Consider the following 57,671-nt stretch of genomic DNA (forward strand, 5'->3'; position numbering starts at 1 on the left):
ACTTTATTATACTTTACGCTACACTTTGTAAAACTATGCTTAGTAATACTGTAATTTTCATTAACACAACCACATTTTGGACAGCATTTTGGCTTGTAAGTTAAAACAGCATCAACTGTAGTATAAGTAATACCATTTGTTACTGTTTTGGATACTGAATTATTATCAAAAATGATATTTTTATCTGGAATATTTAATAAAGTTCGTATACAATTACTATTAGGCATCTGAAGCCCTCCTTTTTAAAATTTTGGTCGATTTTATTATAGGGCATCAGATGCTTTTTGTGTATAAAAAAATAAATGATGCCATTGAAGAATTTCTTCAACAACATCATTTATTGTAGAACCTAAAAAAATTAGTGGAAATTCGATAAAATGACTGTTTTATGATGCACTTTATGATAAGATGGAAGATGTTAAAAGAAGAGAGGTAGAAAGATGATTTATTTAGATAATGCAGCAACAACTAAAATCTTCCCAGAAGCACTACAAGCATATTGCCAAACTAGTGAAAATTATTGGGGAAATCCATCAAGTTTACATAATTTAGGGACAAAAGCGCATACCGTATTAGATAAAGCCCGTGAAATGATTGCCAAACAATTAGGTGTGGCAACTGATAGTATTTATTTCACATCAGGCGGTACAGAAAGTAATAACTGGGCAATCAAAGGAACAGCGATTGAAAAACGTCAATTCGGTAAACATATTATTACCACTAAAATCGAACACCCATCAGTCTTACAATCAATGCGTCAATTAGAAATGCTTGGCTATCAAGTAACGTATATTGCGCCAAATAAAGAAGGAGTTGTATCAGCTGAAGCTATTCAAAAAGCCATTCAAAAAGATACTATTTTGGTGTCAGTTATGGCTGTTAATAATGAGATTGGTGCTATTCAACCAATTCACGAAATCGGTGCAATCTTAGAAGAGTATCCTGCAATTCATTTTCATGTCGATGCAGTACAAGCTGTGGAATCAGTTCGTGAAGTCTTAACTTGCAAGCGCATTGATTTGTTATCATTATCAGCTCATAAATTCCATGGACCCCGTGGCGTAGGGATTTTATACAAAAAAATCGGTAAAATGATTAATCCATTATTAACTGGTGGTGGACAAGAAAAAAACTTACGCAGTACAACCGAGAATTTACCAGGTATTGTAGCAACTGCTAAAGCATTACGTTTAACATTAGAACAAACAAATAATATGATTAGTTTACGTGATGAATTATGGCAATATTTAGAGGAAGAAGATAATATCAAAATCTTCTCGCCAAAAGACGGTGCTGAACATGTATTATGTTTTGCCATGCATGGTGTCCGTGGCGAAGTATTAGTTCATGCTTTAGAAGAAGAGGGCTTTTATATCTCAACGACAAGTGCTTGCTCAAGTAAAAAAGGTGTGCATTCAGGAACTTTAATGGCGATGAATGTTCCAGACGACTTCGCTAAATGTGCTGTTCGCGTGAGTTTCTCAAAAGACAATACAAAAGAAGAAGTCCAAGCATTAATTAAAGCCTTAAAAGACTTAAAACATAAATTCGCATTTTTAAGAAAATAAATAATTAGGAGATTTTTAATGAAAGTTAGATTATTAGTACGTTACGGTGAATTATCAACTAAAGGCCGTAATAAAAAAGCATTTACGCAACAATTAGCAAAAAATATAAAAAAAGCAATCCGCCAATATCCAGAAGTAAAAGTTCACCCAGAATACGACTTCATGTACTTAGATTTAAATGGTGCACCTGAAGAAGAAATTATGAAGTTATTAAAACCAATTTTCGGGATTCAAAGCTTCTCACCAGTCTATATTGTTGAGAAAGATATGGAGCAAGTCAAAGCAGTTGTCTTAGACCTATTAAAAGACTTAAACCCAACAGAGAAAAACTTCAAAATCACGACAAAACGTTCGGACCATAGCTTCGAATACGACACAACAGATATTAACTTATTCTTAGGTGATGCGGTCTTAGATGCTTTCCCAGGAATTACGGTTAAATTAAAACAACCAGATATCAATGTTCGTGTAGATGTGCGTCGTGAGCACATTATGGTAAGTTTACAAACCATTCAAGGTGCTGGTGGCTTACCAGTTGGGACTTCAGGACGTGTCAATATGATGCTTTCGGGTGGGATTGATTCACCAGTAGCAACTTATTTAGCCTTAAAACGTGGAATGGAAGTGCAATTAGTTCACTTTGCTAGTCCGCCATATACAAGTCCAGATGCCTTAACAAAAACAAAACGCCTAGCAGCCAAATTAGCAGTCTATGGTGGTTCAATGCAATTCTTTACCGTTCCATTTACTGAAATTCAAGAACAAATCAAAAAAAGTGTGCCTGAAAACTACTTAATGACGGTAATGCGTCGTATGATGATGCGTTTAACTGACGAATTACGTAAACAACAAGGTGGCTTAGCCATTGCAACAGGTGAATCAGTTGGACAAGTAGCTTCACAAACCTTAGAAAGTATGATCGCCATTAATGACGTAACAAATACACCAGTTATCCGTCCAGTAGCAACAATGGACAAATTAGATATCATTGCCGTAGCCAAAGAAATTGATACATTTGATATCTCAATCGAACCATTTGAAGATTGCTGTACAGTATTTGCACCACCAAGTCCAAAAACAAGACCAAAATTAGAAAAAGCGCGTGAATATGAAGCTCGTTTAGATGTAGAGGGCTTAATCGAACATTGTCTAGCAGGTATTACTGTTGAAGAAATCACTGCAAGTAGTAATTTTGATCAAGTTAAAGATGACGATATGGAAGATTTATTCTAATTAATAAATAAGGGGATTTTTGTATGGAGAAAATTTGGGAAGCATTAAAATACTTTTTTAAAGAATATAAAGCCTTTTTAATAATGTTATTGGTCATTTTTGGGATTAAATTCTGGATTGCCGATATTTACCAAATTTCAGGCGAATCTATGATGCCTACTTTAGAAAATAAAGAACGTGTTCTAGCAACAAAATTCACATCAATTGACCAATTTGATATTGTGATATTGAACTCACATAATAAAGGTTCAAACAATAAAGAACGTCTATATATTAAGCGTGTAATTGGGATGCCTGGTGATATTATTAGCGCCGAAAATCATCACGTCTTGATTAATGGCGAACCTTTAGAAGAGCAGTACTTAGGTGAGGGGTCTTATACAAAAGATTTCGGCCCGATTACTGTTCCAGAGGGTGAATATTTTGTCATGGGTGATAATCGTTTGAATTCTACTGATAGCCGTATTATTGGTTGCATTAAAGCAGAAGATATCTTAGCAGAAACACAATATGTCCTATATCCATTTAGTAAATGGCGTAGTTTATAAAATCGAAATCATAGTCGTATTAAGAAAGATGCGATTATGATTTTTTGTATTTTTTGCTAAAATATCTCAGTTTTAGTGTATAATAAAGTAAAGCTAATCTATAAGGAGATGAGATAAATGAACGTTAATAAGGATAATTATATTGATACTTTACGAACTATTTCCCAAACTATTAAAGTTGTAGATGCCATTATTTTATCATTAGAAAAAGCAAGTAGTTTAGCAAATCTAGATTTATTTTCAGGCGATAGTATTCTTTTTGGGTGGTTAAAATACAAGCGCATTGCCGAGGCGGAGGCAAGAATTTCTGTTTTGCGGAAATATCTGAGAATTTTGCAAGAAGAATTGAATGAGATGCCAACAACTAATTTACAATATACAGAAATCAATCGACGTGATCGGTTGTGGGATACTTATGGAAATCAATCGACGTGATCGGTTGTGGGATACTTATGGAGATGTCTTATTTTTTGATTTCAAAACTAGAAAAACCATTAAAACGAATTTGGAACATATGCGTAATTTGAAGATGGAATTAGTCAGTTTGCGCAATACCATTAACATGACGATTCATCATATTGAGGGGGAAGAATAATGGAAAAAGCATTCTATGAGATTAAAAAGGAATACCAAGAACGTGGGCCATATAATATTTTTGTAGCAAGTATTATCTTATTTTTGATATTTTTTCTTGGAAATATTCCAACAGCATTTATTACCATTCAAAATGAAGGTGAATTAACTTTACCAATGACATTATATTCATTTGGTTTTGTAGCTATAGCAATGATGCTGTGGACACAATTTGTTGATGAGAGTCCCTTACAAGGCTTGGGCTTAATCTTTAAAGGTACCAATCCTATACTTGAATTCTTAAAAGGTGTCTTATCGGGGGTAATCATCTTATTTACAACTTGTCTTATGATGTATTTAGTAGGAGATTTAAGCTTTACAGGCGTTACCTTTAGTTCGGCTTTACTGCAATCATTCATTATTATAATGTTTGGCTGGATTATTCAAAGTAGTACTGAAGAATTAGTCTTTCGTGGATGGTTTTTTGGTAATTTATTAGGTCGTTATTCAAAAATGGTGGCAATCATTGCAAATTCATTATTATTTATGGTAATGCATCTAGCTAATGATGGTATTTCAGTGATTCCTGTTAGTAATTTATTCCTTTTCGGTGTGGTGATGAGTATCTATATGCTAAAAACAAATCATTTATGGAGCGTTTGTGGGATGCATGCTTGTTGGAATTGCCTACAAGGGAGTGTCTTTTCTTTCCAAGTTAGTGGTCTTACAACAAGCGAATCCTTTATCCAAGTCCAAACACAGGGCGCAACTTGGGCAACAGGTGGAGCGTTTGGATTAGAAGGCAGCATCTTTTGTACGATTAGCTTAATTCTATTTTTAGCTTACTTAATGATTGGTCACTTAACTAAACAACTATATCTAAAAAATCATTTATAATATAAAAGCCCTTATACTGTGAAACACGTGGTATAAGGGCTTTTTTGTGTGATATGGACTTAATTTGTATAGTATTTGATAATAGTTTAGGTTATACTAATTTTATCATATTAAAGGAGTGAAACGATGGATTATATTAATTTAAGTAAGAATGCTCGTAAAAGTTTAGCAATTAAAGAAGCAATTTGGGCAATTATTGCAGGAATTATTGTTTCGGTTATTAGTTTAGTTATTAATGCCTTTACAATTCCTGAAACTGTCCGCAATGTTGTAGCCATTATCAAATATTTAGTCTTTGCTTATATTATTTTTGAATGGGTTTTAGACTTTACAGTTGGCTTTAAACATAAAAAATATCGTATCACTAGTGAAAGTGTCGAGTATTTAACAGGAGTTATTTTTGTATCACGCACGATTATTCCAATTCGTCGCATTCAGCAAGTTGAGTTATCAGAAGGTTTCGTTAATCGCCACTTTAAACTAGCTAATGTCAATCTTATTACAGCTGGCGGTGAATTAGAGATTGAATATTTAGATCAAGAAGTAGCGGAACAATTAGTAGTGGATCTAAAAGAAGTTATTAATCAATTTGCAAAAGAAGATGCTATAGCTGCCAAACAACAAGCATTTTGTAGACTTGATGGAGAAGAAGTTGCATATACTTGTAATCCAGCAAGTAGTCTAAAAGAAGTTGGTGATGAAAATGACACAACAAACCACTAAACAAGTCTTTCATAACAGTAAATTAATCATTATCAACGGGCTAGTACAGCCTCTAATCCTTTTATTAGTCTTCTTTGGACAAAATATTGATAATGCGCTTAATTTATTAGCTGAAATTCACACAATTGATTCTGGTCAGTTAATTTATGTCTTTTCAACAATTGGTTTTATGCTTTTAGTGATGATTCTAAGTGCCATTCGTAGCTGGTTTGTTTGGAAGAATACCTTTATTAGTTTAGATAAAAACGAGATTTATTACCAAAAACGTACCATTCTCATTAAAAAATCAAAACAAGCCAATCTAGAAAATATCACCAATGTAACACTAGATAGCACGTTATTCAATCGTCTATTAGGCTTAAAAAAGGTCAGTATCGATATTAATACCACTTCAACAGCTGAAGAAGATGACTTTAGTATTGTTTTAGGCAAGCAGGAAGCGATAAACTTCCAAGCAATGATTAATAGTTTACGTAAGCAAGAACATCACGAACTCGTACGAAAAACGTTATCAGCAGACGATTTCAATACCGTAACAACCGAACCAACACCACTCATACGTGAACCAGAAGAGTATCTAGCCAAAAAGCAATTTTCATTAAAAGATGCTACTAAACACATCTTTTTAGATTCCTTAGTGTCAATGATGAATTTTATCATTTTTGCAATTATTGTTTTGCTGGTGTTTATCCAATATAAAGGTGATAGCTTTGAAGTAAAGGATTTAGCGGTGGTTATTTTTCCAGTTTTATATATTATTTATGATATTTTGAAAGTGTATAATAAGGCTTTTAACTTTACGATTCGTCGCTCTAAGAAGAATATCTATCTTTCATACGGCTTAACGCATAAGACTGAATATATGATTCCTGTTAAGAATATTGTCTCACTTAGCGTTCGCCAAACAATTTTATCAGCATGTTTAGGTTATCAATATCTAAAAGTAGAAACTATAGGAATAACCGATAATACAAGTAATATTTCTTTATTCATGAAGAAGGATCAAATTCCGGCATTCGCAGAGGGGTTCATACCAGAATTCCCAGTTTATCAAAGTGCAACTCGCCGTCCAATTAGCGTGATTAAGTACTTCTTCATGAAAATCTTATGCTTCTGGCTACCAATTGGCTTAATTGTTGACTATACCGTGCCGATGGTAAATTATGCAACTTATATTGCGCTAGCCTTAACGGTAGCTACAACTATCGTTAATTATCTAGCTCACGGTTATCAAATCGTGGAAGAAGGGGTAGTAATTCGCAGTAGATTAGCAGCAAATTATGAATTAATCCCATTTAAAAATATTGAACAAATTAAAATCAAGACCAATCTATATTACCAAAAAGTTAATGCCGAAGAAATCAAACTCTTAATCCGTGATTCAAACGGTAAACGTGAAACAGATGCAATTATTTATCAAAAAGGGGCATTCGATGAGGTAATAGATTATGTTAACAATGGATTAAAATAGTTAAATTAGAAGCTTATTAGTAAAAATAGGCTTCTTTTTTAGTGATTTTACAGCGAAAACCTCCTTATTTAAAGAAATCTGTCAAAAAAAGCGTGCTGAGAGAGCCGTTATAAGCCTTGTAGAACGTATTTTGACTATAGTAATATATGTAAATGAATTTTAGCTAAAAATAGCTTAAAATCACGATAAAATGTGTTAAACAATGAATTAAACAACAAATACAGCTAGTAATAATCATAAAATAATCCCAATAAGCAGCAAAAACTGAATCAAATCAATAATCGATAAATTCTAACTAAACAATTAAAACTGAATTAAATGCTTCAGCAATCAATACAACTAACAACAAGTTGCAGCAAGCAATCCAATTAACTTAATAAACAATCTATAAAAGAATTACAAGTAATCATAACTAATAACAAACATAACAACAGCAATCGACATGAAAAACTAAAATAATGAACTATCAATAAGCTATATTAGGAGACTGGTAAATTTCTCGATATATTACTTCTTATAATGTATATTATGTAAACTAAATTATAAAACAAAAAAGACTGCTATTAATAATACACCTAAATCAGCTATTTTAACGCAAATAAAAAACGCAGACATTCATCTACGTTTTAAGCTTCAATACTTATTACATAATTTTTCTAACAATACTTTTTACATCTTGTTGAATAAAATCACGTGTATATTTATAACAGATTTGACCACGACCAGCATTTTGTTCGTATGTTAGTAATTGACCATTTGATTTACCACGAATGATTCCGGTGTGACCATAATATCCTGGTGCCAAACGTGTATTAGCTTTCCATTGAATAATATCACCAGCTTTAATCTGATCGTATGTAGGATTATTAATTACTTCAAATCCATAGCTTGCCCAATCATAATCGCTGCCAATGGTTTCGGCACGCATATGTCCAGATCCCATTAATTTAGGTCCATGCAATGAATCCACGTAAAAAGCTGTTAAACCATAACATTGGCCATTATAGACTGTTTGGTTGACTTTATTTTCTAATACGCTTAAATCAGGCATAATTGTGCCATCATCAGCTAACTGATAACCATCGATTGTGGTATTTCTAGCAATTAAACCATCAGAACCTATATAATACCATTCATTTGTATTCGGATCTTGAATCCATTGATTAAGTGCTAAAGCGCCAGTTGATGTTAGATAATAATCACCCATCCATTGATTGGCTTCATATGTGCCTTTTTCATTAATGTAATACCAATGACCATCTTGCTTAACCCATTGATTGCTAGCTAAACGACCATCTTCTTTAATATAGTACCAAGTGTTATCCATTTCTATCCATTGATTACTAGCCAAACGTCCATCCGTATTTAAATAATAATCAGCAATCCATTCGTCATGTGCAAATTTGCCATCTGATTTTAGATAATACCAATTGCCATGATCTTCAATCCATTGATTAAGCGCTAGTTTTCCATCTTGTTTTAAATAATAGTCACCAACCCATTTTGCTGTAGCATATTGACCATTATCAGCTATATTAGGTTGTTCAATTGTATCGATGGTTTCGATTTTTTCTAATAAGTGATAAGTAGCAAATTCTCCATTTGTTGGTGCACTCTCAGCGAATGTCTCTGTGGTATGTATAATGCCTGCACCTGAAATAACAGTGCACAACCCTATTGTAATAAATCTTTTTAAATTCGTCCTCTTATATTTTATATCTTTGTTAACTTTTTTCATTCTTTTCCTCCTGTTACATTCTGAAAACATAAAATTTTGTTTTCATGCCTTAACAATGGAGTAAGTATACAGAGTCTATGTTAAACTGACAAGTAAAAAGATATTTTCTACTGTAAAATTAGTACGAATTTAATCGTATTACATTATTATGTTATGATATGTCTATTTTATTTTTATATTTATGCGTTTTTAGATGTGATTTATCGTATAAATTCTATATATTACGTTTTTGTTGCGTATTAGTTAAAAAAGTGTCGATTTGAATTTTTTTGTAACAATTTGTATTTCAAGGACAAAAACTACCCGACTTGGTGCGCATTATAAAGAGGCGTATCGGGTAGTTGTTATAATTACCTGTTTTGATATGTTGCTTCGAAGGCATTGAGAATTTCTAGTTGACTGTCATCTAAAAACTCTTTGGCACGCTCACCTAAATCTTTCGGCACACCATAATACGCTTGGGCAAACCCACCAGCAATCGCAGCTAAAGTATCGCTATCGCCACCTAAAGATACGGCATTGCGAATCGCATCACAAAAGTCTACTGACTCAAAGACACACATCAAAGCTTGTGGAACGGTTTCTTGGCAAATCTCTGAAAAATGATAATCCTCCCGTATGGCATCAATTGTGAAATCCATCCGATAATAGTTCTCGTGAATATAAGCTTGAATCTCATTAAGTGACTTGCCAGACTTGGCTAAGTAAATCGCTGCAACTGTCGCCTTAGCTCCAATAAGTCCTTCAGGGTGATTATGTGTTATAATCGTGACTTTTTCAGCTAAATCAAGTGCCTCTTCTAAACTATCAGCCGCCAATGCACATGGTGAAACTCTCATAGCTGATCCATTACCAAAACTATTATAAGGAATTGGGTTTGTGTCTTTAAGCCATTGTTTGAAATAATCACCATAGCCACAATCAGGATATTTTCTACCCAAATATTGCATCCATTCGATAGCTTTTTGCGACAAATCATCTTGTGTATCATTCATTGTCAAAATTGCCTGTGCCACCGCTAAAGTCATAATCGTATCATCCGTCACAAAACACTTATCCGCCATTAATTCAAAATTCTTCGTCTTAATCGGATCAAACTCATAGATTGAACCCGCAATATCACCAATAATTGCCCCTAACATTGCCTCACATCCTTTCATATTTTCACTTTAATCATACAACGACAACATCCAAAAATCAAAAATCCTCCTGGAAACTAGCAATATTACGCCAGCCTTCAAGAGGATTGATATCTTTAAATCATCAAATATAAACTATGTAAGATAATACCAACAACTACACCATCCAAGCCAATACCGATCTTCTTACCATTACTTAATTCTTCCTGTTTCATCATTAGCCCTCCTTTTTAATAGTTTTTTAATGGTTATTACCCCCATTATTATTGTTTACGATAGCTCGCCAAATACGTAAGAAGATAGCCACCTAAGCCCACAAGATAGATAGTCGATGAATCCAACAAGCCAAAATAACTACTAATTGAATCAACCGCAAATAACATCATCAACACAATACATAAAGCAACCATAAATTCTTGTTTATCCATCTTAATTCCCCTTACAGATCACTAGCAAGCACTTCATTCCGTCTTAATTCTTTTGCTACGACCAATTTTGTTACTTATATTCTACCATATTTTTACATACTTCTGACCTAGTGTACCTGAAATGGGTAAAAATGTACCAGAAAAAATTGGCATTTATAGGAGGCAAAAATATAGGTAACCTAGATAGCCCTACTTTATTTATTATCATCAACTCATTATATGAAGCCAGTAATTTAATGACGGAATACTATTGCCATCCTCTAGCACATACGAGTTGCTGATTAGTAGAATAGCGCAGAGTTTTGTGTTGTGAATGTGAATCTTTGGCTATACAATATAGAAAAAGGAGGTAAATATTATGGCCAAAACAGCAAACATTAATTTACGCATTGAACCTGAAAGAAAAGAAGCTGCAGAAAAGTTATTTAATAGCTTCGGACTTTCTGTTACAGATGCAATCGACATTTTCATTAACACTTCTTTGATGGAAGGTGGATTTCCTTTTCAAATACAACAACTACACTATAACCGCGATACTGAATTAGCTTTAAAAGAAGCACGTGACATTATAGCAGGTAAACGAGAAAGTAAGTCCTATTCTTCCTTTGCAGAAGCATTAGAAGATTCGGAGGTCTAGGCAATTGCTTAAGTTAATCCTTACCAATCAATTTAAAAAAGATATAAAAAGAATCAAAAAACGAGGATATAAATTATCAAAGGCGAACCCTTAGAACCTGCCAAAAGAGACCATGCTCTAATTGGAAATTATTATGGATTTAGGGAATGCCACATCGAACCAGATTGGCTTTTAATTTATGCCGTTGATGGTGATAAACTTATACTTACTGCAGCAAGAACTGGTAGTCACTCTGATTTATTTTGAACCAAAAAATAATTATATTATGTTCCCCCTAAAGTTAGACTGACAACTCTAGCTTTGAGGGGGCTTTTTTGTTTTCAAGCACAATTAGATCTGCTAGTTGGTATGATTTTAGGCAGCTTCTTTAGAAAAAACTCGATTCTTCAAAATGCCATCAACATTACTTTTTTGCAGAAACCTTATACTTGATTTTTCTTAATAATCCTTTTCATAAAATAAATTAATAAAATCACAGCAAAAACAAAATAAACATAATGCACATTTTTAAAATCTATTATGATACCATTAATCGGATCAGCAATAATAAATGATATCGAAATTAATAGATTTTTATACGAAATGATGCTTGCTCTATCTTCACTGTCTATCAATTTATTAAATTCAACATTAATCGATGGCCATATACCAGATGTGAAAAATCTAGCAACGATTAAGATTGCGATCGCCCCAACACTGTAAATTTGCGATAACGAAAACATAATGATTGAAAACAGTAATATTATCTTCGTTACACCAAGTTTTTTAGTATAAATATAATACCTAGACCCAATCGCCGATACTATATTGAAAATAAAAAATAGTAAGCCTAAATACTTAATATTGAAATTGATTTCGACTAAATATTGTTGTGATAATTGATTGAGAGTTGAAACAGTCAAGGTCAAAATCAAAAATAAAATGACGATATTAAATAATTCTGTTTGCTTTAATATCGTAAAATGTTTTAAAAATTTACTTTTAATAGATATGCTTTCTAACTCATTCTTTACTAAATGTTCTTCAAATAAGAAAATGGCAATCATCGCTATTACTTGAAAAACTAAACTTATTACTACCACTAAAGCTGGATTATAGCCAAATAAACTTCCCCCAATCAAAGTTGAGGCTGAAAATACTATAAATTTCTTACTACTGATGGATGCAAAATATTCTTCAAATAAGTCTTCTTTTTTATTTTGCTGAAAGTGATCATAAATCATCGCCATATCTGAACCTGAGATAAATGCTTCAGCTACTCCACCCAATAAAGCTGCCACAATAAACCAAAAATACTGTTTACAAACCAAAATTAACAACAAATCTATGATGGAACATAGCATACCAATTAATATCATATTTTTCCGACTATACATATCAGCTAACACACCAGAAGGAACTTCTAATAAAATTACAACCAGCGAGGATATAGCTTGTAATGACATAATTTGCTTAAAGTTAAACCCTTTAGTCGCATAAAATAATATATTAACTACAAAAATCGGTAGTGAAGAGCTTAGTAAAAAAAGATTTGATACAAATTTTCATTAGATTTTATCTTATGTACTTTTTGCATATTACATCCCCTCCCCAATAAAATACCAATTCATTTTATATTTTCCTGTATGTATTTCGCTGAAAATATTCTTTAATTACTAACTATTCCAAAATTTTATCTTTTTATTTATAGTATATTTTGTGAACGCTTACTTGTCAATTCAAGGGAAGAATCAAGACAGCTTGATAAAGAGTGTTAGTGTCAATTTAATTTCACCATTTCTGTCAATGTAAATTATCGAGCTATTTCAAACCATCATCCCCTCCCGCCAACAAAACCTCTCCAAAGTTGACGTTAGGTAGTTTATCTCCTTACACGATATTAGGCTTTTCATCTATATAATTTGCATACATATACTACAAAAATATGATATAATACAGAAAAATAACACTTTCAAGTTTCTTTTGAAAGTGTTAAAGGAGCTGCTCTATGAATATTTTCAAAAAATACCTACAAATATATAAAGAAAATAGTTACTCTATATTAAGCATCAAGAACATTGCAATAGTAATAGTAGTTTCTTTGTTATTTTATCTTAATGGGAAATCCAATGATACAAATATATTAAACATTATCGTTGTAACACTATTTTCAATTCTTGCAATTATGTTTTCAGGCGATTGTATACAAAATGAGCTTTTTGAAAAAGTTAATAATGATCTATTTAAACAAGAGCCCCTAGCAAAAAAATTACTAGCTAGTAATATGACTTTTCTTACTAATATTATTTTGTATATTATCAGCTTAACAACCGTAAATGTCTATTTTTCTGGTTTTCCCCTAGCATTAGCACAACTAATTAAGTTATTATTTGTAATTCTTTTAAGCATAGCGATCGGAAACCTATTATTAATCACCAATAAGAAAATTATTATGTTTAATATTGCTAACAATACGGGCTTGCTGAAATATAAAGCCATAAACCAACTCGCTAAACAAGCAATTATATCCATTGTATTAGGCTTAATACTAATTTATTGTGTTTATGATGTGAATATCATTTACTTAATCGGCATTTCTACTTTTGCATATATTGGTTCACTATTATTAAATAAACAATATTGAATCCCCAAAACAATAGGCACTTTTACTAGGTAGAATTCTTGATAAGTCTCTCGATGTTTGCTATAATAAATATGCATAAAAGTGATGATGTCTTTTTCAAGACTATGCAAAATGAAAAGAACCAACGACGGCAATCGTTGGTTCTTTTTTAACTAAACTATTTTCATGTTTTTTGAAAAAGAACCTGATTGTTCAAAATGCCATCAACTTTACCGATGAATCGCATAGAAATCTTACCAATTGAATGCAGATCCAATTGCACTAATATAAAGGCTTTGTTTATCCACGATTGATGCAAATCCTGACGCTTTTCTTTCAAGACAGTGTTAAAATTATATACTATTTTTATTTTTAAGTGTATCAACTACCAGACCTAAAACAGAAAAATATATAGCATTAATAGCAACAACAAGTTGAACAATATTATTTTGAATAATGCCATCTTTATAGTAAAATTCTAATCCATTATCATTGATAGACAAATAAATAATATAACAAAATACAAGTCCAGCTATTAATGATATTAGATTTAAACGTAAATTTGACTTTTCCTTATTATAGCCTGCATAAGCACCTTTAAGTTTTAACATAGTAGAAAAATATAATAGCGGGATAAATAAAATTATGATGCCTTCAGCTATTGGTTCTGCAAAAGTATACGCAGACGATTTCAAACTAGTCAAAATAACAAGTGTAGTCATTATCATTAGACTATTAAAAGCATATTTATTTCTAATAGCAACTTGATATTCATCAAATTTTGGATATTCTCCCATGTTTTTATCTGTTGAAATGCTAGTAAGCAAAATATATACAATAAAACCTATAATAAACAAGGTAATTATTGGGATTATACTGTATATAAAAACTTGGTGGTAAGTCAAATTCACCAAAGGAGCTATCTCAGACTTTAATCTCATTACAGAACTTAATTTTATTACAACTATAGCAATAAATAACATACATACCATAAATATTTTTTTAGTTTTTTTCATCATCTTCTTCCTCCCAAAATAAATCGTTTAAGGTGACGTTTAATGCTTTACAAATTTTTATGCACAACTTTATCGTTGGATTATAGTCACCTTTTTCAATCGCATTTATTGTTTGCCGAGAAACATCTATTTTTTCTGCTAATTCTTTTTGTGTCATATCAATTCTAGCTCTAGCAGCTTTTAAACGTAAATTCTTCCCCATTTAAACGTCTCCTTTCTTTGACTTGATTGTAACATGTTTTTTTCTTAATGTAAAATATATCTGACTTATAGGGTGTTAACTTTTACTTCATTGATATTTTCATGATAAATAAACGTTCTTATCAAGCTCTGAAATCCAGATATTTTTATTCTGAAATACAAAAAAACACTTTTCTTCTTAATTTTAATACTGAATTATAAAGATCCTGAAAGATTTTGTTGAATAATTCAATAAAAAACAGCAAGGAGATTTTTGAGGTCTCTTTGCTGTTTGAATTTCTAATATTATAATTTATTCATGTAATAAGCTCTTAAAGTTAAACTTTGGATACTTAATAGCATTGCGATGATTAGACAAGTTATATAAATATAGATGCTGATATTTTGCATATAATAGCCTATGTATAAAATGACAAATGAATTAATTAGATTTGGCATCATGCCACTTTTCGTCATAATGTATGCATATCTTTCATCTGCATAAGTAATATAATATTCTTTCAGTTTTTTTTCGTCATTTTTATATAAAAGATATTTCAATGATCCTATAGCTACAATCAAGACGCTGATAAGACCGGCATTGTATCCTAAAAATCCTGCATCTAGCATTACTTTTAGGCTTTCGTTAATAGTACTTGCTGGCACTTGTTGATTTGTAATTACTAATTTTGATATAACTAGCATTACTATTGCTACTATGATGATTATTTCATATTTTTTAATTTTGTTTTTGATTTCTGTTTTGATTTTTTCCATATGAATCACTCCTCCTCTGATGTAAAATCAAATACTTCTTCTATGCTTAAATTAAATACACGAGCTATTTTATAAGCTAGAGGTAATGAGGCAATATATTTCCCATTTTCGATAGATATAATAGTTTGCCTAGTTGTATCCACTAATCCCGCTAAATCAGCTTGTGTTAATTTATTCGCTTTCCTCAAATCTTTAATTTTATTTTTCATTTTGCTCACCTTTTTATCCCTATTCCTACTACAACTACAACTACATAAAAATACGAAATCGAAATATTATAAAATTTTGTTCAAAAAGTATAGTTAACTTTACTTTATTATAGTATAACATTGAAATCGTTTTTTGTAAAGTCTACTTAACATTTTATTATTAATAAACATATCAATTCGTTTTTTATAACTATCATCCTCTACTACTAACAAAACCTCTCCAAAGTTTACGTTAGACAAACTATCTGCACATCAGAGATTCAACTTTCCCATCTATATAATTAGTATGCTATATTACAAAAACATGATATAATACAAAAAATACTTTTAACGTAATTTTAAAATCATGCAAAGGAGCTGCTCTATGAACATTCTAAAAAAGTATCCTAAAAACTTTAAATATTTAATTTTAGGGAAATCGACCTTGAATATTGCCGATAGTTTTTATGCGATTGCCATTACGATTGGTTTGGTTTCGGTTTACAATGTTGATGCTAGTAATTTAACCTTATTTGCATTAACCACTATGATTCCACGTGTATTCGCCTTTTTGTATACACCTTTATTACTGAAATTATCTGATACAAAAAAATGGTTATTGGTCTGTCAGATAATTCATCTCTGTATGGTTGGTTCGATTTTAGTTGCTTTTTCGCAAGCCATTCCTTTGATGTATATTTACGTGATGAATTTGATTTTTAATTTAGTAAACTGTATTCTAATGTCGATTCAGATTAGATTAGTTCCAGAATCGTTAAATGATGATCCAGACTTAATTAATAAATCCGTGGATATTCAATATATGACCAGCAATACCTTGGATATCATTAGTAATTTTGTCGCTTCTATCTTACTTGGTGTTGTATCATTCTTCGTTGTAATGGAAATGAGTATTCCCTTCTTCATTGCTGGTGCGTACTTTATTTATCAGTTGAAATTAAAACGTACACTTGGCGAGCAACAAGACGAAGCAGCAACCATTGAAGCTGAAGAAGAAACTAATCATAAAAAATTATCCGTCTATCTAACGCATTTGAATTTATTTTTCAAACAAAAAACGACTGCCAAAATTATTATTATTGAAGCTTTTCTAAGCGGTGCGACTGATTTATTATTAACATTAATGCCCTTATATTTATTAGATATCTCAATTGATGTAAAATGGTTAGGATTAGCGGTAGCTGTTAGAAGAACGGCTGATATTTTAGGGTCATTTATCGCACCGATTATCAAAATTCAACCTAAATTATTTTTCTGTTTTGATTATGTGATTTCTGGAAGTTGTTTCCTGGCTGTATTTTTAGTCGAAAATATCTATTTGAAATTAATTTTCTTCTTTATTACTTTTATTGTAGTGGGAATTTCAGGAAATTTCTTTGAAAAAATGATGTATGCTGATTATGATTCAGAAGAGTTATCCATTGTTTATACGATCATCACTAGTCTATTTTCAATCTTTGGTGTAGTCTTTATGTTTATCCCATTTATCTACAGTAATATCACTGTTCTAGGGATTAGCTTGAACATTATGACGATTGTATTCGGTGTTTATCTATTTATAAAAATGAAAGCTAGTAACTATCAACTAAAACAATAAGCACTTTTACTTAGATTTACCTATCCCATGAAAAACGAAAGGATGATAAATATGAAATTTTTAATTTTAAGTATACTTCTGATTGGAGCAGTTGTTATGATATCTGTTATAAAAAATAAAGATACTATAACTAAATCATCTTTTTGGCTGATTACAACTGTCTTAACGATTATTGAAATATTACTATTTGTAGCGCTACTATTCACCCTACATTTAGGATATAATTCGTAAATTGTTTTAAAGGAGGCTTCATTATAAAACCAAATCAATATCAATTAGCACATTTTTTGACTTCTTTAGTATTTAGTCCACTTATTTATAAAGGTGTCAACGCATCAATAGCTTATACACTCTTAATGATCGTATTAATAAATATTCCAAGCGTCTATTTATTAAAGGTTAAGAATAAGACTCATGCTGCTTTTCAAGTACTTTGGGATATCAGTGTTGTTATCGTCTTTGCTTGGCTATTCAGATAAGTTTTCCATATGTAGAATAGTAGATAAATCATTTAGAATTTGATACAATAGATATGCAAATAAAGTGATAAGATTTTGCAAAAGCATTCAAAACGAAAAGAATAAGCAATTGCCGTTGCCAGTTCTTTTTTCACTTACCGCAGATATAAGCATTCATGGTAAACGATTTGTCGGCTTTCTTGCTTAACCAATAAGAAAATAGTGCTAAAACTATCCCGATAATCATCCAGGCAACAAGCAAAGTGATAATGTCTGTTAGTTGCAATACTATGCATACCCAATCTGCCGTAGTAGTTTTGATGCAACAGAAACCAGCGATTGCAGTCGCTGGTTATTTTTTATGCTTAAAATGTATATTGAGTAATACTCTAGTTATTAGTTTTGTCTGATTGACTAGCGTAATTTGTTTTAAACAATAGCAAATTTTGTTGATTTATAATCCTTCTTCTGCGCTAAATAATTTTAATGTTTCAAAAAGATAGTTCTCAATCCATAAAAAATCCCCCACCACACCGGCAAGGGATCTTCGTTTAGTCGTTTAAAAATTTTTCAATTGTTGGTTTGAATTTTGTTTGATAGTAAATATGTTCAAAAAGTGCTAAGCCTACTACCGAAATGGCTAAAATAATATAGGCAAATTCTGGAGCACCCTTCGCTAAGCCAATACTGAAAGCAATTGCGATTCCTGTACCAATAATATAACCAAACATGATAAAGGCTTTCACTAAATTGCTCGTACCACGCTGCATTAAGTCCATAACATTGCCCCAACCAAAGTGGATATAACGAATATCATGTACAAAACCTCTCATACCATCGAATAGCGCAATCATAAACCAACCTAAGAATAGCGGCAGAATTAAAGCGCGTGGGTAATTAATAAATAGCGTCGTACCAATCAATAATAGTAAAATCGGCACTTGTTGGATAATCAAAGCAAAGTAGAATTTTACTTTTAGATAATACTTCATATCAAATGGTAAAGACTTAATAAAGTAAAAGTTTTCACGATCTAAAGAGATAATCAGTGAGGTTAAATTACCAAATAACCCTGATAATTTTGTCAGTAATGCTCCTAGTATAAAGAATGTTAAACTATATTCACTATAACTAAATATTTCTGGGAACCAAAATACATCGCTTAGCTTTAACGCTGCTGTCACAATAATAATTAATGGATAAATTATTGGGAATAGCAGTACACTTGCTAATAAGCTACCATTTTGAATTAAGCCAAAATTATAATGAATTAATTGTTTTCTCAAGCTCATCGGTTTTTTTGATTTTTTAACACGTTTTCTAACCGCAACTTCACTTGTTTTCAAGACATCTTGATAGAAGTTTGGTAGGACTAAGAATTTAATAATCACGCCAAAGATTGATAGTAAGGCAAACATTAATAATAAAGTCGTAACGGTAGTCATATTTAATGGTTCAACAATCATCCAATAGAGACTTTCAAACATTGGAATGCCACTGACATCGGTGGTAGTTACCTCAGTCGTTGGTGTTGATGAACGGTTAATAAAGATAAGCGCTGCGGCTACGCCAAGTCCACAAATCGCAATGAAAATACCAGAAATAACTTGTTTGTATTTACGGAAGATACTTGATTTAGTTAAGAAATAAACAATCACGGTAACCATACAAGCTATAATCATAAATAATAAGACAAAGCAAATTAAGGAAATAACTAAACTAACCAATGAATTAGCCACTGGAGCCCGGAATGGTAAAATAACAAAGAAGGTTAATAATGGCAATAAGAACATCGCCACGGGAAAGATAACCGCAACCCCTTTCGCCAGGAAGATTTCACTTTCTTTTACCGGATATGGTTGGTATGAGGTAATGTCATTGCTATCGTAAAAGACATTATACATTGCGGTAATGCCCTGTAAGATGGCTAATAATGAAAACATTCCCGCCATACGACTAAAATAACCAGGTTGGCTAACCATTTGATTCATCCCAAGAATTACACCATATGTTAAAGTAAATAGTAAGGCCGACCAAATATGTTGTTTCATAATGGCTTTTGGAATATCAATCACTAAACCTGGAACTTTCGCCATTTTTTTGCGTTGTTTTTCGATAACTCCTGGTGGTGCTGAATAAATTAAGTTCATGCGAATGATTTGGCGAATAATATTATTTCTCATCATGCTCACCTACCGTTTCAGAATTTGTTGGATGGTGACTTGCCTCGCTTTCTCGATTCGTGTCAGTTAGCGATGGTTTTTCGTTGGCTTCTTCAGATTTTGTCTCATCTTCAGCCTGTTCGTGACTACAACATCCGCAGCAGTGCGATTCTTCTACTTGGTGATCTATTTCGGTAATCACTTCAACTTCTTCGACTACTGTTTCGCCGTCTGCTTGTGTCTCTACTTTAACAGCTTCGACTTTTGCTTTGGCAACTTTTTCACGGCCGGCCATTTGTAGATAGATGTCTTCTAGTGATTCTTCTGGTGTTTGTTCTTTTAGTTCTTCTAATGTGCCATGATAAATCAATTCGCCCTTCTTCAAGATGGCAATCTTATCACATAATTGTTCGGCTACTTGTAAGACATGGGTTGAGAAGATAACGATATTCCCTTCTTTGGCATGTTGTTTCATCATTTCTTTTAGGTCGTAAGATGATTGCGGATCAAGTCCCGTCATTGGTTCGTCTAAGACCCAGATATTTGGATTGGATAATAAAGCCCCGATAATAAAGACTTTTTGACGCATTCCATGTGAAAATGAGTCGATAATATCATAGCGGTAATCTGTTAAATCAAATAACTCGATTAATGGTGTTAGTTGTGCATTTTTATCTTTTTCACTTAATTCATAAGCACAAGCTACGAAATCCCAATATTCTTGTGCTGTTAAACGTAAGAATAAATCTGGTGAATCGGCTACATATCCAATTTGCTTTTTAGACCATACTAAATCATCATGAATATTTTTACCATCAATCAATACTTCACCTGATGTTTGATTAATGATATTAACAAGGATCTTGATAGTGGTTGATTTACCTGCTCCATTATGTCCAATTAATCCTAGTATTTCACCTTTTTCAATCGTCAAATCAAGATTATTTAATGCTATTTTTTCATCATATTTTTTGGTAACTTGTTTAAATTCAATCATCTTAAAACCTTCTTTCTATTAGTGGATTTATGCATTAATTATACCATATGCTAGTTATTTTGAGTGTAAATGTTTTCATTTCTAATCTAACTCTTATTTTTTATGAATCAAAAAAGCACGATGGAACAATGCCACCATGCTTATTGCTTTTTTATTTAGTTAATTCATAACAGTCTTCATCAACAATTCCTTGGTTATTACGTCCTGCTTGTAGTTTTCTACCTAAATAGTTGAATTCTAGTTTTTGGGCAACTTTTCCTGATGCTGGATTTTGGCTATCGTGATGAATGATCAGTTTCTCAAACCCACACTCTGTTAATAGATAGTCACATACTAGTTTACCTGCTTCTGTGGTATAACCTTTATGCCACCATTTTGAGCCAATGCAATAACCTAATTCAACCGTACGCTCTGAAAGATTCGTATCCACACTGGAAATTGTACCAATCACTTCCCCAGTAGCTTTTACAATGATTGCCCATTGAAAAAAATTTTCATCACTATATTGGTTAATCCAACTGCGTAAAATGTTTTCAGTTTCATTCATACTAACATGCGCTGGCCAACGTAGATATTTGGTCATTAATGCGTCACTTGTCCAGTTTTCATAGGAAGCTTTAGTATCTTCAATGATAAATGGCCGTAATAGTATCCGCTGACTAGATAAACTTTTTGTGCCAAGACTTTTCATCACCGTTCCCCCTATTCGATATTTTCTAAATTTTACCAAATATATTTGATTTTGTATATAAAAATAGTGCCTGCAACGAAAGCACAGACACCATTCCTAAATTTTATTGACCGTATTCTGATACTACTTTTATAGCTATAGCCTCATAAATAGGCTTTCATTATTTACTACTATGTCAAATGTCTCCAGTTTTTATGCGTTCTTATGACAACTAGTTCACTGGCACCATTTATTTAGATGATGTTCGATTTCACTATCAAATAACTGATATGCTGCTTTGTTTGTTTCTAAGGTTCCTCCTGTGTAAAAGATACAACCATTTGTCTCAATTAATAAATGATCGATATGAAACATATGTCCGGCACCTTCCAATATTATTAATTCAGTATTAACCGGTCGATGGTCTTTAATAATGTTCGCCATTGTGACAGACGGCCACATTTGGTCATCTGTTGCTGCAAACATTAACATATCAACTTCTTCATTAATATCTTCCACATTGATTCTGCCAATATCGCTGTCCTTTTGATTTGCGATAATATTATCATAAACTTTGATACACCCAGTTGGCTTCTTTACTAATAAATCATAGAAAAATCCCAATGCAGGTAAATACGCTTCTTTTGGAATATTTGCTGTTTGGATTGGTTCGCCATGTTCCGTCCATGCAGATTTGCCTAAGTCCATGCCCGGATAAATATGTGAGGATGGTTCATTTAAGATTAAATGCTTAATACAATCATAGCGAGTTGCTAAAAGTAAGGCTAATTCCGCACCTTTTGAGACTCCATATACCGTTAAGTCATCAGGATTATTTAAGTATGCGAGTGCTTCATCAAAGAATTCAATTGGAACCTCTGAAAGTTTTGCAGGTTGATTGTCACTTCCAAAATAATACAAACATAATACTTCATAGCCTAGCGGAGAGTAGCGTTCACCAAACCATTGCTCGCACTCACCTTCTGAACCGCCAAATACAATAATCACACCATTATGGGTTTTGTGATCTGGGATAAAGTGATAGCCATTCACCATCCCACTTTGCACAGTTTTTATTTGAACGTCTGCTATTTCAGTTTGATTGATATCATATGTATGTTTAATCTTGTAGGTTTTATTCAGATAATAAATGGAATGATAACCACGAATGACCAAAAGACAGCTTATTACTATTAAAAGACCAATCATTATTTTTTTCACTATATGTTTATTGCTGTTCTTCATCGCTTTCGACTCCTTATCTTGCTGTTTGCTACGCTTTATTGTTGTAAATACCTATGTAATAATAATGGCCAGTCTGTTTGGATGATGTCGGCACCAATCTCAATTAATTTGCCCCAACTGCCTGCGAAATCTCCTGAAATGGCACGGTTATCATCGTATCCGGCTGCTAAATGGTAGCGGTCGTTTAATCTTAAAGCATTAATCCATATTTTTTGGTCTGCTTGGTGGATTTGTTCGATGAATGCTGGTGAGATAATGTCAGCGTCTGTTGTGGTAAATATTAATTCGACTGCTCCGATTGTGATATTTGGATATTGTTGTGCAGCGTAGTAATCTTCGCAAGTTCTGATGATTGGCATATAATTGATGGTTAATTCTGCTGCATTTAATAATTCTAAACGGTCACTAATAACGGGTGATTTTAAGATTAGGCTTGATAAGTCACCTTTTTCTTTTAAATAGGGTAAAAATGTCTCCCAGTATGCCCAGCTACGATCGATGTTCATGATGCATTTATCTTTCATATTGGTAAATACGGTGTCGAAACGTTCGATTTTTTGGTTAATGGGATTATTGACAGCATTAATCATGACTAATTGGTCAATCTCACTGGAGTTCATGGTACGAATATCAATATCTTCTCCAAACACATGTGATTCTTGTCCGTCGTGAAATGCGTAGAAGACACCATCTTTTGACATTGTAATATCCACTTCGACAATTTGCGCTTGATGTAATAAGGCATTTTGATAGGCTAAGGTCGTGTTTTGTAAGACATTACCTCCTGACGTTCCTCGATGGGCTGCAATTAAAATCGTTTTTTCGTTCATATCATTCTCCTCTATCATACGTATTCACTTACCGTACAATCATAATATATTAGAAAATAGATTGCAATATCGAGAAAAATATATTAATTTCACGCCATAATAATCTAGATAATCCACTGTTATCTTGCACGGACGGCTTGTATTTATTGAGCTATTGGTCAGTGCATCATAACACCCCTACTTTGATTACTAATCCGCAGTCGCATCATAATACCGCTACTCATTTTTCATGTTGCAAATAATTCATGCCCATTGCATTATAAGTTTTCTTGGCAGATTGAAAGCTTCATCAGTCTTATCTTTTAAATTCTAAAATGGTACCACGGCACTCATCAATTAATTCATAATCATGTGTAATGACTAACACCAATTTACCAGACGCTTGCAAGGTTTGCAGATATTGTGCGATGCGTGTCATTTGAATGCGGTCTAAGCCGCTTGTTGGTTCATCTAAAATGATTAGTGGTTTATGGCTAACTAATGCCATGGCGAATAATAGGCGTTGTTTTTCACCACCGGATAGAATTTGTGGATGGAAATCTTTTTTATCCCAGAGTTCCAATTTTTTTAATATTTGTTCTTTTTCTGCTTGGTCATCACTAGCTAGCGAGAGTTCTTGCCAGACAGATTCAGTGAATAATTGATAGTTCACATCTTGCATTACTAGGCTGAGATAGTCATAAGATTGCTTGATCAATTCCCCACCGAAGTAGGTTTTACCTGGGAATTTAGCTAATTGACATAATTTGCGAATGAAACTAGTCTTACCCACGCCATTTTCTCCTGTAATAAAGTAGGTTCCTTTTGAGAATTGTAAGCTACAATCCATAACTTTTTGCTTTCCGTATTGAATGTAGTAATGTTGGCACGTTAATTGAGGCGAGTTATGGGTAATTTGTTTGTTAGCTAAAGTGTTTGTTGTTACGATAGTTGGTATCGGCTTTAGTTGGTCAGATGCCTTTTTAGACGATACCGTACATGTGTTCGCATCCGCTATTTTATCTAATGGAGTTGTCGCATTTTCTAGTACAGCTTTTTCATTCTCTCTACTAACTAATCTGTCTTGTTCATCTACCACTTTTCTCGCATCTGCTAGTCTGTCTTGTTCATCTACCACTTTTCTCGCATCTGCTAGTCTGTCTTGTTCATTTACCGCATTTCCCGTTACTGCTACTACATCTCTTACATCTGCTAGCTCACTGTGTATTACAATCGTTTCCTTGTTTAATAGATGGATGACTTGATGCTTGTGGCTTGCTAGTGCTTGTTCTTGGCAACTGGTAAAGCTTCTTAATTGATATTGATTCGCTAATTCTTCTAATAAAGTTTCAACTAAATCTTCTTTTTGATAGCTTTTCACTTGGCCATGATCAATAATCCATAGTTGGTCGATTAATTCCTTTAAATAATATAAGCGGTGTTCAGCAATAATTACAATCTTCCCCATATCTTTTAAGAGTTTAATGGTGTTTCTTAGCCAATTTATCGCTTGGGGATCTAATGAAGAAGATGGTTCATCAAATAAATAGACCTCATTTTCCATACAAACTACAGAAGTAATGGCAATTAATTGTTTTTCTCCTCCTGATAGACAAAAGATATCACGATTTAATAGTTTATCCGTATTCAATAGCTTTGCATAATGATGCACCCGCTCCCAAATCTCTTCTACTGGTAAAGCTTGATTCTCCAAAGCAAAAGCTAATTCATCCGTCGTATTAATACAGTAGAATTGCGTCTTAGGATTTTGAAAGACTGTTGAGACAAATTGTGAGCGTTCCTCGATATCTTTTTCTAAGACATTCTCCCCTTTATAAGTCAACTCCCCAGTAATAGTGGCTTGCTGGACTTCTGGTATTAAGCCATTGATTAATTTTAATAGTGAACTCTTCCCCGAACCGGACTTACCTGTTAAGACAATTACTTCTCCTGGTTTAGCAGATAGCGTTACATCCTTTACTAATAGGCGTTCTTGGTAGCGTATTGAAATATTTTTACATTCAAGCATATTTACCTCCTAGATAGAAACCAATTAAGACCACCATGCAAAAAAACATCACCCCGTCACGCCAAGTAAAATGTGTTTCTACTAGGCTAGTTCTTTTTTTCCCAATGACTAAGCCACGCGTTAAAGCGGAGACGGCTACATCATCTGCCGTCCGCATCAAGACCATTAATAAAGGAATCGTGCGGTATTCAATGAGTTTAACGGGTTGAGTTAATAAGCGTTTGCTAGTGAGACCTTGTAAGTACATCGCTTCTTTAATTTGTTGGTAGTCTGTCTTAGCCGTATAAAAGAAACGACTCATCACCGTCATTGGGATAATCATTTGGTCGGGGAGCCTTAATTTTTTTAATGAATAGATTAATTCACTTATATCCGTCGTCATAAATGAATATTTCCCCATCACAAATCCCGGCAATAAGCGCAAGATAAGCATTGTAATAAATAAACAAATACTCGTCACCACTCCCGTTACATGTCCCATTAAATATTTTTGAACTAATACTGCACCAATAATCAATCCTATCCCCCTAATAGCTGCTTGATAGCGCCTGGCTAGTAAGAGTAATAGATAGGGTAATGATGAAGCACCTATCGCCACCACTAAAAAGCGCTCTTGCAGATTGCCTAGTAATAAGGTATAGGATAAAACCACTGTCACAAAAAGCTTCGTACGGAAATCCAAATGAAATCCTGTTTCAAAGTTTGGTTTTTCCATTAAGCCTTAAACCTCCTCAACCATCCCCGCCTTAACAAAATGTTTGCGTAAGAGTTTAATACCAATTGTACAACCAATATACATACCAAGCATGCCTAATAAGACGATTGGCACTAATGACCACATTGGTAGCACACTCATTAACTTATCCGCATACTCTTGGCCATACCCCATTTCCACTAATTGATTAATATAGGCCTCTCTAGCAAAATATAATGGCAACCATAAGCCGACATTCGCTAAACTTGCGACACTAAATGCAAGACGTGCCGCTTTAACACTTGTATACTGGCCACGTTTTAAGATAACTTCTGCTAAATACGCAGCAATTAAAGCGGTAGGAATGCCCCATATTCCATGACCGGAAATAATAAAGAACACCATAATAATCATCTGCTCAATAAATAACATGCCTGGTTTTTTAATCTTAGTCGCAAACAACATACATAATGGCCCACTAACAAGCCCACCTAAAAATGGCACAATTGGCATCGTCACCGGAATAAAACCAATCATCCCTGCAATAAATGTCGCTAACATGATTAATACAGAAAATAAGCCTACATTAATTAAGTCTTTAACTGTTAATTTTTGATTTTTCATACTGTATATTCCCTTCCTTTTTATTATTTTTGATATACCCAACTGTTTATAGTGTGAATCATATCTTATTAGCTAGCTTACCCATTCTCCCAACAAATGGCTTACTAATCTCATAAAATCCCTTTAAAACACTGTAGCGACTAGCCACCCCGATCCTAAAAAGCTATTAATAATGAAATCCTTCCGCCAATTTCGCACTTGTGATTAATTGTTGGTAGACCGGGGATTTTTCAAGTAATTCCTCATGAGTCCCGCTAGCTTCGACAAGACCTTCATCAATTACAACAATTTGGTCGACGTTTTGAATAGACTTCAAGCGATGTGAGATAATAATCACCGTTTTCCCCTTAGTTAAGGTATTCAAACTCTCTTGTATGGCTTTTTCATTTTCAACATCTAATGAAGCGGCGATTTCATCTAGTAAAATAATCGGTGCATCTTTTAAGAAAGCACGGGCAATTGATAGACGTTGCCGCTCTCCACCTGATAGACTGGCACCATTCTCACCAATTATCGTATCATAGCCATCTGGTAATTTTTCAATAAATTCTGCACAATGCGCTAATTGGGCAACACGCATAACCTCTTCATCGGTTGCACTTAGTTTACCGATACGAATATTCTCCATAATAGAAGCATTAAATAATGTGACATCTTGAAAGACAATCGATATCTTATCAAATAAAGATTCAGTCGCAATCTCTTTAATGTCTTTGTCAGATATCTTAATACTACCGCTATCATAATCATACAAACGAGAAACAAGACGCAAGATACTGGTCTTACCGCATCCTGATTTGCCGACTAGTGCCGTCACTTGATTTTTGTGAGCCGTAAAGCTAATATCCTTCAAAACAGGACTATCTGCATCATAACCAAAGCTGACATGCTTAAGATCCACATCGAATTCCGTTAAATCCGTCACTTCGCCAGTCTGAACCTTAGTTTCTTTAATCTCTTTAATCCGCTGAATCATCGCATCAATATAAAATAACTCGGCTATAAACATCGTAATGCCATCCACGCCATCTTTAATCTTAAATGCAGCCAGTAAATACCCTAAAAAATATAATAAACTCACTTCACCAGCCAGATATAACTTCATCCCAACAACTAAGACTAAAGCTAGACTCAAATAGACAATCAAGCCCGCTAATGTTACTAAACCTGCCACTTTGAATTCTGCATCAATATGAATCTTTTCACTCTTATTCATCTCTTCATATAAATGGTCTGTTACCGCTTTCGTTAAGCCAAAACTTTTAATCTCCTGTTGCAACTCAATCGTTTGTTGGAATAATTCGGAATTCTCTCTTAGTTTGTGATAATATTTTGTTTGATTGTTAATTTGCATTTTCTTAGAAAGTACCATAACAATGATTGCTGCTATCACTGGTACTAATACCGCCAAACCTAACTTGATATTCCCTGCCAATAACATCACCGCCATCACGACAAAGAATCCGGCAAAGCCAATGATTTTTGCAATCGCATGAGATAAAGCATGTTCAATTGCTGTCACATCCGCCATAATGGTTTGGGCTAAATCTGATAAATCATGCTTTGAGAAATAAGATAAAGGTAGTTCACTCAAATTACGAGCAATCTCAATCCGTAAATTCTCACTTTCCTTATAGGTCGCATTATATAGCGCATCATACTCAACACTTAACACTACATACATCAACACTAAGATTGCGACTGACATAGCAATATAAAAGCCACTACTCTTCGGACTAGCTTCGTGTAATAATTGTTCTAATAAGACCATCACTAACATCACCGGCGCCATCGTCGTTAGATAACTTAAAAAGCATAACAAACTAGCTTTCGTTAAATCCTTAGCCCCTTGATCGGTTAATGCTAGCTTTTCTCTAATTAGTCGTTCCATCTGTAACCCTCCAATCATTAGCTTCTTGGTAAAGTTCTTGTAGTTGATAGTATGTGCCGCGTTTAGCCATTAAAGTTTCATCTGTACCACGCTCAATAATCTGTCCTTGTTGTAAAACAATAATCTCATCGACTTTTTTAATCGTTGATAAGCGATGCGCAATCATAATAACCGTCTTATTCTGCATCAAATTATGAAAAGCTTGTTGTAATTGATGTTCATTATCTGAATCAATCGCAGCACTTGCTTCATCAAAAATCACAATTGGCGCATCTTTTAAAATCGCACGAGCAATCGCAATTCTTTGCTTCTCACCACCAGATAAATAAACACCCTTCGAACCAATCATCGTCTCTTCACGCTCAGGGAACTTATTAAGAATACTATCACACCCTGCTAGATGCATGGCATGGAAGACTTCACAACGATTGGCATCCTTTTTAGCGAGCGCTACATTTTCATAGAGAGTCTTTTTGAACAATTGAACATTTTGGAAGACAAATGAAATATTTTTTATGATGCACTCCTCACTATAACTCTCGATTGGATAACCACCAATTGTAATTGAACCATCTTGCACTTTATAAAAACCTGAAATTAACTTAGCAATAGTTGATTTTCCTGAACCAGACTCACCCACTAATGCATAAGTCTTGCCTGCTGGTAGCGAAAAAGTCAATTCTTCTAACACCGGCTTATCATTATAAGAAAAGCTAACATCATCAAAACGAATGGTAAAGTCATCCATTTCCTCATGCTCACCAAATGTTAGTGAATCTTTCTGCATATCAGCATAAATACTCTCCAACTTGGCAATCGCATCATTTGCCTGGAAGACATACATGCCAATATACATTACCTTCATCATATAAGTAAATAAGACCCCACTTAAAAATAAAAGCATTAACAATGGTACAATCACTTCAGTTGGATTAGCCTGTAAATCACTAAATAATAGCCAGATTGGAATAATAATCGCCATCAAACCTAAATATATTTCCTGAAAAACCACATAAGGACGCTTACAGCTCATCGAATAGTCTAAAGCGTTTTGACCATAATCTTTAATGGCCGCATTCAAGGCTTTAAAACTACGCACATCCACGCCAAAAACTTTCACAATCTGCATGCCACGAATATATTCAACCGTCTCCGTACTTAATCTTTCTAAAGCCGCTTGATAAATCTTCATAAATTCCTTCTCGCCCATCATCAAGTACATTAATACGCCACTAGCTACTAATAAAACCATTAATACCACGCCAACCCGCCAGTCAATCATCAAGCCTAAAATAATTAATAAAATAGGCATCAAACTAGCACCCGTATTATCTGGAATCAAATGAGCTACCGCCGCATGAGTTAACGCAGCATTATCATCTAAAATCTTTCTCACCTTACCTGATTCATTAGTATCCATAAAACGGAAACTAGCCTTCGATAAGCCCTCAATACCATATTTCCTTAAATTCGTCTCCAAACGAAAAGCAAACATATGCGATACTAAACCTGACGCCATATAACAAAGCGAGCCAAGTACTAGTAATAAGACAATCTTCATTAAGTTGGTAGTAATTATTTCTGGGTCAGTAGTCTTTAGTAATTCATTAAAAAAAACATATAAATAATAAAATGCACTAAGCTGTAAAAAAGTAGATGCTATTGATAAAATAATCGTCAAATAGACTAAATACTGCTTCTCTGGTACATAACTAATTAACTTCTTATATACGTTTAACACATGACCTCCTCCTTTTATCCCTTTTAGACTTTTAACTCCAAAAATACCAACTCGTCTGAATAATTGCTATAGCATAAAAATTGCTTAAACAAGCTAGAAACTATTGTGAAATAAGGACTTCATCTATCTATATTGTATCAAAGGCCAAAATCAGCTACAATATAAGCAGAAACAATCGGTCTAATAAGAATAATGTCTAAATGGTCTAATAGGTAAACTATATTATCATAAACTAATGATAAAGGAGGAAGCAAGATGTACAAAGACTTTTTAGAAAAATTGGGTTGGCAAAAACAAGTTAATTGCCAAAAATATTGTCAAGTTGGTACGACTTATCAACTCATAACAAAAGAATTTGATGGATTATATTGGTTTTATGAAACAGAGGATTTTATTATTGATATTCATGATTTTTTTGTGCGCCAAGAGGTATTAATTGAAGACTTTCCTGATGTTAGCTCCTATATGACGATTTGTTCTTCGTATATTATTTCCGCTAATGGCGAAAGCTTTACACCCTATCAGCCACTATCAGCGAATAGTTTGTATGTTTGTAATGTCTGTCATAAAGATTTTCGTTTTTTACTACATGGCAACTTTCCCTATCTAAGTGTTGGGATTAATTTCAAAGACAAAATGCTAAAAGAACAGTTATGTACCCTATCTATACAACAAGACTTTAACGTAGATGATATGTTTTTTGAGACAAGAAGCTCAATTGTTGCCCCCATCGAACAAATTGCTTCAGTGATTCTCAACTGTAAAATGACTTCCCCTGCAGCTGAAATCTTTTTTGAAGCTAAGGCAAAAGAATGGTTAAGTATTACCTTGGATCATTATTTAAACCAGCTTTCTAAAAAAGAACTACCAAAAGACGATAAAGATGCCTTACGGAATGTCTCTAACTATATTAATGACCATTATCCTTTAGATATACCACGTGAATTATTAGAAAAAATTGCTATGATGAGCGGCACAAAATTAAAACGACTCTTTAAAGAAGAATATCAAATGAGTATCACGGAATATACACAAAGACGGCGCATGAATATTGCCGAAACCTTATTATTAACGACTAATCTCGATATCAAATCCATCGCCAATTCAGTCGGTTACGCCTCGCATAGTAAGTTCTCCAGTTATTACAAGAAATATAAAGGTATCTACCCAAAAGATGTGCGAAAATTACAAAATACGAAAAGCTATCTAACTTGCAATCATTATCAAGAATGTTTAGAACAATGCAAAGAATCCTTAAAAGAAAATCATCCATAGCTAATAAAGCCTTGCACTCGATAGACTCTCAAAAACCAGTCACTATCTACCGCAACATAGCTCTTCTTTAGCTATATCTATCGTTTTAAAAACTTTTATAGACTATCTTTATGATGTTCCTAGCAGATGAGGCTTTAGAAAAAATTTGGCATGTTCGTTCTAGTCTAGCCAACATGCTAAATTATCTAGAACTAAGTGAACTAGATGCTTTATGACTGCTTGCTAGTGCCTTCCTTCTATGTTAGAATATTCTTTAACACAAAAAGGAGAAATTTTATGGAACTTTCAAAATTTATGATTATGCTAGCAATTATTGTCTATTTAGGGATGATGATTGCAGTGGGGGTTCGAATGTCCCACAAAAACAACAATGCCGGGGACTTTTATCTTGGCGGAAGGAAATTAGGCCCCTTTGTTACGGCAATGAGTGCGGAAGCTTCTGATATGAGTAGCTGGCTTTTAATGGGTTTACCAGGGTTAGCTTATTTATCAGGTGTGGCAGAAGCTAGTTGGACGGCTATTGGTTTAGCGATTGGAACCTATATTAACTGGTTAGTGATTGCTAAAAGGGTCAGACGATATACTGAAGTAGCAGGAAACTCTATTACCATCCCAGAATTCTTTGAAAATCGTTTTAAAGATCATTCGCATTTACTATTAAGTCTTTCAGCGATTATGATTGTAGTCTTTTTCGTTCCTTATACAGCTTCAGGATTTGCAGCTTGTGGAAAATTATTCGCCACAATCTTCGGAGTACCGTATCTTACGGCAATGCTTGTAAGTGCAGTAGTAATTGTACTCTATACCATGTTAGGTGGATTCTTAGCAGCTAGTACTACTGATTTTATTCAAAGTATCATTATGAGTATTGCATTATTAATCGTTCTTACATTTGGTGTTCAAGTAGCTGGTGGTTTTGGTGCAATTATTGATAATGCTAAAGTCTTACCAGGATATTTTAGTATTTCACAAGGTTATGATGCAATTAACAAGACAGCAACTGACTTTGGAATAGCGCAAATTATTTCTACCCTGGCGTGGGGGTTGGGATATTTTGGAATGCCACATGTTTTATTACGCTTTATGGCGATTGAATCTGAAGAAATGTTAACCCTTTCTCGTCGCATTGCTTCTACTTGGGTAGTTATCTCCCTTGCAATTGGTGTCTTTATTGGCGTAGTTGGTTATAGTATGACAAAAGTTGGTGCTTTAGAGGTCTTAACAGGAGCAAATTCCGAAACAATTATTGTAAAAATTGCCGATTTATTAAGTCAACAAGGTATTATTGCAGCCATTTTAGCCGGGTTAATCTTAGCGGGAATCTTAGCTTCTACTATGTCAACAGCTGATTCGCAATTATTAGCAGCCTCTTCTGGTATCTCACAAAACTTAATTCATAATGGTTTAGGCATTAAATTATCAGTCAAAGGTAATATGTTAGTAGCACGAGGAACCGTTATCTTAATCGCCTTGGTTGCCGTATTTTTTGCAAAAGATCCAAATAGCTCAGTCTTCCGTATCGTATCCTTTGCTTGGGCAGGATTTGGCGCAACTTTTGGTCCAGTGATGTTACTTGCCTTATTTTGGCGCCGTATGAATAAATGGGGTGCGATTAGTGGCTTATTATCAGGTGGGGTGATGGTCTTTGTCTGGAAATATGCGATTCGTCCATTAGGTGGCTTCTGGAATATTTATGAATTATTACCAGCCTTTATTGTTGCGATGCTTATGATTGTAATTGTTAGCTTATTAACTAACCCGCCTGAACAAATCGTCTTAGATGAATTCGATCTTGTAAACCAAAAAAAATCATGATGAACAACTAGAAAAGTTTGAGGGATTTGATGTTATTTCCCTTGAGCTTTTTTATTATGCGCTATTGTGGACTTAACGCAAGAAAAAACCGTAAAATTACAAAAAATATCTTCTAAAATATGTTATACTATATATAAGGTCAATTCTCTAAAATGTTTTTAAGGAGGTAACATCATGAAAAACTTTACTAAATTTTCTCAAGAATTCCGCTACAAAAAATTACACCAACTAAACCTAGCTTGTGCAATTATTCAAATTTTAGGAACACTTATCTTTATGGTAGCTAATTCCGGTGAGTTTCGCGTTTTCGTTGAGGGCATGCCTAAATTCAGCTTTTCTTTAGCTTGTGGCGCTTTATTACCAGGCTTAGCTAAAGTTGCTTTGATTTATTTAGGATTTTATATTTTTATTTCGATTTTAGAATTTGTAAAAATGTACTTATTCCTACACTTCCAAGATACACCATTCCCAATTGTCCCTGCTGATTATAATGAAGATGAATTAGTAGAAGATGAATTTGACGATGAAGATGATGAAGACAATCACTGTGCTTGCGGATGCGGTTGTGACGGACATTAATCCAATTTAAATGCGTATACAAAAAGATTCTCAATAAGATTTTGCTTAGAGAGAATCTTTTTTTGTTAGAATGTCATTGGATTTTCTTTTAAATAATAACAAATTAAAACTTGCAATGCTAAAATCGCCGGCACACCTAGATAGAATTTCGGCTTATTCACTTTATGATGAAATAAATCCATCCCCATTAAAGCCCCAATCGCCCCTCCAGCTATCGCTAATACTAATAAATAAGACTCACGAATACGCCACTTACGAGAAACAGCTTTAAACTTGTCCATACCATAAACTAAAAACGTCATGCTATTTAATAATGCTAAGTAAATTAACCACAAACGGTACTGACTAAAATATGCTTGCAAGAAAAAACGATACGGCCCCACAAAGGTAGATAGCACCACCGTCTGAATTACTACCCATAATAAACTATAGAAGCGATTCACTAAAGGCCACTTATGACAAGCTAAATCAAATACCATTTGCGCCACTAAACTTCCCAAAGCTCCACCAAAAATCGTGACTAACTTTAACAAAATTTGCGGCTCAACCCCCTTACCAACTCGATGATCTCGATTAATATCACCCCAAAAGATGGCAAAAGCTAAACTATTCATAATAACAAAATAAATAAGTACTGGTTTTGCAGACAAAATAATCCCCCTTTTTATAAGATAATTGCATTACCATTATACAAAAAATCCAGTAGAAATAAAATACGGGGATGATGATGCAAGATCTGACATGGATAAAATGCTCATCCGTAGTCCTATCTCTTTAAAAACTAATAGTAGCCGACGAAAAAACATCTGAAAACAAAAAAAGAAGCAGTTACCCACTTCTTTTCTAAGATTCAAACTAATTGTACACAAGACTTTATCATAAACTGGCGATAAAGCGCTGGAATTGTTGTTGTCCGACAGGTGTGCGCTTAAATACACCAGCATCTGCTAATACTTGTTCGAAAGCTTCACCGATTGCATGTTGGATAATCTCTGTGACATTTGATTGGGTAATCTCTGGATTGCTTGCCTTAATTTGTTTGGCCCAGGCTAGATGTGTCACATCGATTTTATTTGATTTTTGTAAGAGATATTTTTCGACTTCTGCTAGCTCTGTTTTTAAGCGTGGTGGCAAAATCGCCAATCCCATTACCTCAATCAAGCCAATATTTTCCTTTTTAATATGATGCAAATCTTGGTGCGGATGGAAAATGCCATCTGGATACTGCTCACTTGTGCGATTATTTCGTAAAACTAGATCCAATTCCCATACCTGATCTTTAATGCGAGCAATCGGCGTAATCGTATTATGGGGAATGGTACTAGTATGGCTTAAAATATCTGCCTCTACATCCGAATAGTTACGCCACTGATTAATGATCTTCATAGCAGCCGCAACGATTGCCTCACGATTATTAGATTGCAAACGAATTACCGACATCGGCCATTTGACAATTCCACTCATGACTCCAGGAATCCCCAAATCAAAATCCCTTTCAATCGGCGCTTGCTCCATCGGGAAAATATGGCGACCGGCTTGATAATGATCATGCGCCAAAATCGAGCCACCCACAATCGGCAAATCGGCGTTAGAACCAACAAAATAATGGGGCAACTGCTGAACAATCGCTAGTAAATTCTCAATACTACGCTGATTAATCTTCATCGGACGCAATTCTTGACTCAAGAAAATCGAATGCTCGGTAAAATAAGCATAGGGCGAATATTGAAAGCCCCACTCCTCCTGATTAATCTCCAAGCGAATAATCCGATGATTACTTCTAGCCGGAAAATTACTGCGACCATAATAGCCTTCATTACTCATCGCCAAAACAGAAGGCGGATACCCTGTAACTTTTGCTTTTTTAGCTGCCGCAATCTCTTTTGGATCCTTTTCAGGTTTTGATAGATTAATCGTAATTTCCAAATCGCCATACTCACCACTGTAGCAAAAGGCAATATTTTTAGCGCACTCACGAGTTTTGATATAATTATTCGCCCGACTTAAGTGGTAAAAATAATCGGTCGCTTGTTGAGGGTTTTCTTGATATAATTTGGCAAAATTACGGTTAATCACGGATGGTAAAGGCGTCACAAGATTCATAATCGCTGCTTCAATTTGGTCTTTTTCAGCAATAGTAGCGCTAATCACACGAGATTCCTGCGCATATTCTAACATTCGATCCAATAAATCCAGTAACGACTGATCGGCTAAAACCTCACAACTTGCATCATAATCCACCAAATCCAGTAGATGCAGCAGCTGATTTGTCGTATAAAAGCGATCTTCTTCATCGATTAGCTCCAATAAAATCGACTGTTGCACAAATGATTTGATTACGGCATCGATCATCCTACTCATCCCCCATTAAAATTGAGGCACCATCACTAATTTCAGCAAGATAAAATGACGGCGCATAGCCAATTTTTTCGAGATATGCGTTATAAATCGCTTGTTTTACCTCTTCAACGCAATCCTTTTTAACTAAAGCAATCGCACAACCGCCAAATCCAGCACCTGTCATGCGAGCACCAATCACGCCATCTAATCCCCAAGCTGTATGGACTAAAGTATCCAATTCCTTACCAGTCACTTGATAATCGATTTCCGTTGATAAATGCGATTCCTTCATTAATTGGCCAAAACCCGTTACATCACCATGTTTTAACAATTCAGCTGCTTTAATAGTCCGCTCATTTTCACTGACAGCATGGCGGGCCCGCTTAACTAATAAGTCACTACTCAAATATTCTTTCGCCGTTTCTAATTCTTCCACCGTCAAATCCGCTAAAGTTGTGATATCTAGATGTGCTTGTAGTTCTTTTAGTGCCTGACGTGTTTCGGCAAAACGTTCATTATATTTAGAGTCAGCCAATTCGCGACGTTTATTGGTATTCATAATCAAAATCACTTCATCTTTTAAGTTAACAGGTACTAATTGATAGTGAAGTGTATTGCAGTCCAATTGAATGGCGTGATTTTCTTTTCCCATACCAACTGCAAATTGATCCATAATACCAGAATTTACACCAATATAGTCATTTTCAACTTTTTTACCTAATTTGACCAAATCAATCATTGATACTTCTAATCCATAAATAGTTTTTGCTACCACACCCATTAATAATTCTAAGGACGCAGACGACGACAAACCGGCACCGTTCGGAATATTACCATAAACCAATATATTCAAGCCATACGGTAACTGATAACCCATCTCTTGTAGATACAAAAAGACACCTTTCACATAATTTGTCCAGCCATCCTCCTTTTTAAAGCTCAAATCATCTAGCAACACTTGGTAGAGTCCATTATCCTTAAAGTTATCCGAATACAAATGCAATTCACGATCACACCGCTTTGAAACCACCGCATAAGTTCCCAATGAAATCGCACACGGAAAAACATAACCACCATTATAATCCGTATGCTCGCCAATCAAATTAATCCGACCAGGCGCAAAGAAGACTTGTGGCTCATCAACACCAAAAACACCTTTAAACTCATCTACTAAAACTTTAACATCTTTTTTCATAGCAACCTCCTCCTAAATAACTAATAACTAATATTTACATTTAAAAATCCATTACTTTCAATAGTAATAGTTGCGATACCTGTCATATAATCATAATTAATTTTTGGATTTTCATATGAATCTGTTGTACCATCAATAATAGTTACAGTTGGTTCTTGTGATAAATCATGAATTGTAAATGTTGTTAATTTCTTATCACCAAAAGTTGTTTCACAAATGTAATGATCATATACCCAATTTTGAGCTTCAACCTTTGATAATTGAGGCAAATTAATGGCTTCGTTAGTAGTAGTAGCAGGTTCCCACAAAGCATCTTTATTGGTAGTGAAATTATTAAGATTAATCGCAATACCATTTTCAGTTTCTGCTAATTTGACATAACTATTAGCGGGTAACATTACTTCTACTTCTCTATTAGTCAATCTAACTTTACCTGTTTGTGCTACATTTTTATTATAGTAATAATTATATAGATACCAAGCGTGATTAAATTGTTGCGCAAAAATATCACCTTCATATTGTTTTGGATATAGATTTTCAAAATAGTTAATTCTCTTATTTTTATGTCTAATATCTCGATCAGTCATATTTTTCACTAAAACGATATCATCCAATTTGCTAGTATCAATAGTTGTTGGTACAGCTGGAATAACCCCGTATCTACCTGTAGTATATAAAGGTGTTGTTGCTTTATTAGTATTTAAACCAACGAAGTAATCTCCATTTCCATGGTGACTATACTCACCTTTTAAAAATACTTTAGTTGAAGTTAGTACATCTTCTTTTGTAGGCGCAGGATTGGCAATCACATCTCTAAAGAATTCCAAAATAACATTATCAAATAACGGGGTATTCTGATTTCTAACGCCATATGTATAAAACGGATGTTCAAAATTATAAACACAACCACCATTTAAATAAATATTTAGTGCCTCTGAACCTAACATTGCTTCTGGTTCTGTTAGCCATTGACGATTACCTTGGTTTTTACCGATAGTTGATTGTTCAAACAATTTCCATTTACCAGTTTCATACCATTTCCAAGTATCCATTAATCCGCCCCATTGATAGGCTTTATTTGCTAACCACAAGCCTTTCATATAACTTGTAGTTGGTGCATCATTACCTTCTGCTGCAGGAGTATTCTTATACATAAAAATAAAGTTTTGCCAATACTGGTCCACGGCATCTTTGAAAACAGTTTTCCCATGTGTTCCTAGCGCTTTTTCAATTGCAGCACCATTATTTTGTTCAGACCAAATAAAATAACCACCATACTTAGCTGATAATTCTAAGTATTTAGCTGCATTAGATTCAACATTATTCGTCCACACCCAATAATTTTCGGTACAGAATAAACCTTGTAAGTTATCATACTTTTTATACATTTGTTCAATCCAATCAAAAGTTAACCAATGAGTTGCTGTATAATAATTGACATTTCCAGCAGTAAAAGTTGTTATTATAATCGGAATTGGCTCTTTTTCTTGTGTTTGTGGATTAATATGATTTTTGGCTAATTTCAAGAAATGCTCATAGAAATCAGCTGCTGAACCGTCTCGTTTTGGTAAATCATCTGGATGTAATTCGATTACCACATAAGGTTTAATATCTTCTGGAATGCTTTCCCATTTACCATATAAAGTATCTTCACCCCAAAATTCGTAATTCCCCTGTTCGTAAGCACTACCATTAGCATATAAAGGGATCATCATTAATGGTGATTCATTCGAAATTTCTCGTCTCTTTTGATTACTAATCACTTCAGAATTTTCTTTTTTGTCCGCTATAATGTACGCATCAGCAAAATCTACTTCATCGCCCCATGTTTCACGACCTGCATAAGCATTTAATTCAAGCGTTTGTGTCCCTTTAGGAATCTCAATAAAAATTGGAATTGCCGGTGTATGATAATCAATACCATTAGGATAACTATCAAGTGTACTATAAACTACTTTACCATCTAGTTTAACCTCAATTTTTTCAATGGTTGCATAATTTTCTAAATGGCCACTTGCTGTTCTATCCAACCCAACAAAAGTATGAAATTCTGAAGCATTTACAGTTGAAATATCATAAATAACGCTTGATGGTTGTGAGGCAATTGTACCTAAGCCTTTTTCAAATACGTTAATTGTGCCATCAGCCATTTTTAAAGACAATTGATTATTTTGTCCATTGTTACCAGTGCTAAAAGGTTTATTCTTTTGGACTTGTTTATTAGTATCTGCATCTCCATGAATTGCAGAGACCCAATTTAAATCTGATAAATAAACCATTTGAGGTGTAATAGTTAACTTAACATCAGCAAACACGACTTCATCAGCCCAAGTTTGGCTACCTGAAAAGCTTTGTAAACTAATACTTTTGGCATCATCAGGAATAGCAACATCAAACGGAATTGCTGCAGTTTTTGTGTTAATCCCATTTGGGTAATTTGTTTCTGTAGTAAAGACAATTTCATCATCTACTAAAATAACAACTTTTTCAATTTCTCCATGATTAGCTAAGTTTGAAGTAGCTGTTTGATCTAATCCAACAAATCCAGATAATGATTTCACTGAATAGTCACTAATATCATATTCGATTTTAGAAGGTTTATCCGCAATAGTTCCTAAGCCTTTTTCAAATTCCTTAACAGTCCCATCAGGCATTAGTAAAGAAATTTTATTATCACGCCCATTATTCCCCGTACTGAATGGCTTATCTTTTTGGACAACTTTCTCTTTATCAACATCACCATGCGTCGCTAATGTCCAATCTAAATCAGAGAGATATAGTTCTTTCGTTGTAGTTCCATCATTTTCTAATGTTGCCGCATCAATAACAGCAGTGTTTATACCAGCTAAAATACCCAAGAGCAATAAAACAACAAGCGCTACTTTATTATATTTATGATGTATCATTGTGATCCTCCTCAATAACTTAACCCTACTAAACTATTTAGACAAATCTATCTTCACAATAAGCATTTTTTCTGCAGGTAATTCAATTTTATCTTTCTTTATGTACGCCTCCTGACCGACGACTATTTCAACAATATCTTCAACATTATACTCAAATGCGATACTTTGTGCTTCCAATGATGGATTACGGTAGGAAATGATTAGTTCGCTCTCGTCATCATTTAAGCACTTAAATCCATAAATACTTGCCATATTACTTGGCTTTTCTCCAAAGAAGACACTATTTTTCAATGTCTGATAATTCTGTTCAATCCATTTAATTGCTTCTGAATTGGCTTGCCAACGTTCTTCATCAAACATGGTATATGAATAATAAAATTCCCAAAAACCATTACCACGCGTTGAAATGAATAATAAATAATCTTTAAATTCCGCAACTGTCGAATGAATTGGTGCATCTAAATACCATGTGTGAGCCGATACCGCATAGATTGGGTCATGATTATATAGACTACTTAATGGTAATTGAATATCACGCTCAAATAAAAACTCATAATATTGCGAATCACGATAAGTAATCATCTTACTAGTATCTGTTGTCTGTTCCATAACATAACCCACATCTTGCGAACTTTGAATCCATAAAGAATTAACCCATTGCAAGAACCATGGACTTGGATTTACATATGAGGTTAAATTTAACCAAAAATCTTTTGCGCCTCGTTCCTTACGTAAATCAATAAACAATTCAACTAAGAACTCGTATACTTTCGTCATAGTATGCATGCCATAAGGACCACTCGCATCATCTTCTGCTGGTTGCAATAATAAGCCATCAATTTTCCAATATGAAATATCATATTTTGTTTGGTATTCAAGCATTTTACGTTTCATTTCACGTAAATAATTAAAATCACCGACATTAACATCATTGCTGCGACTATTTTTACTACCAATTTTCAATTCAGGATGAGCTTCTAGCCAATCACTCATAATAACTTCAGTGCCATTATATCCGCCTCTTGGTCCAATCCATAAACCTAAACTAGCATCAAAGCTCTTCACCAATTCAGCAATATCAGTTAATTCATTTGGAAACTTTTCATTAAATTGCCAAACGCTTTGATAATTCGTCCAACCGTCATCGACTACATAGGCATCTAATTTAACTCCATAATTAGCAAATCCTTTATGAATAGTAGAAAAACTCTTAAGAATACCGTCATTATTAATCTCTGTCATGTGGTCATACCAAGAATTATATTGCTTTCTAAAGTAGCTTGGTTGCGAAATCCCTTTAAGATAGGATAGAAAAGCTTGTTTTAACGAATCTTTATCGCTGTCAGTAGCACTTCCGACAATCGCTGGAAAGATTTCTTTAGGAAATTCAGTCTGCTCACCTAAATAATATTTACTAGTATAAGTTTGTTTGGTCACTCGATTTTCACTAAGCGGGAATTCTGTACCTAAAAATAATGAATTTGCATAGACCGGCTGACCTAATTCAACGTAATACCCCTTAAAACCTGCCATTTCTTTAATATCTTTTTGCTTTTTAGGATAATAGATTTGATTATTTTCTTGAAATTCAATTAACTCTACTATAATATAATTAATCTTTTTAGCTGATTTTTGAATCGTAACCGTCTTAGCAATAACATCAAAACGTGCATCATAAACTACATTTATTTTAATATCATCACTTTCAAATAGCACTTCAACTTTCTCATTAGTATCTTTTACTAATGTCAATTTACATTCTGAGGCGTAAATCTCTGTTCCATCCAAAAATTTTATGATAAATTCCTCACACCTTTTAATTGGAACAGCCATATTTGCTTTTAAATTATTAATAGCACTTGTATAAAATTCATTACCATCATAATAAAAAGTTCTACTAATTTTCTTGTTACTAATCTCCACTTATATCACCTACCAATTCTATTTTAATAACACTTGCAATATCATTAGGTAAAGGATAAGTAAAATGATCAACATCGCCATATTGCGCAAAACATAAATCTTTAAAAGCATTAGTATTCCAACTTTTAGAAATCTTCACTTCACCAGCATCATGTAAAAAGCTCATGCGTTTAATATCAGTTTCTTTAAGCCCTGGTAAATAGATTGGTCCAATTGGTTGTTCAAAGATATGCGCATAAATTGTATTGTTATTACGTGTATAATACCCCCATTCAGGCTTTACTAAATCTGCATAGCCACAACCATAAATTGCTTCTTGGTGCTGATTCATCCAAGTCGCAAAAGTATCTAGAATAGCGATACTATCTTGTGGGATATTCCCTAAAGCATCTGGTCCAACATTTAAAATCATATTACCATTTTTGCTAACACATTCAATTAATTTGCGAATCAAGACTTTAGCTGGTTTGTATAAGTGATCATTGGGATTATACGCCCAGTTATTATTCATCGTAATACATAACTCCCATGGGATAAACTCACCTTTATAGTTTCTAATGCCTTCATGCGGTACGATTTGTTCTGGACTAACAAAATCTCCCGAATACAGATTAATCGCATCCGTCACAATACTTCCAAAGCCTTCACCTGACGTTTCTAAGCGATTATCAATAATTACATTAGGCTGATGTTTTCTAACCATCTTGATTAATTCAGTGGCACGCCATTTTTCACCAACCATCTCTTCATATGAATAATCAAACCATAAAATATCAATCTGACCATAATTTGTTACAATCTCTTCAACTTGATGATGCATATAATCAAGGTAATTCTCAAAATCAATTTCCTCATCTTTATAATCTTCATTGTCGCGCATTGGGTGGTTCAAATCTTTGTATTTTGGATAATCTTTATGATGCCAATCAATCAAACTAAAATACAAGCCTACTTTCAAACCTTCTGAACGCACCGCATCTACATATTCCGCTACTAAATCACGTCCAATTGGGGTATTAGTTACTTTATAATCAGTATACTTAGAATCAAATAAACAAAAACCGTCATGATGCTTCGCAGTCAAAACCATATATTTCATACCAGCTGCTTTCGCCAACTTAGCCCATTCTTTCGGATTGTATTGCGTTGGATTAAATGCATCAAAATATGGTTGATAGTCCTCTATAGATACTTTCTGATGACTACGATACCATTCGCCTTTCCCAGGAATTGAATAAATTCCCCAATGAATAAACATCCCAAAACGATCATGTCTAAACCATTCTGTCTTCTTATTAATCATGTCTAAACTATTTATCATCCTTTTACTGCGCCTCCTCCTAATGCTTCAATAAAGTACTTACTTGTAAACGTAAATAAAAGAATCGGTGGTAATACAATAACGATAATTGCTGAAAATAGCCCATTATAATTCGTATTAAAACTTGTTGTAAATTGCCCTAATAAAGCCGGAACAGTTAATTGATCATGATCGATAATCAACATTGATGACCAATAATACTCATTCCAATTATTCATAAACGCTAAAATCCATGCTGTTAAAATTCCCGGTCTAGCAATCGGCAACATAATTCGCCAAAAAATCTGACTATGACTAGCACCATCAATTTCTGCTGCTTCTTCTAATGAATCAGGAATAATAGCAAAATAGTTACGAATAATAAAGAAACTCATTGCAATACCACTACATGTATACACAAACATTAAAGCAAATGGCGTATTGTAAATGCCAATTTTATTAACAAGATTATATACTGGGAAAGTCATCGCTGTCGCTGGAATAAACATAGTAGAATAAATCATCGCAGTTACTATTTTTTTCCCTTTAAAATCCATTCTTGCGATTACATAAGCAGACATTGAAATCATAATAATACTCAATGTTGCTGAAACGGTAACGATTTTAAAACTATTCCAAAAATAATGAAGTACATTCATTTCCGTAAATACAGAGATATACCCATCAAAACTAATATCTTTTGGTAAAGTAAACCCAGGTTCTAAAGTAGGATCAGCTTTTAAAGATGATAAAAACACCCAAATAATCGGGAATAAAGAAATTAAACAAGTAATTGTCATATAAACATAAATTACCCACTTACTTTTTTTAGACAATCCACTACTATGAATATTGTGTTTTTTATGCTTTTTCATCTTACTTGCCCCCCTTACTGCTTCGTTTCTTCATACCAAAAATTAAGTTAATGCAAACAATAATTAGCATACCGCCTAATATTTGGAATACCCCAATTGTATTGGCACGCGCATATTGTGTTCTTGAACTTGCCACAGCCAAATCACGAATAATATAACTAATACTCTTCGTACCAGCTGCACCTTTTGTTAAAAAGAATACCTCGTTATACAATAGGAATCCTGCTGTAGCCGCTAAAATCGAGATTGTCTTAATAGTATCTTTAATCATCGGTAGCGTAATATAAAATTCTCTACGCCAACCAAAAATACCATCTAAAGTTGCCGCTTCATAAATTTCTTTAGGAATTGCAAAAATTTGACCCAATACCATAATCGTTGAAGTTCCAGCAAAGAAAATATAAGCACATGTCATAGCAATAAAATTAATTCCTGGTGTCAATAATATTGCACCATTATAATCAGGATTAAATACTCTAATAATTTGATTAATCACCCCGTAATTAGGATTGTAAATTTGTAAGAAAATTAATCCCATTGCAGCACTAGAAATAATGCTTGGAATAATATATACATTACGTGCAAATTTCCAACCTTTTAACTTTTTAGAAAAAGCAATCGCTACTGAAACTGCTAAAGGTACTTGAACTAACATACCAATTACAGCCCATAATAAAGAATTTCTTAATGCTTCCCAAAAGAATGGATGTTTTGTAAAAATATAAATATAATTAGTAAGTAAATCTTTCCATCCATAAAAACTAGGATTATTTAAATTAGTATAATCCCATTTCATAAAAGATGATACAAATACAATAACGACTGAGTATAAATAAAACACTGAAAAACAAATTAAAGTAGGTAATAAAAATAACCAAATAAATCTTTTCTTTTGTACAGAACGTTTTTTCATACTCATTTTCTTTTCACCCATTAAATTCTCCCTCCTATAAAAATTAGGATATCAATAACAAGTACCGATATCCTAAAATAGTTGTCAATTAACCATACTAATTAATTAAGGCGATTAATGTATCTTGTGTTTCTTGAACTTTTTGATTTACATCACTACTTGCAGCACTTTCGCTTAGAGCATTAATTAAGGTGCTACGAACATCTCCACCCCATGCATCATTAATTGTTTTTACAGCATAATCAGCATTTTTCACTTGAGCAATTGCAGTACCTAATAATTTTACAGTAGGATCATCGCTATGTTCAGCAAGCTCTGCTACATTGATATTTTCATTAGCAGGATTAGCTCCAACTTTTTCAAAAATCACTTTTTGCACTTCATCGCTAGTCATATATTTCAAGAACTCTAATGCTAATTCTTGTTTTTCTTTACTCATGCTACTTGAAATTGTCATACCACCACCGCATGAACTAATCGCAACATGTCCAGGATATAATCCAGGTGCAATAGCAGGGTTTTCAACTACACCACCAGCAGCCCACACACCATTAAAGAATACCGCTGATTTATTTTGTACAAAATCTGCTGAATAAGTATCTGCTGAACCACCAGAGTTTTGAGCACCATTTTGATTAACAGCAGTCATGACAGTTGTTAATGCATTTGTGAATGCAACGGATTTAATGCCTTCTTCAGTCAAAGGTTGTTCCAATAATTTGCGTCCTTCTTCTGTTTCAGCTAAGGCAGTATTTAATAAACGAATAGCTGGCTCCCCTGCACCGAAAGCATAAATTCCTTTATCTGTTCTTACTTGTTCCATTGCGCTAGAGAAAGCACTCCAATCATTCCATTCTTCAGGTGTTTTAGCTCCAGTTGCTTCAAAAATATCTTTGTTATACCAAAGTCCCATAGTAAACATTTGATCGTGAACAGTAAATAATTTTCCGTCTACTAAATTTTGTGTATAGTTTAAACCAACATTTTTTTGTAAATTATTTTCATCAATATATGGTTTTAAGTCTAATACTAAATCTTGTTCGATTGCTGCTAATGATACGGCATTCCCTGCTAAGTCAATCATATCTGGGAATTGGCCGCTTGCAACTTTATTATTCATAATATCTACTAAACTTCCGGAAACTGGTGTTGGTTTAAATTGTACTGGTCCATCTTCATGTTGTTTAGCAAAATCATCATATAAATCACGCATTACTTTTGCGACTGGCCATTCATCTTCATTATGGAAATAACCATGATAAAATTCTAAAACTTCTTGTTTACCATCATTTGATGGTGTTGGATCAGTTCCTTCGTTAGAGTTATTCGAACATGCCACCAATCCTAATGCAGCTGTTGCTAAAACTACCGTACTTTTTAATAATTGTTTTTTCATGTTAATCCCTCCAAGAGTTTTTTTATTTATATTTTTTATCCTAAAATATTTTTAATCTGCTGATTATTTTGGTGTGTATGAATGAAATTCAACAGATTTTAAAATTAAGTCATGCGCTTGTTCAAGAGATGCTAACTTTTTATTCGCAATTAATTGAATAATAATATTACCAATAACCGTTGCTTCATATAGCCCAGTAATAACTTCTTTTCCTGTTATATCCGCAATTAATTGTGTGAAATATGTTGATTTCGAACCACCACCTATTAAGTATATTTTTTGATACTGTTTATTTTTAATCTTTTCTAAATCTTGAATGGTATTACGATATTTAATTGCTAAACTATAATATGCCGTCTTAAAGAATTCAGCCGCAGACTCTGGCACGTTTTGTCTTGTATTTTTTGCATACTTTTTAATCTTTTGAATAATATCACCTGGTTTACTAAATTGTTCATTATCTGTATCAACGATGCATACATCTTTTTCGCAAGCTTTCACCATGGTAGTAATATCATCGAAAGAATAACTTTCACCATGTACTTCAAAATCTCTTCTTAATTCTTCAACAATCCATAATCCTGTAGAATTTTTTAAAAATAGATTCGCACTATTAAATCCAAGTTCATTCGTAAAATTATACGCTAATGATTCTTTTGTTATGATTGGTTGTTCTGTTTTGATACCAATTAATGACCAAGTACCACACGATATAAACACTTCATCATCAAATGGAATTGCAGCTACCGCACTCGCGGTATCATGTTCACAAATATTAATTACCTTAATTTCATTAAATCCATATTCAGCTTTTATATGCCCTAGAACATGACCACTCTTCACAATCCTAGGAAGAAAGTTTTCGTTCAAACTAAATTGCTGAAGCAGTTCTTTATTCCAACTCTTCTTCTCGGGCATTAACATTTGTGTAGTAGAAGCAATACTTTCTTCAATAACTGTCTCTCCTGTTAAATAATAATTAAATAAATCTGGCATCATTAAAATTTTATCAGTATTAAAATAGATACTCGGCATTTGTTTTTGAACACTCATTAATTGAAACAAAGTATTAATCTCCATTAATTGTGTCCCCGTCTTAAAATATAGGTGATCTAACGAAACATACTTAGCTATTTTTGCTAAAATCCCTTTAGTTCTTGAGTCACGGTAATGAACAGGCGATGAAAGTAGCTCACCTTGGAAATTCAGCATGCCAAAATCTACTCCCCAAGTATCAATTCCAACCGAAATAATTTTCATTTTTTTTGAAGCAATTTCTATACTTTCTAGGATTTTTTTGAATAAATAATCAAAATCCCAACACATTACTCCGCATTTTTTTATCGGTACATTAATGAAACGATTGATTTCTTCAAAGTATAATTTATTTATATTAATTGGAGAAATTACCGCTCTTCCGGAAGTTGCACCTAAATCTATTGCTAAAACCCCCTCCATATCATCACCTCCTTTTTCTTCTACATCTATATTAAATACTATGCTGTTAGCGTTTACAATATATGAACGATATGTTGGAATTTATTCAAAAAATGATGGATTTTTATTCAATGACATTCACGTAAATGCTTAAATATGTTATTATTTAAGTAAATTATTAGATTGAGAGGTGCCTCTTGTGGATAAAACTGAACGAATAAACACACTTATTGAACTAATTCAAACTAAAAAATGTCTTTCGGTAAAGGAATTAAGTCAAAAAACTTTTTTTAGCACATCGACACTTAGGAGAGATTTAATATACTTAGAAAATCAAGGACTCATTACTAGAAAACACGGTCAAATCGTTTTAAATACTTTAAAAACAAATGAAGCTGCTCATAATATTCGAAAATCTGCTAATCGCAAGGAGAAAAAATATATTGCTTCAATTGCGAAAGATTTTATCGGTCCTGGAATGTGTATTTACCTAGATTCTAGTACAACGGTCTATGAGATTTACCCTTATTTAGCTAGTATTGAAAATTTAATTATCTTCACTAATGGCTTAAATACTGCACAATCATTAGCCGATATTGCTAATCCAACGATGAAAATTTTCATTACAGGTGGCGAAATAAAACATTTTTCATCTTCTGTTATCACACAACAATTCACTAATGATTTGATTAATCATTTTAAAATAGATTTAGCAATTTGCTCTGCTCATGGGATTGATCAACATTTCGTCTATGAAACAAGTCTGAGCCAAGCTATGACTAAAAAACAAATTATGGATTTAGCTGAAGAAACATTATTATTAATTGATAGTTCGAAATTCAATCAAGTCGGTTTCTTTAAAATAAATTCAATCGATAACTATCATGCGATTATCTCTGAAAAGTTACCATCATCAGATTTCTTAGATAGTGCTAATATGCATGATGTTGAATGGTTATGTTAATACGTTTTAAACTCACTATATCTACAAAAAAGAGGTCGCCATACACAAAGCAACCTCTTTTTTTATTATCTATTCAATTTATATATTCCAAAACCCAAACCCAAACGTTTCCCTGCTAATAGGTATTGTTTAGCTTTTCTTTGTAAGCTTGTACGTTCTGGATAGAGACTAATATCCTCTCGTATTGCTTTAAATATCCTTTCTTCTGCTTGTCTCTCGCTATAATCAATACGGTATAAATCAAAATAAGTTTGAAACCGCAAAATATTACTATCTTCATTTAATAATTTAGTCAAATCAGGATATAACAACCACGAATGGCAGACAAATAAATTATTACTCCCAAAAAATTCAATAGCCTGCTTAAAAGAATCCTCCACAGCTTCCTTTGTTAAATTAGCCCCATTTGGAATATGTATATGAATAACCTCATCTCCTGGATTAATCTGTTCTCCCTTATACCTAATAAAACAATCAGCTAATGCGCGTTCAAATTGTAAACTACCTAATCTGAAAATTTTTGCCTCGATATGTCGAAATAACCACTGATATTCATCAATACCATACACACCGTATCTTTCTTTACAATCTTTGCACCAAAGCGTAATATCTTGAAAAGTGGCAAAATAGATTTCTTCGCTGATATGATTATTTTTGTAATAAGTATAGGTTTCGCATGCCATGTGGGTATAATAATAAAGAAACTGCTCTCTAAAATCTGCTTTATTGTTAATCACTCTAAAGAATTCTTCTCTATTTTTCTGAAATAGCTTACGATTTTGTTGATATTCTTCTTCAGTGATGTTCGAATTATTGATTACTTTGATAGCTTGAGGCATTAATTGAATACCTGTTAAAAAATCATTAAAGTCCATGATTAGCTCCTATTTCTTTTTTAATCGTGATAATAGCCTTCACACCATAATTGTAACTCTTTATCAAAGAAGTTGGGGTTATTATGTTGTTCAGGATTATCTCCTTCTAGATCCGCAATTTTTGGGATGAATTTTTTATTTTCTTCTGTTGGTTGATATTCAGTTGTGATGAATGTTTCAATGATTTCTTGGGCGATATGTTCTCCCACTACTGCACCACCGACACTTATAATATTGGCATTCAATTCTTGACGTACGTATTTGGCTGTTAATGGATCACTGACTAATGCGGCACGAATTCCTTGGTTTTTATCAGCAGCGGTAGATATTCCTACGCCAGTTCCACAAATAACAACACCAAACTCTGCTTCTCCATTACGTACTAAATCTGCCACTTGTAATCCGAAAATCGGATAATGCGTTCTAGTGTGATCATGAGTTCCTACATCAATCACTTGATAGCCTTTATTTTTCAAGAAATCAACAATTCTAACTTTATAATCTGTTACGATATGGTCATTTCCAATTGCAATAATCATAATTACACCTTCCTTAAATTTAATATAATTTTTCTAACATATCTAAGCGGATTTGATGGCGACCTGCTGCATATTCTACGCCTAAATATGTATCGACTAATGATTCTGCTAAACCTTTTCCAACTAATTGTGCTCCGATTGCAATCGCTTTCGCCCCATTATGTTCTGTTGTCATATGCGCAGTACGTTCTTCACGCACATTAGCTGTGACCATGCCGTGAATTTTATTACTTGCTAGTGCAGAAGGAGCTCCAAAGGCATCAAACATAATGCCGCGCTCTGCTTCACCTTCTAATACTGCCTTTGAGACACTTGCAGCAGAATCAACAAAATCAACTGTTGGCTCTTCACTTAAATCCACTATTTCATACCCTTTACTTACCAAATATTCTTTGATGTGCTCTTTTAAATCAAAGCCATTGCAATCTGACGCTATAGCAATTTTCATAATAACCTCTCCTTACATTATTAATTTAGTTAATCCAATTTAAAATTCACTACTGTTATATTCCCAAACTCCTGATTGATTCAATATTATATCCATCTGATCTTCAGTAATATTCGCTGATCGCCATTCGTTTGGGATGAATAATTTAATGTGATCATTTTCCTTACCTTTAATAGAAATATGATTTATCTCACCATTTTCCCACGATACCGAGAATAAACACCCTCCTCTAGTTCGAATATTTTCGTATTTACCATTTGCTATTGATTTTGGCCATGCTGGTAATAAAACAATACGATTATTGTGGCTTTGAATTAACATTTCGCACATACCGCTAACTAAACCGAGATTACCATCGATTTGAAACGGTGGATGATCGGCAAATAAATTAGGCAAAATGCAATTTCGAAGCATGCCTTGTAATTCATTATAAGATTTATCACCTTCATATAATCTAGCGAAGAAATGAACTAACCACGCAGCACTCCAACCGGTTCTTGTCCCTTCACAAAGTCCCGTTGATAACCAATTATCTATAGCATTATTTCTATCTGTTTCATCCAAATATTTAGCACCACTTAACCGTCTTTGAATAGTAATTTTGGCTGCTTCTGCTAAATCAGGCGACTGAACAATATCAATCTCATTACCTGGATATAAGCCGAATAGATGTGAGATATGTCTGTGCCCAATTTCTACTTCTTGATAATCTTCCATCCATTCTTGAATTTGACCATGTTTCCCAATTTGAATTGGTGGCAATTTATCATACATTTGCTTGATTTCTTCTAATTGACCTTCATCTTTTTCCAAAATAGTTAATATATCTTGGTAACAATTCAAGAAGAAACGTAAGATTTGATTATCTATTGATGGTGATAAACATACATTGCCGATTATTCCATTAGCTAATTGATATTTATTCTCTGGTGAAACTGATGGACCTGTAACTAAATAATCTTGATATTCAAACAAATAGTCTTGATAAAATTCAAACATTTCTTGAAAGACTGGTAAATATTTATTTAATACTTCCTTATCTTGAAAATATTGATAGTATTCCCAAATATGCGTACATAACCATGGTACTGTTAACGTCCAAATAGCAGCCCCCATCGCGTGAGATTGTGGTGCTGTATCAAAAAATCCATCTGTATTATGATGCGCAGTAAATCCTCTAGCTCCATACATTTTTTTAGCAGTAACTCGCCCATTTTCACGCAAATTATTAATCATTTCAAATAATGGTAATTCTGTTTCATATAAATTACATGGTCCGACCATCCAATAATTCATTTGAGTATTGATATTAATTGTATATTTTGAACCCCAAATAGGATTTAAATCAGCACACCAAATCCCTTGCAAATTAGCTGGCAATCCATTTGGCTGACTAGAAGAAATTAATAAATAGCGACCATAATCAAAGAGGATATTTAACAATTCTAAGTCCTCTTGACCTTCCTTAAAACGATTTAAGCGTTCATCTGTAGGTAAATACGATAATGGTTTATCATAAAATTCTAAAATTATGCGTTTAAATTGTTTTTGATATTCGCTAATATGTTGTTCTTTTTCATTAAAAAATACTTTGTCGGATAAATCTAGTAATTTAGCCAGACAATCATCATGGGATATCTCACCATAATAATCGGAAACAGTTGCTAAAACTAAATATATATATGTCGCATGTTCAATAACAATTGTTTCACCTAATACTGCTACATCGCCATCAGTATCTAATAATTTACAGCCAACTTGAAACCCAACACCCTTACGACCGCCAGCATGCGCATGCATCATAATTGCCTGATTAATAGAATTACCATAGACTTCATCACTAAATCTTTTATTTCTTCCTAAATTAACCGTATAATCTAAGCTATGATTTTTTGAAGCACATATTTTTAGATAGAGTGCATTAGAATTAAAGCTAGTAAAGTATTCTTTTTGAATAAAATTATTATCCAAATTATATTCAACTGATACTACAGCGCGTTCTAAATCTAATCTCCGTTTATAATTATGTAAACGTCCCTCATAATTAGTATGAGTTAAATATAATTCACCTAACATTTCATAGTGGCTTTGATCTCTTGGTGTTGCAAACATCGTCAAAGCAATTAATCGCTCAGCTTCTTCTATATCTTCGTTGACTAAAGCACTTCTAATTTTTTCTAAGTAATCCTTAGATGATGGATTATTTCGATCAGCTTTACCTCTATACCAGATTGTTTCATCATTAAGCATTAATTTTTCTTGTTTACAGTCGCCAAACACCATTGCTCCTATGTGGCCATTACCGATAGGAAGTGCTTCGTTCCATTCTTTAGCTGAGGATTTATACCATAAATCCATTGAAATTCCCCCTTAATTATCAAAAAAGTGATAGACTCCCGTTTATTTGAAATAAATATTTGGAGAAATCTATCACTTTTATTTATTATTTTAGTACACCAATTAATACTAAAACAATTGCTGCTGCCATAGTAATTAAAATTAGATGAACTGGATTTTTCCCTTTCTTAATAAATTTGTACATAATTAATGTTAAGCCCATTGGAATGAATCCAGGAATTAATTGATTAATTAAATCTTGGATAGATACGATTAATTCGCCTTGTTGGAACTCTAGGGCAAAATTAACACCAACCATTTGCGGAATCAAACCACCAACTAAAATCAAACCTAATGCTACAGCCATATTGGTAACTTTATCTAATGTACCACGAGCACTACTTTCTTTAATAAACTTAGATCCACGATTGTAACCATATTTTAATCCATAATATTTTAGTGGAACGTTAATGATATTGATTAAGAATAATGCTAAGAATAAACCTAATACACTACCATCCATTGAATATGATGCACCAATACTAAAGCAAATCGGTACTAATGTTAACCAGATAAGACTATCTCCAATACCAGCTAAAGGTCCCATTAAACCAACTTTTAACCCTGTAATAGATTCTCCGCCTTTATTACCTTCCTCTTCTTCCATCGCACTAGTTACACCAATAATAAATGGCGCTGCTGTTTGGTGAGTATTGAAGAATTCCAAGTGACGTTTCATCGCTGTTGCCATTTCATCTTTATCGTTTTTATAAACTTTTTTCAAAGCTGGTTTGATAGTATATAAGAACCCTAAATTTTGCATACGTTCAAAGTTCCAAGATGCTCCATACATTAAACATCTAAAAAACATATTATTTAACGTCTTTTTATCCATTAATTTTTTATCATCTGCATTCATCATAGGTCATACTCCTCTCCATTTTCATCGCTAACTTCAGAATTTTGGATTTTACCGCTGATTCCTGGTAATGAAATTAGTTGTAATAAACCAACTACAGCGATTGCCACTAAGGCCATGCCGATTGCAGATAATCCGCCATATACAGAAGCTATAAATCCAATTAATAAGAATACCCACATGTTCTTTTTCAATAACATTGTCAATAACATACCAAACCCGATAGCAGGTAACATTGCTCCACCTGCGCTTAATCCAGTCATAACAATCGGTGGAATTGTATCAAATAATTGCTTAACGTATTCTCCACCTACAACAATTGCCAAGAAGATTGGAACGATTTTAAATAATGTAATTAATATTAAACTTAAATAGTGATATCTATCAACTTTATCAATATCCCCTGTTTTCGCAGCTGTATCTGCTTTTTTAACGAAGTAAATATCTGCTGTCTTAGCTAAAGTATCTAATTGTTGAGTTACGATAGCTACTGGTACCGCAATCGCTACCCCAGCAGTTACACCTTGTCCAGACATAATTGCTAGTGCTGTCCCAACAATCGCACCTGAAATTGTATCAGGTGGAGTGTAGCCTCCAATACCCGTTACACCTAACCAAGTAAGTTCAAGAGTGGCGCCGATCATTAACCCTTGTTGAACATCCCCTAATACTAACCCTGTCATTGCACCAGTGACTAATGGTCTATGTAACATAAATAATGGGCCGTTATAGTCAACAGTTGCAATAATCGCTACTAACGTTATTAGCAAAGCTTTAGTTAACATAATTACTCCTCCTCTTTTTATACTAGTTTGTTCATATTGGTAATTTTATCGTTTGGAACCATTTGTATTTCTACATTTACATTACTATCAATAATCTTCTTAAAGTATTCTCGATCTTCAGCTCCTAATGCTACTCCCACAGTTACCTTTTCATTATCATCAGTTTTACTCATTTGACCTACATTTAAGTATGAAATTTTCAAACCGCCTTTAATACATTGATATACTTCATAAGGATTGGTGAAAATCAACATCGTTCTACGTTTTATATCCACTTTATTATAGACTTCAATAAATTTATCAACCCCGAAAAATACTAATTTCAAACCTGTTGGTACGGACATTTTTAAGATTGCTTGTCGTGTATCATCTTTGGCAACACTATCACTAACAATAATGACTTGTTCAATTTCATATTTTTTTAACCAAGTTGTTACTACTTGCCCATGAACTAATCTATCATCAATACGAGTAAATTCTATAGCCATTCTTCATCCACCTCCTCACTGTTATCGCTTTGTTTTGTAACTTCAAATAGAGCTGTTCTTGATTCATTAATAATCATTTCAAGATCGATACTATTTTGAAGATTTGATAATAAAGTCAATGCTAAAGCCATATTATATCCAGTAACTACTTGGATATTGTCATTTTTTAAGGCATATTTTAAAGCAATGTTATTAGGTGTACCTCCAATTAAATCTGTTAAAATAATCACTTGTTCGTTCTGTTTTAATAATTCATTTAATTTAGAATCAAAATTTCCCTCAAAATCTTTTATACCTAAGTCTTCTTGTAATCCTACAGTATCAACTAAATCCTTGGAAAATTTCCCTACAATCATTTCAACTGTCTTCAAAGTTTCTTTTGCAAATTGACCATGACTAGCTAATAATACCCCTAGTTTATTTTTCATTTTGCTTATCTCCTTTGCTAGTTTTAGCTAGCTACTATTACACCTTTTTTTAGAATAATATTTGCATATAAAGCAGTCTCACCAGTAGCAACAACTGCATAGGCTTTTTTACCTCTTTCGTAAAATGCTTCTCTTTCTATATGTGATATTTTCTTGTTTTCTGCTTGTTTTTCATTCACAATATTTTGATAATCAACCCAAATATCTGGCGTATTATCTCCATTAGTTGTTTCCATTAAGGTAATACCACTTTCAACATATATATCAATGGGTAATACTTCTAAAATGGCTGGCAAAATTTGTTTCATATCGATTCCGTCATATCTCACTAATTTTTTTGCCGTAGAGGCTGCTGGATAATTGGCATCTGCTAAAACAATTTCATCGCCATGTCCCATTTCAGATAATATCTTCAATAATTCAGGTGATATAATAGCTGGTATATTTTTTAACACCCTCTTCCCCCTCCTTATCATTCATGTTTTTTCTTTTGGCCGTATTCTTTAAAGCGGTCTAACATCATTTCCATTTCATCGTCTTCTAAAATAACTGGTTGGCCCATGCTTCGTGTTATGCAGTAAATTTTTGCGCAGTATTCTACTTCTTCGATAATGTTAAAGGCATTTAGTAAATCGTTAGCGCCTGCTAAAATTCCGTGATTGGCTAATAGGACGGCTTTGCGATCTTTCATAGCTTCATATGAATTAATAGCTAATTCTTTTGTTCCATATGTTGCGTAATCAGCTACCCGAACATTTTTCCCGGCTACTGCGACCATATAATGTGATGCTGGTAATTCTTCTCTTAAACATGCTAAGACTGTTGAATAAGTTGTGTGCGCATGAATAACAGCGTCAATGTCATCACGTTTTTGGTATTCAATTAAATGCATATACCATTCACTTGATGGAGTCTTATCGCCTTCAATCACATTTCCATCGATATCCATGATGACGATATCTTCTTCTTTTATCTCGTAAAAATCGATTCCTGAAGGTGTGATTGCCATCGTTTGGTTTTTGCGATCAAATACGCTTAAATTACCACCAGTTCCTTTCGTTAAATTTGTATCAACTAATTTTTTGCCATAATCAATTAATTCTTTTCTGACTTCCTTCATTAACATATTGCCACCCCCACTATAGCGTTATTTTTTATAAAGTGCTCCTAATGTACGACACGCTTCAAAATCAACAGCTTCCAAGTCTTTTGTTCCGAATCCATCAAAAATACTTGGTCTGAAAATGCGGTCACTTGAGATATTATGCAATGTAACAG

At 33.5% G+C, this 57,671-nt stretch carries 53 protein-coding genes and 4 pseudogenes (1 of these 57 running past the window's edge); 16 read left to right on the top strand and 41 right to left on the bottom strand.

The window, feature by feature from the left end:
• Positions 1-227, bottom strand: a pseudogene (locus BMX09_RS10170) (hypothetical protein); the annotation flags it as partial.
• A 213-nt stretch (positions 228-440) separates the two neighbouring features.
• Between BMX09_RS10170 and BMX09_RS02510 the strand changes: the two are divergent.
• From BMX09_RS02510 to BMX09_RS02545, 8 genes are all read left to right on the top strand, one after another.
• Positions 441-1,568, top strand: a complete 1,128-nt coding sequence (locus BMX09_RS02510; protein WP_089746130.1) for a cysteine desulfurase family protein — start codon at positions 441-443, stop codon at positions 1,566-1,568.
• A gap of 18 nt (positions 1,569-1,586) precedes the next feature.
• A complete protein-coding gene (gene thiI / locus BMX09_RS02515) occupies positions 1,587-2,801 on the top strand; it encodes a tRNA uracil 4-sulfurtransferase ThiI (RefSeq protein WP_089746131.1) in 1,215 nt (404 codons plus the stop codon).
• Between the two features lie 23 nt (positions 2,802-2,824).
• A complete protein-coding gene (gene lepB / locus BMX09_RS02520; RefSeq protein WP_089746132.1) occupies positions 2,825-3,349 on the top strand; it encodes a signal peptidase I in 525 nt (174 codons plus the stop codon).
• Between the two features lie 117 nt (positions 3,350-3,466).
• Positions 3,467-3,784, top strand: coding sequence for a hypothetical protein (locus BMX09_RS02525; protein WP_089746133.1), 318 nt, complete (start codon positions 3,467-3,469; stop codon positions 3,782-3,784).
• The gene (locus tag BMX09_RS02530; protein ID WP_089746134.1) at positions 3,765-3,944 is read left to right on the top strand and encodes a hypothetical protein; all 180 of its coding nucleotides are present in this window, start codon (positions 3,765-3,767) and stop codon (positions 3,942-3,944) included. Before BMX09_RS02525 ends, BMX09_RS02530 begins: the two co-directional genes overlap by 20 nt.
• Positions 3,944-4,819 (top strand): CPBP family intramembrane glutamic endopeptidase, encoded by an 876-nt coding sequence (locus BMX09_RS02535; RefSeq protein ID WP_089746135.1) that lies wholly within the window; start codon positions 3,944-3,946, stop codon positions 4,817-4,819. The genes BMX09_RS02530 and BMX09_RS02535 overlap by 1 nt, the downstream gene beginning before the upstream one ends.
• A gap of 126 nt (positions 4,820-4,945) precedes the next feature.
• Positions 4,946-5,542: a PH domain-containing protein gene (locus BMX09_RS02540; RefSeq protein WP_089746136.1), complete on the top strand. Its 597-nt coding sequence runs from the start codon at positions 4,946-4,948 to the stop codon at positions 5,540-5,542.
• Positions 5,517-7,013 (top strand): PH domain-containing protein, encoded by a 1,497-nt coding sequence (locus BMX09_RS02545; RefSeq protein WP_089746137.1) that lies wholly within the window; start codon positions 5,517-5,519, stop codon positions 7,011-7,013. Before BMX09_RS02540 ends, BMX09_RS02545 begins: the two co-directional genes overlap by 26 nt.
• Positions 7,014-7,656: 643 nt before the next feature.
• Here BMX09_RS02545 and BMX09_RS02550 read toward each other — a convergent pair.
• From BMX09_RS02550 to BMX09_RS10035, 3 genes are all read right to left on the bottom strand, one after another.
• Positions 7,657-8,751 carry a CHAP domain-containing protein gene (locus BMX09_RS02550; RefSeq protein ID WP_177159505.1) on the bottom strand — a complete coding sequence of 365 codons (1,095 nt, stop codon included), beginning with the start codon at positions 8,749-8,751 and terminating at the stop codon, positions 7,657-7,659.
• Positions 8,752-9,101: 350 nt separating this feature from the next.
• Positions 9,102-9,893: an ADP-ribosylglycohydrolase family protein gene (locus tag BMX09_RS02555; protein ID WP_089746139.1), complete on the bottom strand. Its 792-nt coding sequence runs from the start codon at positions 9,891-9,893 to the stop codon at positions 9,102-9,104.
• A gap of 260 nt (positions 9,894-10,153) precedes the next feature.
• Complete coding sequence (locus tag BMX09_RS10035) at positions 10,154-10,318, bottom strand: hypothetical protein (protein WP_177159506.1); 165 nt, start codon at positions 10,316-10,318, stop codon at positions 10,154-10,156.
• A 358-nt stretch (positions 10,319-10,676) separates the two neighbouring features.
• On the opposite strand from BMX09_RS10035, the gene BMX09_RS02560 reads away from it, so the two are divergent.
• Both BMX09_RS02560 and BMX09_RS02565 read left to right on the top strand, forming a co-directional pair.
• Positions 10,677-10,955 carry a type II toxin-antitoxin system RelB/DinJ family antitoxin gene (locus tag BMX09_RS02560; RefSeq protein WP_089746140.1) on the top strand — a complete coding sequence of 93 codons (279 nt, stop codon included), beginning with the start codon at positions 10,677-10,679 and terminating at the stop codon, positions 10,953-10,955.
• A 4-nt stretch (positions 10,956-10,959) separates the two neighbouring features.
• Positions 10,960-11,201, top strand: a pseudogene (locus tag BMX09_RS02565) (type II toxin-antitoxin system YafQ family toxin).
• A gap of 176 nt (positions 11,202-11,377) precedes the next feature.
• Here the strand turns inward: BMX09_RS02565 and BMX09_RS10435 are convergent.
• Both BMX09_RS10435 and BMX09_RS02570 read right to left on the bottom strand, forming a co-directional pair.
• On the bottom strand, positions 11,378-11,770 hold the full coding sequence (locus BMX09_RS10435) for an MFS transporter (protein ID WP_407645245.1): 393 nt from the start codon (positions 11,768-11,770) through the stop codon (positions 11,378-11,380).
• Positions 11,756-12,472, bottom strand: a pseudogene (locus BMX09_RS02570) (MFS transporter); the annotation flags it as partial. The pseudogene BMX09_RS02570 and the gene BMX09_RS10435, both read right to left, overlap by 15 nt.
• A 470-nt stretch (positions 12,473-12,942) precedes the next feature.
• Here BMX09_RS02570 and BMX09_RS02575 point away from each other — a divergent pair.
• Positions 12,943-13,578 (top strand): hypothetical protein, encoded by a 636-nt coding sequence (locus BMX09_RS02575; RefSeq protein ID WP_089746142.1) that lies wholly within the window; start codon positions 12,943-12,945, stop codon positions 13,576-13,578.
• 332 nt (positions 13,579-13,910) lie between these two features.
• Here the strand turns inward: BMX09_RS02575 and BMX09_RS02580 are convergent, their stop codons facing one another.
• The 4 genes from BMX09_RS02580 to BMX09_RS02595 all read right to left on the bottom strand — a co-directional run bounded on the left by BMX09_RS02580 (position 13,911) and on the right by BMX09_RS02595 (position 15,739).
• Positions 13,911-14,573, bottom strand: coding sequence for a hypothetical protein (locus BMX09_RS02580; protein ID WP_143054366.1), 663 nt, complete (start codon positions 14,571-14,573; stop codon positions 13,911-13,913).
• Positions 14,560-14,775 carry a helix-turn-helix transcriptional regulator gene (locus tag BMX09_RS02585; RefSeq protein WP_089746144.1) on the bottom strand — a complete coding sequence of 72 codons (216 nt, stop codon included), beginning with the start codon at positions 14,773-14,775 and terminating at the stop codon, positions 14,560-14,562. Before BMX09_RS02585 ends, BMX09_RS02580 begins: the two co-directional genes overlap by 14 nt.
• Before the next feature lie 284 nt (positions 14,776-15,059).
• Positions 15,060-15,530 carry a hypothetical protein gene (locus BMX09_RS02590; RefSeq protein WP_089746145.1) on the bottom strand — a complete coding sequence of 157 codons (471 nt, stop codon included), beginning with the start codon at positions 15,528-15,530 and terminating at the stop codon, positions 15,060-15,062.
• Positions 15,531-15,535: 5 nt separating this feature from the next.
• Complete coding sequence (locus BMX09_RS02595; RefSeq protein ID WP_089746146.1) at positions 15,536-15,739, bottom strand: helix-turn-helix transcriptional regulator; 204 nt, start codon at positions 15,737-15,739, stop codon at positions 15,536-15,538.
• A 364-nt stretch (positions 15,740-16,103) separates the two neighbouring features.
• Between BMX09_RS02595 and BMX09_RS10250 the strand changes: the two genes are divergently transcribed.
• A complete protein-coding gene (locus tag BMX09_RS10250; protein ID WP_245711114.1) occupies positions 16,104-17,336 on the top strand; it encodes an MFS transporter in 1,233 nt (410 codons plus the stop codon).
• A gap of 1,009 nt (positions 17,337-18,345) precedes the next feature.
• On the opposite strand, the gene BMX09_RS02610 is transcribed toward BMX09_RS10250, so the two are convergent.
• From BMX09_RS02610 to BMX09_RS02655, 10 genes and pseudogenes are all read right to left on the bottom strand, one after another.
• Positions 18,346-19,977, bottom strand: coding sequence for a hypothetical protein (locus BMX09_RS02610; RefSeq protein WP_089746148.1), 1,632 nt, complete (start codon positions 19,975-19,977; stop codon positions 18,346-18,348).
• Between the two features lie 256 nt (positions 19,978-20,233).
• Positions 20,234-20,953 (bottom strand): annotated as a pseudogene (locus tag BMX09_RS02615) (ABC transporter ATP-binding protein); the annotation flags it as partial.
• Positions 20,954-21,104: 151 nt separating this feature from the next.
• Complete coding sequence (locus BMX09_RS02620) at positions 21,105-21,644, bottom strand: GNAT family N-acetyltransferase (RefSeq protein WP_089746150.1); 540 nt, start codon at positions 21,642-21,644, stop codon at positions 21,105-21,107.
• 216 nt (positions 21,645-21,860) lie between these two features.
• Positions 21,861-22,844 (bottom strand): acyl-CoA thioester hydrolase/BAAT C-terminal domain-containing protein, encoded by a 984-nt coding sequence (locus BMX09_RS02625; protein WP_177159507.1) that lies wholly within the window; start codon positions 22,842-22,844, stop codon positions 21,861-21,863.
• A 59-nt stretch (positions 22,845-22,903) separates the two neighbouring features.
• The gene (locus tag BMX09_RS02630) at positions 22,904-23,698 is read right to left on the bottom strand and encodes a glycerophosphodiester phosphodiesterase family protein (RefSeq protein ID WP_245711115.1); all 795 of its coding nucleotides are present in this window, start codon (positions 23,696-23,698) and stop codon (positions 22,904-22,906) included.
• A gap of 295 nt (positions 23,699-23,993) precedes the next feature.
• Positions 23,994-25,706: an ABC transporter ATP-binding protein gene (locus BMX09_RS02635; protein ID WP_218138909.1), complete on the bottom strand. Its 1,713-nt coding sequence runs from the start codon at positions 25,704-25,706 to the stop codon at positions 23,994-23,996.
• Positions 25,699-26,421, bottom strand: coding sequence for an energy-coupling factor transporter transmembrane component T (locus BMX09_RS02640; RefSeq protein ID WP_089746153.1), 723 nt, complete (start codon positions 26,419-26,421; stop codon positions 25,699-25,701). Before BMX09_RS02640 ends, BMX09_RS02635 begins: the two co-directional genes overlap by 8 nt.
• Before the next feature lie 6 nt (positions 26,422-26,427).
• Positions 26,428-27,024: an MptD family putative ECF transporter S component gene (locus tag BMX09_RS02645; protein WP_089746154.1), complete on the bottom strand. Its 597-nt coding sequence runs from the start codon at positions 27,022-27,024 to the stop codon at positions 26,428-26,430.
• 166 nt (positions 27,025-27,190) lie between these two features.
• Entirely contained in the window at positions 27,191-28,915 is a 1,725-nt protein-coding gene (locus tag BMX09_RS02650) for an ABC transporter ATP-binding protein (RefSeq protein ID WP_089746155.1), read from the bottom strand.
• Entirely contained in the window at positions 28,899-30,674 is a 1,776-nt protein-coding gene (locus tag BMX09_RS02655) for an ABC transporter ATP-binding protein (protein ID WP_456152172.1), read from the bottom strand. Before BMX09_RS02655 ends, BMX09_RS02650 begins: the two co-directional genes overlap by 17 nt.
• Before the next feature lie 237 nt (positions 30,675-30,911).
• Between BMX09_RS02655 and BMX09_RS02660 the strand changes: the two genes are divergently transcribed.
• The 3 genes from BMX09_RS02660 to BMX09_RS02670 all read left to right on the top strand — a co-directional run bounded on the left by BMX09_RS02660 (position 30,912) and on the right by BMX09_RS02670 (position 34,325).
• Positions 30,912-31,931, top strand: a complete 1,020-nt coding sequence (locus tag BMX09_RS02660) for an AraC family transcriptional regulator (RefSeq protein WP_089746157.1) — start codon at positions 30,912-30,914, stop codon at positions 31,929-31,931.
• 276 nt (positions 31,932-32,207) lie between these two features.
• Positions 32,208-33,746: a sodium/proline symporter gene (locus BMX09_RS02665; protein WP_218138910.1), complete on the top strand. Its 1,539-nt coding sequence runs from the start codon at positions 32,208-32,210 to the stop codon at positions 33,744-33,746.
• Between the two features lie 174 nt (positions 33,747-33,920).
• Positions 33,921-34,325, top strand: a complete 405-nt coding sequence (locus BMX09_RS02670; RefSeq protein ID WP_089746158.1) for a hypothetical protein — start codon at positions 33,921-33,923, stop codon at positions 34,323-34,325.
• A 65-nt stretch (positions 34,326-34,390) separates the two neighbouring features.
• Here the strand turns inward: BMX09_RS02670 and BMX09_RS10255 are convergent, their stop codons facing one another.
• The 10 genes from BMX09_RS10255 to BMX09_RS02720 all read right to left on the bottom strand — a co-directional run bounded on the left by BMX09_RS10255 (position 34,391) and on the right by BMX09_RS02720 (position 48,631).
• Positions 34,391-34,975 carry a DUF1294 domain-containing protein gene (locus BMX09_RS10255; RefSeq protein WP_245711116.1) on the bottom strand — a complete coding sequence of 195 codons (585 nt, stop codon included), beginning with the start codon at positions 34,973-34,975 and terminating at the stop codon, positions 34,391-34,393.
• Positions 34,976-35,201: 226 nt separating this feature from the next.
• A complete protein-coding gene (galT, locus tag BMX09_RS02680) occupies positions 35,202-36,677 on the bottom strand; it encodes a UDP-glucose--hexose-1-phosphate uridylyltransferase (protein ID WP_089746159.1) in 1,476 nt (491 codons plus the stop codon).
• A 1-nt stretch (position 36,678) separates the two neighbouring features.
• The gene (locus BMX09_RS02685) at positions 36,679-37,860 is read right to left on the bottom strand and encodes a galactokinase (RefSeq protein WP_089746160.1); all 1,182 of its coding nucleotides are present in this window, start codon (positions 37,858-37,860) and stop codon (positions 36,679-36,681) included.
• 20 nt (positions 37,861-37,880) lie between these two features.
• Positions 37,881-40,766 carry a glycoside hydrolase family 98 domain-containing protein gene (locus BMX09_RS02690; protein WP_089746161.1) on the bottom strand — a complete coding sequence of 962 codons (2,886 nt, stop codon included), beginning with the start codon at positions 40,764-40,766 and terminating at the stop codon, positions 37,881-37,883.
• A 33-nt stretch (positions 40,767-40,799) separates the two neighbouring features.
• A complete protein-coding gene (locus BMX09_RS02695; RefSeq protein WP_089746162.1) occupies positions 40,800-42,689 on the bottom strand; it encodes an alpha-galactosidase in 1,890 nt (629 codons plus the stop codon).
• Complete coding sequence (locus tag BMX09_RS02700; RefSeq protein ID WP_089746163.1) at positions 42,679-44,010, bottom strand: alpha-L-fucosidase; 1,332 nt, start codon at positions 44,008-44,010, stop codon at positions 42,679-42,681. The genes BMX09_RS02695 and BMX09_RS02700 overlap by 11 nt, the downstream gene beginning before the upstream one ends.
• Positions 44,007-44,789 carry a carbohydrate ABC transporter permease gene (locus tag BMX09_RS02705; protein ID WP_089746188.1) on the bottom strand — a complete coding sequence of 261 codons (783 nt, stop codon included), beginning with the start codon at positions 44,787-44,789 and terminating at the stop codon, positions 44,007-44,009. The genes BMX09_RS02700 and BMX09_RS02705 overlap by 4 nt, the downstream gene beginning before the upstream one ends.
• Positions 44,790-44,865: 76 nt before the next feature.
• Complete coding sequence (locus BMX09_RS02710; protein WP_089746164.1) at positions 44,866-45,798, bottom strand: carbohydrate ABC transporter permease; 933 nt, start codon at positions 45,796-45,798, stop codon at positions 44,866-44,868.
• 76 nt (positions 45,799-45,874) lie between these two features.
• Entirely contained in the window at positions 45,875-47,173 is a 1,299-nt protein-coding gene (locus BMX09_RS02715; RefSeq protein ID WP_089746165.1) for an ABC transporter substrate-binding protein, read from the bottom strand.
• 63 nt (positions 47,174-47,236) lie between these two features.
• Positions 47,237-48,631, bottom strand: a complete 1,395-nt coding sequence (locus BMX09_RS02720) for a rhamnulokinase (RefSeq protein ID WP_089746166.1) — start codon at positions 48,629-48,631, stop codon at positions 47,237-47,239.
• A 178-nt stretch (positions 48,632-48,809) separates the two neighbouring features.
• Between BMX09_RS02720 and BMX09_RS02725 the strand changes: the two genes are divergently transcribed.
• Positions 48,810-49,574 (top strand): DeoR/GlpR family DNA-binding transcription regulator, encoded by a 765-nt coding sequence (locus tag BMX09_RS02725; RefSeq protein WP_089746167.1) that lies wholly within the window; start codon positions 48,810-48,812, stop codon positions 49,572-49,574.
• A 65-nt stretch (positions 49,575-49,639) separates the two neighbouring features.
• On the opposite strand, the gene BMX09_RS02730 is transcribed toward BMX09_RS02725, so the two are convergent.
• From BMX09_RS02730 to BMX09_RS02780, 11 genes are all read right to left on the bottom strand, one after another.
• Positions 49,640-50,449 carry an acyltransferase domain-containing protein gene (locus BMX09_RS02730; RefSeq protein ID WP_089746168.1) on the bottom strand — a complete coding sequence of 270 codons (810 nt, stop codon included), beginning with the start codon at positions 50,447-50,449 and terminating at the stop codon, positions 49,640-49,642.
• Between the two features lie 20 nt (positions 50,450-50,469).
• On the bottom strand, positions 50,470-50,988 hold the full coding sequence (lacB, locus tag BMX09_RS02735; RefSeq protein ID WP_089746169.1) for a galactose-6-phosphate isomerase subunit LacB: 519 nt from the start codon (positions 50,986-50,988) through the stop codon (positions 50,470-50,472).
• A 19-nt stretch (positions 50,989-51,007) separates the two neighbouring features.
• On the bottom strand, positions 51,008-51,436 hold the full coding sequence (gene lacA / locus BMX09_RS02740) for a galactose-6-phosphate isomerase subunit LacA (protein WP_089746170.1): 429 nt from the start codon (positions 51,434-51,436) through the stop codon (positions 51,008-51,010).
• A 39-nt stretch (positions 51,437-51,475) separates the two neighbouring features.
• Positions 51,476-53,794 (bottom strand): glycoside hydrolase family 95 protein, encoded by a 2,319-nt coding sequence (locus BMX09_RS02745; RefSeq protein WP_089746171.1) that lies wholly within the window; start codon positions 53,792-53,794, stop codon positions 51,476-51,478.
• Between the two features lie 85 nt (positions 53,795-53,879).
• Entirely contained in the window at positions 53,880-54,695 is an 816-nt protein-coding gene (locus BMX09_RS02750) for a PTS system mannose/fructose/sorbose family transporter subunit IID (protein ID WP_407645244.1), read from the bottom strand.
• Positions 54,692-55,480: a PTS mannose/fructose/sorbose/N-acetylgalactosamine transporter subunit IIC gene (locus BMX09_RS02755; protein WP_177159510.1), complete on the bottom strand. Its 789-nt coding sequence runs from the start codon at positions 55,478-55,480 to the stop codon at positions 54,692-54,694. The genes BMX09_RS02750 and BMX09_RS02755 overlap by 4 nt, the downstream gene beginning before the upstream one ends.
• Positions 55,481-55,494: 14 nt before the next feature.
• Positions 55,495-55,965, bottom strand: a complete 471-nt coding sequence (locus tag BMX09_RS02760) for a PTS sugar transporter subunit IIB (protein WP_089746173.1) — start codon at positions 55,963-55,965, stop codon at positions 55,495-55,497.
• Positions 55,956-56,393: a PTS sugar transporter subunit IIA gene (locus tag BMX09_RS02765; protein WP_089746174.1), complete on the bottom strand. Its 438-nt coding sequence runs from the start codon at positions 56,391-56,393 to the stop codon at positions 55,956-55,958. Before BMX09_RS02765 ends, BMX09_RS02760 begins: the two co-directional genes overlap by 10 nt.
• Before the next feature lie 23 nt (positions 56,394-56,416).
• Positions 56,417-56,848, bottom strand: coding sequence for an RbsD/FucU family protein (locus BMX09_RS02770; RefSeq protein WP_089746175.1), 432 nt, complete (start codon positions 56,846-56,848; stop codon positions 56,417-56,419).
• A gap of 17 nt (positions 56,849-56,865) precedes the next feature.
• On the bottom strand, positions 56,866-57,513 hold the full coding sequence (locus BMX09_RS02775; RefSeq protein WP_089746190.1) for an L-fuculose-phosphate aldolase: 648 nt from the start codon (positions 57,511-57,513) through the stop codon (positions 56,866-56,868).
• A 27-nt stretch (positions 57,514-57,540) separates the two neighbouring features.
• On the bottom strand, positions 57,541-57,671 hold the end of the coding sequence (locus tag BMX09_RS02780) for an L-fucose isomerase (protein WP_089746176.1). It continues 1,657 nt past the right edge of the window; the window shows 131 of its 1,788 coding nt (coding positions 1,658-1,788); its start codon lies off the right edge, out of view; its stop codon occupies positions 57,541-57,543.

This window comes from Granulicatella balaenopterae (assembly GCF_900111135.1).
GTDB classification, from domain to species: Bacteria; Bacillota; Bacilli; order Lactobacillales; family Aerococcaceae; genus Granulicatella; species Granulicatella balaenopterae.

Excerpts from the sequence above, each read along its gene's own strand:
- BMX09_RS02510 (WP_089746130.1), top strand. The coding sequence starts at position 441 with ATGATTTATTTAGATAATGCAGCAACAACTAAAATCTTCCCAGAAGCA.
- thiI (WP_089746131.1), top strand. The coding sequence starts at position 1,587 with ATGAAAGTTAGATTATTAGTACGTTACGGTGAATTATCAACTAAAGGC.
- lepB (WP_089746132.1), top strand. The coding sequence starts at position 2,825 with ATGGAGAAAATTTGGGAAGCATTAAAATACTTTTTTAAAGAATATAAA.
- BMX09_RS02525 (WP_089746133.1), top strand. The coding sequence starts at position 3,467 with ATGAACGTTAATAAGGATAATTATATTGATACTTTACGAACTATTTCC.
- BMX09_RS02530 (WP_089746134.1), top strand. The coding sequence starts at position 3,765 with ATGGAAATCAATCGACGTGATCGGTTGTGGGATACTTATGGAGATGTC.
- BMX09_RS02535 (WP_089746135.1), top strand. The coding sequence starts at position 3,944 with ATGGAAAAAGCATTCTATGAGATTAAAAAGGAATACCAAGAACGTGGG.
- BMX09_RS02540 (WP_089746136.1), top strand. The coding sequence starts at position 4,946 with ATGGATTATATTAATTTAAGTAAGAATGCTCGTAAAAGTTTAGCAATT.
- BMX09_RS02545 (WP_089746137.1), top strand. The coding sequence starts at position 5,517 with ATGAAAATGACACAACAAACCACTAAACAAGTCTTTCATAACAGTAAA.
- BMX09_RS02550 (WP_177159505.1), bottom strand. The coding sequence starts at position 8,751 with ATGAAAAAAGTTAACAAAGATATAAAATATAAGAGGACGAATTTAAAA.
- BMX09_RS02555 (WP_089746139.1), bottom strand. The coding sequence starts at position 9,893 with ATGTTAGGGGCAATTATTGGTGATATTGCGGGTTCAATCTATGAGTTT.
- BMX09_RS10035 (WP_177159506.1), bottom strand. The coding sequence starts at position 10,318 with ATGGATAAACAAGAATTTATGGTTGCTTTATGTATTGTGTTGATGATG.
- BMX09_RS02560 (WP_089746140.1), top strand. The coding sequence starts at position 10,677 with ATGGCCAAAACAGCAAACATTAATTTACGCATTGAACCTGAAAGAAAA.
- BMX09_RS02575 (WP_089746142.1), top strand. The coding sequence starts at position 12,943 with ATGAATATTTTCAAAAAATACCTACAAATATATAAAGAAAATAGTTAC.
- BMX09_RS02580 (WP_143054366.1), bottom strand. The coding sequence starts at position 14,573 with ATGAAAAAAACTAAAAAAATATTTATGGTATGTATGTTATTTATTGCT.
- BMX09_RS02585 (WP_089746144.1), bottom strand. The coding sequence starts at position 14,775 with ATGGGGAAGAATTTACGTTTAAAAGCTGCTAGAGCTAGAATTGATATG.
- BMX09_RS02590 (WP_089746145.1), bottom strand. The coding sequence starts at position 15,530 with ATGGAAAAAATCAAAACAGAAATCAAAAACAAAATTAAAAAATATGAA.
- BMX09_RS02595 (WP_089746146.1), bottom strand. The coding sequence starts at position 15,739 with ATGAAAAATAAAATTAAAGATTTGAGGAAAGCGAATAAATTAACACAA.
- BMX09_RS10250 (WP_245711114.1), top strand. The coding sequence starts at position 16,104 with ATGAACATTCTAAAAAAGTATCCTAAAAACTTTAAATATTTAATTTTA.
- BMX09_RS02610 (WP_089746148.1), bottom strand. The coding sequence starts at position 19,977 with ATGAGAAATAATATTATTCGCCAAATCATTCGCATGAACTTAATTTAT.
- BMX09_RS02620 (WP_089746150.1), bottom strand. The coding sequence starts at position 21,644 with ATGAAAAGTCTTGGCACAAAAAGTTTATCTAGTCAGCGGATACTATTA.
- BMX09_RS02630 (WP_245711115.1), bottom strand. The coding sequence starts at position 23,698 with ATGAACGAAAAAACGATTTTAATTGCAGCCCATCGAGGAACGTCAGGA.
- BMX09_RS02635 (WP_218138909.1), bottom strand. The coding sequence starts at position 25,706 with ATGCTTGAATGTAAAAATATTTCAATACGCTACCAAGAACGCCTATTA.
- BMX09_RS02640 (WP_089746153.1), bottom strand. The coding sequence starts at position 26,421 with ATGGAAAAACCAAACTTTGAAACAGGATTTCATTTGGATTTCCGTACG.
- BMX09_RS02645 (WP_089746154.1), bottom strand. The coding sequence starts at position 27,024 with ATGAAAAATCAAAAATTAACAGTTAAAGACTTAATTAATGTAGGCTTA.
- BMX09_RS02650 (WP_089746155.1), bottom strand. The coding sequence starts at position 28,915 with ATGGAACGACTAATTAGAGAAAAGCTAGCATTAACCGATCAAGGGGCT.
- BMX09_RS02660 (WP_089746157.1), top strand. The coding sequence starts at position 30,912 with ATGTACAAAGACTTTTTAGAAAAATTGGGTTGGCAAAAACAAGTTAAT.
- BMX09_RS02665 (WP_218138910.1), top strand. The coding sequence starts at position 32,208 with ATGGAACTTTCAAAATTTATGATTATGCTAGCAATTATTGTCTATTTA.
- BMX09_RS02670 (WP_089746158.1), top strand. The coding sequence starts at position 33,921 with ATGAAAAACTTTACTAAATTTTCTCAAGAATTCCGCTACAAAAAATTA.
- galT (WP_089746159.1), bottom strand. The coding sequence starts at position 36,677 with ATGATCGATGCCGTAATCAAATCATTTGTGCAACAGTCGATTTTATTG.
- BMX09_RS02685 (WP_089746160.1), bottom strand. The coding sequence starts at position 37,860 with ATGAAAAAAGATGTTAAAGTTTTAGTAGATGAGTTTAAAGGTGTTTTT.
- BMX09_RS02690 (WP_089746161.1), bottom strand. The coding sequence starts at position 40,766 with ATGATACATCATAAATATAATAAAGTAGCGCTTGTTGTTTTATTGCTC.
- BMX09_RS02700 (WP_089746163.1), bottom strand. The coding sequence starts at position 44,010 with ATGATAAATAGTTTAGACATGATTAATAAGAAGACAGAATGGTTTAGA.
- BMX09_RS02705 (WP_089746188.1), bottom strand. The coding sequence starts at position 44,789 with ATGACAATTACTTGTTTAATTTCTTTATTCCCGATTATTTGGGTGTTT.
- BMX09_RS02710 (WP_089746164.1), bottom strand. The coding sequence starts at position 45,798 with ATGGGTGAAAAGAAAATGAGTATGAAAAAACGTTCTGTACAAAAGAAA.
- BMX09_RS02715 (WP_089746165.1), bottom strand. The coding sequence starts at position 47,173 with ATGAAAAAACAATTATTAAAAAGTACGGTAGTTTTAGCAACAGCTGCA.
- BMX09_RS02720 (WP_089746166.1), bottom strand. The coding sequence starts at position 48,631 with ATGGAGGGGGTTTTAGCAATAGATTTAGGTGCAACTTCCGGAAGAGCG.
- BMX09_RS02730 (WP_089746168.1), bottom strand. The coding sequence starts at position 50,449 with ATGGACTTTAATGATTTTTTAACAGGTATTCAATTAATGCCTCAAGCT.
- lacB (WP_089746169.1), bottom strand. The coding sequence starts at position 50,988 with ATGATTATTGCAATTGGAAATGACCATATCGTAACAGATTATAAAGTT.
- lacA (WP_089746170.1), bottom strand. The coding sequence starts at position 51,436 with ATGAAAATTGCTATAGCGTCAGATTGCAATGGCTTTGATTTAAAAGAG.
- BMX09_RS02745 (WP_089746171.1), bottom strand. The coding sequence starts at position 53,794 with ATGGATTTATGGTATAAATCCTCAGCTAAAGAATGGAACGAAGCACTT.
- BMX09_RS02750 (WP_407645244.1), bottom strand. The coding sequence starts at position 54,695 with ATGATGAATGCAGATGATAAAAAATTAATGGATAAAAAGACGTTAAAT.
- BMX09_RS02760 (WP_089746173.1), bottom strand. The coding sequence starts at position 55,965 with ATGGCTATAGAATTTACTCGTATTGATGATAGATTAGTTCATGGGCAA.
- BMX09_RS02765 (WP_089746174.1), bottom strand. The coding sequence starts at position 56,393 with ATGAAAAATAAACTAGGGGTATTATTAGCTAGTCATGGTCAATTTGCA.
- BMX09_RS02775 (WP_089746190.1), bottom strand. The coding sequence starts at position 57,513 with ATGAAGGAAGTCAGAAAAGAATTAATTGATTATGGCAAAAAATTAGTT.